The sequence below is a fragment of the Morganella sp. HSTU-ASny43 genome (assembly GCF_022819185.1).
Taxonomy (GTDB): domain Bacteria; phylum Pseudomonadota; class Gammaproteobacteria; order Enterobacterales; family Enterobacteriaceae; genus Morganella; species Morganella morganii.
This window is the reverse complement of sequence record NZ_WSPG01000023.1, coordinates 1-57,671: the sequence shown is the minus strand read 5'-3', so window position 1 is coordinate 57,671 and position 57,671 is coordinate 1. Positions and strand designations below refer to the sequence as shown.

Below are 57,671 nucleotides of genomic sequence, written 5' to 3'. Positions count from 1 at the left end.
GTTACGCGATTACCACGCTGACCAAATACAGTATTACCCTGGTCGGCGGGATTGTCGGCTTCTCGCTGATCGGCATTGAATGGTCGAAAATGCAGTGGTTTGTCACTGCAATGGGTGTCGGGCTGGGCTTTGGTTTACAGGAGATTTTCGCCAACATTGTTTCCGGCCTGATGATCCTGTTCGAAAAACCGATCCGTATCGGCGATACCGTCACCATCCGTGACCTGACCGGCAGCATCACGCGCATCAACACCCGCGCCACCACGCTGACAGACTGGGACCGCAAAGAGATTATCGTCCCGAACAAAGCCTTTATTACCGAGCAGTTTATCAACTGGTCACTCTCAGATACCGTCACCCGTATCGTCCTGACCATCCCGGTCCCGGCGGAAGCCAATCCGGAGCAGGTCACTATTCTGCTGCTGATGGCGGCACAGGACTCGGCAATGATTCTGGACACGCCAAATCCGGAAGCTTATCTGGTTGATTTACAACAGGGTATTCAGATTTTCGAACTGCGCGCCTACGCCGCTGAAATGGGACACCGCCTGCCGGCGCGTCATGAGATCCATCAGAATATCCTGCGCAGCTTCGCGGAAAACAATATCATCCTGCCGTTCCCGCCATTTGAGGCGCGTGTGGATATGGTGGGAAATATTCTGCGCAGCGGCACAAAAAATCTGTCGGGCCGTAACCCGATGCGGAAATCCGGCGGGTTGTGATATCACAGATAGTGATCCACTCCGCCGTGATGTGAACAGGTGCCGCGTCCTTTTGAGGTAGAATAAGAGCCGTCTCTGTACACAGCTTTTATATTCGGATCGTTCGGATCATAAGTAATATAACCGAATGCACTGACCGAAAAGGTAAAGCACACAAGCAATACTATTTTTTTCACCTGATATTTCCTGATAGTCAGTATTTATTATTGACCATACTTCTGATTCAAATCATCCGGAACATCTTCGTCATATTACATCCTTGTTTATCCGTAATCGTTTTTATATAACAGAACCGCCCCCCGGATACTACAGGAACAGCTCACGCTTTGTTCATTTCCGGGGTCAGTATCACGTATGCCACAGAGCTCTCATTTTTTATAAAATCACTTCTTCACGTAAATTTATACCTGATAAGCAATATTAATGATTGCGCCGTTTGCTTCATACCACGTTTAATCATGATTATTGCTGTCCGGGAGAAAATTTTTCTCCTGATATCACTTTACCTCTCTCTAAAAAGCATTATTTTTTCTGATTTACATCCTTTATGATAAAGATATTAAAAAATAAGCCTGCTGATAACAAAACGTTATTACATAATACGTTGTTTAAATCGCACCCGTTAAGAACAACATTGTTTAAGATTTAAACATTAAGGATGTTATTTATGGCGATAAATACGACACGTTCCGCAGCGGAAAATTCCGGAATGAGTGAAGAGCAGTGGCGTGCAGCGACCAAATTTGATGGTACCGACGCCGGCTGGGTTATTATGAGCATCGGGATGGCTATCGGCGCCGGTATTGTTTTCTTACCGGTTCAGGTCGGTCTGATGGGGTTATGGGTTTTCCTGCTATCCTCCGTTATCGGCTATCCGGCCATGTATCTGTTCCAGCGGTTATTTATTAACACGCTCGCGGAATCCCCGGAATGTAAAGACTATCCGAGTGTGATTACCGGTTATCTCGGTAAAAACTGGGGGATATTACTCGGAGCGCTGTATTTTATTATGCTGGTGATCTGGATGTTTGTTTATTCCACTGCCATCACAAATGACAGTGCGTCTTATTTCCAGACTTTCGGTGTGACAGAAGGATTATTATCCGACAGTCCGTGGTACGGATTAATTCTGATTTGCCTGCTGGTCGCTATCTCTTCACGCGGCGAAAAGCTGTTATTTAAATTATCCAGTTTTATGGTGCTGACCAAGCTGTTTATTGTCGCCGCACTCGGTATATCGATGGTGGGCATGTGGCACCTGTATAATATCGGCTCACTGCCGCCGGTTGGCCGTTTAATTAAAGAAGCGGTTATTACACTGCCGTTTACCCTGACATCCATTCTGTTTATTCAGACTCTCAGCCCGATGGTCATTTCATTCCGCAATCAGAATGTGAACCGGGAAGTGGCCCGCTTTAAAGCCCTGCGGGCAATGAATATCGCCTTTATTATCCTGTTCTGTACCGTCTTTTTCTATGCCGTTTCCTTTACCCTGGCAATGGGTCATGACGAGGCGGTTAAAGCTTATCAGCAGAATATTTCCGCACTGGCAATCGCCGCTAAATTCTTCCCCGGCGGCTGGGTAACTGTGGTCAGCGTAATGCTGAATATTTTTGCGGTTATGACGGCGTTCTTCGGGGTATATCTCGGGTTCCGCGAAGCCACGCAAGGGATTGTGATGAATATTCTGCAGCGCATGATGCCTGCGGAGCGGATTAATGAAACCCTGGTGAAATACGGCATTATGGTATTTGCGGTGCTGCTGGCCTGGGGCGCCATTATTCTCAACGCACCGGTACTGAGCTTTACCTCAATATGCAGTCCGATTTTCGGGATGGTCGGTTGTCTGATTCCGGCTTATCTGGTTTATAAAGTCCCGATGCTGCATAAATATAAAGGCATCTCCCTGTATCTGATTATTTTTACCGGGATGCTGCTCTGTGTGTCGCCGTTCCTGGCATTTTCCTGATAATACTCCCAGAAACAAAAAAGCCGCCGGATTTATTTTCCGGCGGCTTTTTTGTTGATCTGAATATAAAAATTACTGCTGATATAACCGGCGCAGATAATGAGCAACCGCATCATCCGCATTAGAGCCAATCACTTCCATTTCCGGCAGAATATCTTTCAGGCGCTGATGTGCTCCCGCCATAATGCAGCCTTTTCCGGCCATTTCCAGCATTTCGCGGTCATTCATACCGTCACCGAAAGCAATGCAGTCATTCAGGCGGTAGCCCAGTGATTCCGCGACCTGCTGCAGCGCCTCACCTTTAGAGACACCTCCGGCCATCACTTCCAGACAGCTGCGCAGAGAGAAACTGACATTCACTTTATTGCCGAAACGCACGCGGATTTTGGCTTCCAGCGCGACAAGTTTCTCGTGATCGTCACAGGTAAAGTAGACTTTGCAGACCTGATCAACCGGAAAATCATTACGGTCAAACAGCTCATACATAAAAACAGATTCCTGGAAAAACTCTTTCTGTTCCGGGCTTTCCCGGTTGATCATCCAGCCGTCACCCCGGTAATAGTTGGTGAGGATATCCGGGTTATCAAACTCCATCAGGCACAGCTCGCGGACCACATCCGGATCCACATCATGACTGAATACCAGCTCACCTTTGGTGTTGTGTACCCGCGCGCCGTTGGAGGTGATCATAAACGCGTCAATTCCCAGTGCATCACGGATCTGCGCCACATCCACATGATGGCGGCCGGTGGCAAAAACAAAATGCACGCCTTTATTGATGGTCAGCAGGCGGAGGGTTTCCTTGGTGTAGGGGGTCAAACTGTGGGCAGGTGATAATAACGTTCCGTCTAAATCTGAAGCAACCACATGATACATATGCAAATTCCTGAAAATTGATTAGTGGAGTCCGAAAAAATGACAAATCGCATTGAGCGCGACAGCGCGCAACGCGTCTTCTTCGAACAGGATCTCGTGATAAGCTCCCTCAAACGTCAGAGGCATATGTTCTTCTTCTTGTCCTGTCCGGGCTTTACGGCGCTTTTCGCAGAAAGCCAGCAACTCCCGATTGTCCACCACCTTATCCTCTGATGCCATCAGCACCATCAGCGGGGTGTTTATCTCTCCCGCCTGCGCAATTATCTTTTGTCCGATATCAATGCTTTCGCGTAACCAGTGATACGTGGGTCCGCCGAGACGTAAAGCAGGATAGTCAGCATAACAGCGCAGGTAACGCCGGTACCGCGGGTAACTGTGGGTCAGCATGTTGATTAAAAACGGCAACGGCTGCCACTTCCCGGTTGATACCGCATACTCATTGCGTTCCGACGGCCGTTTATCAGCCCGGTTCACAATCATATTCGCCAGCCACATCGGCATCGGTAAATTGATACCGAACATCGGGGCACATAATACCGCGGCACGGAAGGTGTCCGGCTCGCGCAACAGATAACCGCCCAGTATCGCACCGCCCATCGAGTGCGCCAGTGCATAGCGGTAAGCGTAATTTTTCTCCGCCAGCGCGATGTTGGTGAACTGAGAAAAATCATCAATATAGTCGTCAAAACGCTCGACATGGCCTTTTTGCGGATCATCCAGCATCCGCCCGGAAAGCCCCTGCCCCCGGTGATCCATAATAAAGACATCAAAACCGAGGTGGAAAAAATCGTACAGAACTTCCGGATATTTGACGTAGCTTTCGCTGCGTCCGGAGCTGATCACCAGCACTTTGTCATGCGCAGGATCGGTAAACTGCACATAGCGGATAGTGACATCATCCGTGCCCTGAAATGTCCGCTCATCCCGGTTGCTCCAGAAATCAAGTAACGGGCCGTTCACAAAGGCGGAATACTCCGCTTCGCGTTCCAGCCAGCTTGCTTTCAGGGTATCCGGTGGCAGCATAGGGTGCTCCTTTAGTCATCAAATCCGGTGAGATGCTCGCGGATAAGGGCCATAAATGCATCGCCGAATCGTTCCAGTTTCCGCTCTCCGACGCCATTTATCAAGAGTAAATCATTTGCCCTGACCGGGCATTGTTCCGCCATTTCAATGAGTGTGGCATCGTTAAACACCACAAACGGCGGGATATTTTCCTCATCCGCAATGGATTTGCGCAGCTTGCGCAATTTCGCGAACAGTTTTTTGTCGTAATTACCGCCGTAGCTGCGGGCAGTCTGACGCGGTTTGATATTCTGGATCCTCGGCACCGCGAGTTGCAGCGGTACTTCGCCGCGCAGAACCGGACGGGCGGATTCGGTTAATTGTAACGCAGAATAATTGGCGATGTTTTGCGTTATCAGCCCTAAGTGGATCAACTGGCGCAGCACACTGACCCAGTGTTCCTGGCTTTTATCTTTGCCTATACCGTAAACCGCGAGTTTGTCGTGTCCGTATTCACGGATCCGCTGATTATTCGAGCCGCGCAGCACATCCACAATATACCCCAGACCAAAACGCTGCCCGGCGCGGTAGATGCAGGACAGCGCCTGCTGTGCCTCAACCAGCCCGTCATACTGTTTCGGCGGATCCAGGCAGATATCGCAGTTACCGCACGGTGTCTGGCGGTTCTCACCGAAGTAATTGAGCAATACCAGACGGCGGCAGGTCTGTGCCTGGGCAAACGCGCCCATGGCATTCAGCTTGTGCTGTTCGATATCTTTCTGCGGCCCGGCCGGTTTTTCATCCAGACAACGGCGCAGCCACGCCATATCCGCCGGGTCATAAAACAGAACCGCTTCCGCACTGACCCCGTCACGTCCTGCACGGCCGGTTTCCTGATAATAGGACTCAATATTGCGCGGGATATCAAAGTGCGCGACAAAACGGACGTTGGATTTGTTAATCCCCATCCCGAATGCCACCGTGGCGACCACGACCTGTAAGTTGTCCTTGAGGAAAGCATCCTGGACCCATTCACGCTGTGAATTATCCAGGCCGGCATGATACGCCGCGACACTCAGTCCGCGCTTTTGCAGACGGGCGGCGACATCTTCCACTTTATTACGGCTGTTACAGTAAATAATACCGCACTGGCCTTTCTGACCACGGACAAACATCCACAGCTGATCAAACGCTTTATATTTTTCCACCAGCGTGTAGCGGATATTCGGGCGGTCAAAGCTGCTGATGTGGATCAGCGGGTCACTGAGGCGCAGCCGCGAGCAGATATCAGAACGGGTGGTATTATCGGCGGTGGCCGTCAGGGCAATCACCGGCACACCCGGCAGATGCTGGCGAAGCTCGCCTATCGCGCAGTATTCCGGCCGGAAATCGTGTCCCCACTGAGAGATACAGTGCGCTTCATCCACCGCCAGCAGCGACGGCTGCCACTGCTGTAACTGGCGGATAAAACTGCTCATCAGCAGGCGTTCCGGTGCCACATACAGCAGTTTGATGCGGTTATTGTGACACCCTTCCAGTACCTTCTGCTGTTCCTGCGCGGTCTGTGCCGAATTCAGATAACCGGCTTCCACCCCGAGCAGGCGCAGCTGATCGACCTGATCTTTCATCAGGGAAATCAGCGGTGACACCACCACTGTCAGCCCCGGCAGCATCAGTGCCGGAATCTGATAACACAGTGATTTCCCGCCGCCCGTCGGCATGACCACCAGACAATCGCGTCCGCCGGTCACGGTATCGATAATATCGGACTGTCCGGCACGGAATTGCTGATAACCAAAGACCTGGCGCAGGATAGCGTCAGCGTCGGGCAGGGTATTGATGACTTCAGCGGTAGACACGCAGCTCCTCAGGTGAAACAGAAATCCGGGCAGTGCATTCTGCCGGTGAAAAGATGCTTCTATGCTAGCTCAGTTTGCCATCAGATAACAGACTATCCGCACGGACGGTGATAATATTCGATCGGTGCTGAGTTTTTTTGCGCACACCTTCTGGTGTAATTTTGTGATGCGCGTTACACTTTCACATCTTTTTAACGTCTTTGCTGCCATCCGGCGTATCGCAGGCGATCACATTTTACGAATAATTAATTAATGACGTGATTATTCACGTTGTAACTATGTAGTATCAATGCGAGAGTGACCGCGCCGGCAGGCATCTTCTTTTCTTCTTTCTTTCAGACTTGGACTATCATGAGCCAGCAACAGACCGTAAAAGGCGTCCTTTGTGCTCTCGGCGCTTACTTTATCTGGGGTATTGCCCCTGTGTATTTCAAACTGATCCAACAGGTGCCTGCGGATGAGATCCTGACACACCGGATTATCTGGTCATTCTTTTTTATGATCCTGCTGATCACCGTGTCACGCCAGTGGCCGCGTATCCGCCAGATTATCCGCCAGCCGAAGAAGATCATGATCCTCGCGCTGACCGCCTGTATTATCGCCTCTAACTGGCTGATCTATATCTGGGCGGTGAACCACAACCATATGCTGGAAGCGAGTCTCGGGTACTTTATTAACCCGCTGGTCAACGTCCTGTTCGGAATGCTCTTTCTCGGTGAGCGTTTCCGCCGTATGCAATGGTTTGCCGTGTGTCTCGCCTTTACCGGCGTGCTGATCCAGCTCTGGCAGTTCGGTACTGTGCCGGTGATCGGGCTGAGTCTGGCCATGACATTCGGCCTGTATGGTCTGCTGCGCAAAAAACTGGGGGTGGATGCCCAGGGCGGAATGCTGGTGGAAACCCTGTGGCTGCTGCCGGTTGCGGGAATTTATCTGCTTTTCTTTGCCAACAGTGCCACCAGCAATATGACCATGAACAGCCTGACGCTGAATCTGCTGCTGATTGCCGCCGGGATTATCACCACCGTGCCGCTGCTGCTGTTTACCGAGGCCGCTAACCATCTGCGTCTCTCCACGCTCGGCTTCTTCCAGTACATCGGTCCGACCCTGATGTTTGTGCTGGCGACCACCGCATATGGCGAGGCTATTTCCGCCGAACGGCTGGTAACCTTCGCCTTTATCTGGGCGGGACTGATTGTCTTTACCCTGGATGCACTGTACACCCAGCGCCACCGCTACAAAAAAGCGTGATATCCTGTGAGACAGCGCCGGATCTGCCGGTGCTGTCACCGGGAGGATAAATATGGACTGGATCACGCATCATCTGGCGGTACTGCACGACCACCCGCTCTGGCTGCTGGCCATTCTGTTTGTTATCGCCCTGAGCAAATCCACGATTATTCTCTCATCTGTCCTGCCGCCCGCCTCTGTCATGCTGATGACGGTAGTGACGCTGGCATTTCCGGTCGTTCCGGTGGTGATTATCTGGCTGGTGATTACGCTGGGTGCTGCCTGTGGTTCGATGATTTCGTATTATCTCGGCCGTCTGATTATCACCCGCAACTATTTTCCGGGGCTGATGGCGAAATACAAAACCGCCCTCGGTAAAGCCCAGGCACGGCTTCAGACCAGCGGGCTGCTGATCCTGTTTACCTCACGGTTTATTGCGGTGCTGCGCTATCTGATCCCGATGGCGGCCGGATTGCTGCGTTTCACACAGACCCGCGTGCTGGTAACCTGTCTGCTCTCTGCCGGGGTCTGGACAGCCCTTTACATGCTGATTGCAAAGGGCATTGAATTCACATTTTTCTGAGGTTGGATGTTACAGCCAATTCTTGCGTTTGAAGTAGAGATACGGCGCGAGTGCAGCAGCAACCATCACCCCGATCGCAGCGGGATACCCCAGCGACCAGTCCAGCTCCGGCATAAATTTGAAGTTCATCCCGTAACTCGATGCCACCAGTGTCGGCGGCAGGAATACCACAGAAACAACGGAGAAGATTTTGATAATGCGGCTTTGTTCGATATTGATAAAGCCCATCGCCGCCTGCATCAGGAAGTTCACTTTCTGGAACAGGGATTCATTATGCGGCAGCAGGGATTCGATATCGCGCAGGATTTCGCGTGCCTGCTCCAGCTGATTCGCCGGCAGACGGGTACGGCGGACCAGGAAGTTCAGCGCGCGCTGGGTATCCATCAGACACAGACGGACTTTCCAGCCGATATCTTCCTGCTCGGCCAGGGCAGACAGGGCTTTATCGAACTCATCATCCTGCTTGCCTTTCATAATCGCCCGGCTGAGTGTTTCCAGATTGCTGTAGATGTTTTCGATTTCATCCGCCAGCTGCTCGATTTTGGTTTCAAACAGATCCAGCAGGATTTCGTAACCGTTGCCGTCCTGCATGGTCTGTTTGCGCGCGCGCATACGGTACAGGCGGAAAGCAGGCAGTTCCCGCTCACGCAGCGTGTATAAACGCCCGTCACGCAGGGTAAATGCCACAGTGGAGTTTCCGGCGTGGTCGTCCGCATCTTCGTAATAGAAAAAGGAGTGGACGTGAAGCCCGTCATCGTCCTCAAAGAAACGCGCGGAGGCTTCGATATCATCCAGTTCCGGGCTGGTTGCCAGTTCCTGGTTGAACTGAGTCTGAATCAGCTGCCGTTCATGCTCTTCCGGTTCCGAAATATCCACCCACAGCGCATCTGTCAGGGCGTCGCCCTCTTCTAAATCAAGACGTTGCAAACGCTTATTGTCAACTCTGAATGCGCTCAGCATGGTATGCGGCCTCCGGGAACGAAAGGAAAAGAAAAAGTGTGCGCATGTTATGCGCAGATGAAAAAGGGTGTCAACCGGTTATTATCCGATTAACACCTTACTCTGCGGGAGATCAGGGTTTTTCCAGTTTGGCGTAGGAGGCCACCAGCCATTTGATCCCTTCACCCTGGAAGGCTATCTGTAAGCGGGTATGCTCGCCGTTACCTTCCATATTGATGATAGTGCCCTCCCCGAATTTCGGATGACGGACACGCTGCCCGAGGGTATAACCGCTGTCATTGGCGGTGATCGGTGTGCCGAGCCGCTGATGATTAACCGGGCGGGATACGGTAGCACGCAGGCGCACTTCCTCCACACACTCCGGCGGCAGTTCACCGATAAAACGGGATGGCCGGTGATACACCTCTTTGCCGTACAGACGGCGGGTCTCGGCATAGGTCAGAGTCAGCTTCTGCATGGCACGGGTCACACCGACATAGGCCAGCCGCCGCTCCTCTTCAAGACGGCCGCTCTCCTCCATCGACATCATGCCCGGGAACATGCCCTCTTCCACCCCGACGATAAAGACCTGCGGGAACTCCAGCCCTTTGGCGGAGTGCAGTGTCATCAGTTGGACAGCATCCTGATAGCGGTCCGCCTGACCTTCGCCGGATTCCAGCGCGGCATGGGACAGAAATGCCTGTAACGGCGTCAGCCCTTCGTCAGCATCCTGATAGCTGAACTGGTTGGTTGCGGTCACCAGTTCCTCTAAGTTTTCGATCCGCGCCTGGGCTTTTTCACCTTTTTCCTGCTCATAGTGCGCCCGCAGACCGGAATCGCGGATCACGCGGTCAGTCTGCACATGCAGCGGCAGGCCGTCAGTTTCCTGCGCCAGCAGATTGATCAGCTCGAGGAAGCGCCCCAGCGCGGAGGCAGCGCGTCCCGCCAGTGCTTTTTCTTCCAGCAGCACACCGCAGCTTTCCCAGAGGGTCAGTTCCCGCTCACGGGCAGTCTGACGCACCACGTCCAGGGTGCGGTCGCCGATCCCGCGTGTCGGGGTGTTCACCACACGCTCAAATGCGGCATCATCATGACGGTTTGAAATCAGGCGCAGATACGCCAGCGCATCTTTGATTTCCTGGCGCTCGAAGAAGCGCTGACCGCCGTAAATACGGTACGGCAGCGCGGCCTGTAACAGCGCCTCTTCCTGTAAACGGGACTGGGCGTTACTGCGGTAGAGAATCGCGCAGTCCGCCAGCGCACCGCCGTTCTCATGCCACTGTTTGATGCGTCCGACCACATAACGCGCCTCATCCAGATCATTAAAGGCACAATACAGAGAGATAGGCTCGCCGTCCTCACCGTCCGTCCAGAGGTTTTTCCCCAGCCGGTCGCTGTTGTGCGAGATCAGGGCGTTCGCCGCTTTCAGGATATTGTTGGTGGAACGGTAATTTTGCTCGAGGCGGATAGTGGTCGCGCCCGGGAAATCTTTCAGGAAGCGCTGGATATTTTCCACCTGCGCCCCGCGCCAGCCGTAGATAGACTGATCATCATCACCGACAATCATCACTTTGCCGGTATCACCCGCCAGCATGCGCACCCAGGCGTACTGGATGCTGTTGGTGTCCTGGAATTCGTCCACGAGGATATTGGTAAAACGGTCACGGTAGTGCTGTAAAATCGCCGGTTTGTTGAGCCACAATTCATGTGCGCGCAGCAGCAGCTCGGCAAAATCCACCAGCCCCGCACGGTCGCAGGCTTCCTGATAGGCCTGGTAGATCCGCAGCCAGGTGGCTTCCACCGGGTTGCCGTAGCTCTCAACATGCTGAGGCCGCAATCCTTCATCTTTTTTACCATTGATATACCAGCAGCCCTGTTTGGCCGGCCACTGTTTTTCATCGAGATTCATGGCTTTGATCAGACGGCGGATCAGGCGGATCTGATCTTCACTGTCGAGGATCTGGAAATCCTGCGGTAATCCGGCATCAAGGTGATGCGCCCGCAGCAGACGATGTGCCAGGCCGTGGAACGTCCCGATCCACATCCCGCCCTCACTGGTACCGACCAGCTCTTCAATACGGTGGCGCATTTCCGCCGCCGCTTTGTTGGTAAAGGTCACTGACATCACCGAAAACGGAGAGGCATTCTCCACTGCCAGCAGCCAGGCGATACGGTGCACCAGCACCCGGGTTTTTCCGGAACCGGCACCCGCCAGCACCAGCATGTTTGAGCGGGGAGCCGCCACCGCTTCGCGCTGTTTATCATTAAGGCTTTCAAGCAGATAAGAGACGTCCATAATTTCCATCAGTGTTTTGTGCGGCAGTGCCGCGAAAGAAAAAGCGCCTTCCGGACAGCCGGATCCGGAAGAACTGGTTTTTTATACAGATAAAATTATAACAGTCCGGTTAAAGAATCCAACTGTGTAATTTCAATATGCGGCAGCAGGCGGGTTTCCGGGTCGTGATAAACATCGCGGCCGTCAAGGTTGATCCAGCAGGCCTGCATGCCGCTGCACAGCGCCCCTTCCACATCGGTATTCAGGTTATCACCGACATGCAGGATATTTTCTGCCGGGAGAGCCAGCCGCTGCGCCGCCGTGCGGTACATATCGTAGAACGGTTTTGCGCGCCCGTCAGGACCGGCTTTAAGAATAAAAGTAAAATAATCTGCCAGCCCGCATTTTTCCGGCTCCATATTGCCGTTGGTGATCGCCACCAGCGGAATTTTGGCCGCCAGCGCAGTCAGCGTGTCATGCGTGGACTGTGGTACATCAATACGGCTGCGCCACTGCGCAAAATGCGCCATTACCGCATCCGCCCCGGCCTGAGCACGGGTGGCGGTATAGCCGTAATGCAGGAAAAAAGTACGCCAGGAGAGCAGACGCCAGCGGCTGACATCATGGAAAATCTCCGGCTGCTGACGGCGGATCCGGTCACGGAACACATTAATATAGTCAGCCGGTAATTCACTGAAACGCGGATCATACTGACGGATAAACGCAATGACCTCCTCCTCGGTTTTATCCATCACCGGACGATTATCATACAGCGTGTCGTCAAGATCGAACGTCATGGCGCGGACAGGTGAAAGGGGGCGGTAAAAACGCATTACGGTTTTCCTCGTTTGGCCCGCGGATGTGCAACATCATACACATTGGCAAGATGCTGAAAATCCAGATGGGTATAGATTTGCGTGGTGGACAGATTAGCATGCCCCAGCAATTCCTGCACGGCGCGCAGGTCGCCGCTGGATTCCAGAATATGAGTCGCAAAGGAGTGGCGCAGCTTATGCGGGTTCAGATGGCTGTTCAGCCCCTGGTGCAGACCCCAGTATTCAAACCGTTTCTGCACATTACGCGCTGAGATCCGCTTACCGCTTTTGGTGGAGATAAACACCGCCCGGTCTTCCGGATCATACAGCTCACGCAGCGGCAGCCAGCGTTCCAGACAGGCAACCGCCGTTTTGCCGAGCGGCACTTTACGCTCTTTGCTGCCTTTCCCCAGCACCCGTACTTCACCGGTGGCCAGGTCAAAATCCCCGGTATTCAGCCCGACCAGCTCCGATAAACGCAGCCCCGCGCCGTACATCACTTCCAGCATGGTACGGTCGCGCACGGTCAGAGGATCATTACTGCTGATATCCATCAGCCGGGTAATATCATCCACATCCATGTTTTTCGGCAGATGCCGCCCCTGTTTCGGGGCACTGACAGCCTTGGCCGGATTGGCGGGCAGCAGGCCGTTACTGACCTGCCAGTCAAGAAATGAACGGAGAGCGGAAAGACGCAGCGCCAGACTGGCGGGCTGTAACCCGTTACGGCGGCTTTTTGCGGCCAGCATCCGCACTGTTGCCGGTTCCAGTTGTGCCCAGCAGCGGAGTTTACCGGCGGCCATCATTTCCGCCAGCGCGGTGAGCTGGCGGCGGTAATTGGTAATCGTGACCGGACTTAACCGGCGCTCTACCCGCAGATACTGCAGAAACTGTTCTGCCGTGACCAGCAGGTCATCTGCCGCGCTGTCCGTCATGCCAGCTCCACCCAGCGCTGCAGCAGCTGCGGCAGGAAATAGGCTACCTGTTCCAGCATCGCGGTACCCATATCTTTCTGATAGTGCTGCTTGTCACGGCTGACAAATATCACTACACCGAGGTCATGCTGTCCGCCCAGCAGCGATACAGACGCTGAACCGACAAATGCACTGTCCGGCAGCAGCAGCTGAATTTCAGGGGCTGTCAGTTGTCCCAGATAATGGTTGCGATCCCCGAAGCGGGAGAGACGGATGGCTTCAAAGTGTGCGCGGGATAAGGCCAGATCCTGATGACGGAACGGCGCACCCAGCCGCCAGCTGTCAGTAAACAGACGGATTCTGGCATGACTGAGTTTCAGCCCCTTCGCCCACTGATTCAGGCGTTCGGAAAAATCATCAAGAGAAGTCGCGGCGGACAGCGACGCCAGCAGTTTCAGCAGGCGCGAGAACAGGTGTTCGTTTTCACGGGCCTGTATCATCAGCTGCATCAGATCATCCGTCAGCGTGCCTATCCGCTCACGCTGGCGTCCGAGCTGCCACTCCACCAGAGAGACCGCACCTTTTACCGGGTGCGGGATGGTCATGTCAGTGATCTGCGCGGCATTGCGGATGAAAAAATCCGGATGCGCTTTCAGATACGCCAGCACCGCCTCCTCATCCGGCTCTCCGGAAGGGGCAAATACGGCCGTATCCTGTTGACTGTCCATTGCTATTTATCCTCTTTATGATGATTAAAGATGGATAACACCATCATATACATGCGTGGCCGGGCCGGTCATAAACAGGGGTTTTCCCTCACCTTCCCAGCTGATAAACAGGGTACCGCCGGGTAAATCCACCTGCACATTTTCTGCCAGCAGGCCCTGGCGGATCCCGACAGAAACCGCCGCACAGGCGCCGCTGCCGCAGGCCTGTGTTTCACCGACACCGCGCTCGTATACGCGCAGACGGATATGGTCACGCGACAGGATCTGCATAAAGCCGATATTTGCCCGCTCCGGGAAACGCTCGTGGCTTTCCAGAACAGGGCCGATAACCTCAACTTCCGCCGTTTCCGTGCTTTCCACCTGGATAACACAGTGCGGATTGCCCATCGACACCACACCACACAGAACCGTGCGTTCAGCGGCGCGGATAATATAGGTTTTCTCTTCTTTGACCGCGCGGAACGGTACCAGCGCCGGTTCAAACTCCGGCACACCCATATTCACGCGGACATTGTCATCATCGGCAATCGTGAGCACCATGCGTCCGGACTGCGTGCTGACACGGATATCCCGTTTGTTGGTCAGCCCTTTGAGGCGGACAAACCGGGCAAAACAGCGCGCGCCGTTGCCGCACTGCGCCACTTCACTGCCGTCGGCGTTAAAGATGCGGTAGTGAAAATCCAGTTCCGGGTCATAGGGCGCTTCCACCACCAGCAGCTGATCAAAGCCGACACCGGTGTGCCGGTCTGCCAGACGGCAGATAAGCTCCGGAGAAAAATAGATATTCTGGGTGACGGCGTCCACCACCATAAAATCATTACCCAGGCCGTGCATTTTGGTGAACTGCATGTTCAGATCCTGTTTACGCCTCAGTAACCGGGGTTATCCGGTGGTCATTTTTGCGTTTTGCCGGTCTCAGCGTTGTCAGTCTGCACAGCAGACTGCTCTGCCGCAGGCTTGGCTGCAGGCGCGCTTTTCGCGGCGGCAGGCTCTTCCGGCGGGAAGTAAAGCGGGCCTTTCAGTCCGCAGCCGGACAGGGTCAGCAGCATCACGGCGGATACCGCACAGATCATTTTTTTCTTCATTTACAGTCATGCCTGTTAATCATCGGTCAATACCCTCTATAATCGCAGTTAGATGTCGAAAAGCAAATAGGAAATGACGATGAACGATACAGAATTTCACCGGACAGCCGATGCGTTGTTGCAGGATATTGAAGCAAAATTAGATGATTACGACGGTGATGCGGATATTGACTGCGAAACCAACGGCGGTGTGATGACCCTGAGCTTTGAAAACGGCTCAAAAATTATCATCAACAAGCAGGAAGCATTTCATCAGATCTGGCTGGCGGCACGTAACGGCGGCTATCATTTTGATCTGAAATCAGATAAATGGATTTGTGACCGCAGCGGCGGCGAGCTGTTTGCCATGCTGGCACAGGCCATCAACGAGCAGAGCGGCGAACCGTTCAGCTTCTGAGAGTCAGACTGACGGCACAGGTTCTGTGCCGTCGCATATCAGCCGCGCTGCCCGGCGGCCTGATACTGTAACGGCCGGACATCAGCATGAAAATCCGGATACGCGGTATCACGCGGCTCTTCCGCAACAGGCTGAGAGAACATCGTGCTGTGGAACGGCGTAACCTGTGTTTTACCGTCCGTTTTCAGGATCTGATAAAACTGCGGCAGATTGAAATTAATAAAACTGGAACCGTAAGTGAAGCGGTCATGAGAAGAGGAATAGAACCGGCTGACATCCCGGATCAGGTCTTCTTTGCTGCCTTCACAGCCGGAATAGATTTCCACCCGGTTTGATTCATCCAGCACATAAATATTGAAGCCGTTATCATCACGGTTTTCAAAGAAGAACTGAATAATCCCCTCACTGGCATAGCCGTCCACCACATCCGGCAGATGACCGGTTTCCGTGCTGATTTTCACCGGAAACCCGCGCAGTTTGTTGTTGGAAATCGCACCGTAGAATTCCACAGCATTTTCCAGTTTCTGCACCGAGACGTTAAGGCGCTCAAAGAACAGCCCCCAGGTCTGACCGGCCAGACGCAGTGCCTTAAAGCGGCCCGGATCCTGACGGTTGGTGGTCAGGCGCAGTTCAATACATTCGGAAACCAGCTGGCGGATGCGGGTGCTGATCAGCCCGCGCAGATGGCGGCTGTAGCAGAATACTTCCACGCCGGACGGCGGTGCGGCATCCTGGTGCATCTTGCCGAGAATGGTTTTCAGGGCTTCCAGCACCGACTGTTCACCGCTGAAATGCAGTGTGCGCACTTCATTCCAGGAGTTGCGGTACAGCAGATCAATACTGCCGACCAGGCATTTCTGCTCCTGACCGAAGCTGAACACATCCAGCTTGCTCATATCAAAATGCACGACCTGCTCGGCGAAATCTGCGGTCGGATCCTGCTCCAGATTGACAATAATCGCCAGATGGCGGATTTCACACGGGCTGTACAGCGCACGCGGTGTCGGGGCAGGCAGGCGGATAGGGAAATTCTGCGATACATCATGCACCAGTTCGTGCAGTTTCTGCTCGTCGCAGTGTGACTCACCGTTATGAATATAGACGCGGGTTCTGTCAGTCAGCAGGCCGTTGAAGTAAGTCCAGGAGACCAGCTTATTCAGATAGCGGTTATATTCCAGCGGCTGATGGCCGATGATGGTATGGATTGTCGGTGCCTGATTATACAGATACCAGCCGCTGCGGTTAGCGCGGCCCGGCGGAACATAAATAAAGGTCAGATTCTCTTCTGACAAGTCCGGCGAAATCTGCGGATTGACCAGGGTGACTTTCCCCGGCAGCGCCTCGAAAGCGGCATACAGTTTCCGTGTCAGCACCCCGATATCCTGCGGGCTGGCACTGACACTCAGATTATTGCGGCGCGCAAAGCGGATAAGGTTGCGGTAGCTCTGCATCATGGTGTCGAGCAGCTCATTGTGCGCATCCCGCACCTGCTCAATTTTCCAGGCATTACGGCGATCCAGCACCGCCAGCCGTTCCGGGGACCAGCCCCAGCCTTTCACCATCTCAGACAGTACCTGGCAGCGCCAGCCGCAGCAACCGCATGATGCACGTTCACTGACATCCGCAGGTGGCTTCTCACACACTTTCAGGTAGAAACAGCGGCGGATCAGATCAAGGCGGGTTTCATCATTGATAGCTTTCAGATAACGGGTGACGCGGTCGAGCATCATCGCGTAAGCATCCAGGCCGTGGTGAACAATCTCACCGGCATGCAGATGCTTTTTAAACTCAGTTGCCAGAAGCTGCCCGTTCGGGTAATCCCACGAGTAAGCTTCCAGCAGTAAACTTTTGATCACGGCTTTATACGGGGAATCCACACTCTTATAGAGCTGCCACAGACTGGCACCGAAGTACTCTTCCGCGGACAATTCGCCCAGACCGCCCAGATCCAGCCACTCGTTCGGGGTTAATACACCCTGCGCATAAAGGGAGAGAACATATTCATCATAGTGATGTTCTTCTTCTGCCGGAACCATGGTCCACAGCAGACGCTTACCGGCCATCCGCACGGCGGTCCGGTAAAATTCATCGAGCAGTAAAATATGCTGGGTCGAGCCGCAGTCCTCACCGTTGAGGCTGCCGCTGGCATTGTGGCGGAAACGGTTTTCATCGATCAGGAAGAAAGTGACATCGATACCTTTTGCGGCTGCCCACTCTTCAATCAGTGTGCATTTGCGGCGCAGGTTCTGTTTTTCATCGTGATCAAGCCAGGACTGATGACAGACCCAGATATCGAGATCAGAAGAGTGGCTCTGGCCGACAGACGAGGTGCTGCCCATGGAATAGATACCGGTAATCGGCAGTTCGCCGCCGGCATTGCACGGCAGACACTCTCCGTGCTGACGGGAAAACTCCGCCAGCCAGTGTGACTGGTAATCATCGGACGCCCAGAAACAGACACCGTGCGGCACATTACCCGGCACATAGCCCGGCATATCCGGATGGTGATGATGCAGCAGTACCGGCAGCAGACTGTACACGTCTTTAAACGCACGACTCATCCCGATGGTCGCGCGCTCAGATCTGAGCTGATTTATTGCATCCAAACGCTGCTTGAGTGTTTCAATATAAAGATACAAAGGATTCGCCTGATGTTATTTCATGTAACTGGAAACGACCTGATGCCCGGCTTTATACGTGTATGAATACAGACTGATAAGGTAATACTGAAAAATGATAAGAATCGAACCAAAGTTAAATTGCCGGAAACGTGATCAATCTAACACCTTCGGGCCAAAGGGTAAAGCTTCGCACTAAAAAAGGCACGATTACTCAAAGTTGTTATTAGCCGGATAACTAATTGTAAAATATATATTTTCGTTGAAAATCACCGGGATACACACAAAAAATCTAAGGAAATATTCGGGAAAACCGGTGTGTTTCTGTTTTTGTACACTTTTTAACCGAAAAAGTAATACTGCTTACTCACTCAGGGCGTTTTTATTTATTTTAATAATGCTATGAAATAGTTATTTAAATTGAATCGATTTAATTAATACAATTTTATAATTGCAAAATATTTTTATTATTTAAAATATGTTTTAATTATTTACTGACAGACTCCTGCCACCCGCCTGAGACTATTTATTCACTGCTCGTCTTTTTTCGTTGTTATCTGCCGGGCAGGTCTCGTCACGTAACTGGAAAAATTATCAGCAAAATGATAAAACAAAGGCAGTTTTTCTTATTTTTCCGGCTATGTTTCACATAAAAAAACACCGGATAAAAAGACAAGGATCCCTGATAATTATCATGACCACTCAATCTCTGCGTATTGCCACCCGTCAAAGCCCGCTTGCACTGTGGCAGGCCGAATTTGTCAGACAGGAACTGGAACTGCGCCACCCCGGGCTGCACGTCGAGCTCGTCCCGATGGTCACCAAAGGTGACATTATTCTCGACACACCGCTGGCGAAAGTCGGCGGCAAAGGGCTGTTCGTCAAAGAACTGGAACTGGCATTACTGGAAAACCGGGCGGATATCGCCGTGCACTCCATGAAGGATGTCCCGGTCGATTTCCCGGACGGACTGGGATTAGTCACTATCTGTGAGCGGGAAGACCCGCGCGATGCCTTTGTTTCCAACCATTATGACAGTGTGGATGCCCTGCCGCCCGGCAGTATCGTCGGCACCTCCAGTCTGCGCCGTCAGTGCCAGCTGCGCGAACGCCGCCCTGATCTGGTGATCCGTGACCTGCGCGGTAATGTCGGCACCCGGCTGGGCAAACTGGATAACGGCGACTATGACGCGATTATCCTGGCGGTTGCCGGGCTGAAGCGCCTGAAACTGGATGAACGCATCCGCTGTGCGCTGCCGCCGGAAGAGTCCCTTCCCGCTGTCGGTCAGGGTGCGGTCGGGATTGAGTGCCGACTGGATGATGAACGCACCCGCTCTTTACTCAGCGCCCTGAATCACGCGCAGACCGATATCTGTGTCCGCGCTGAACGCGCCATGAATACCCGGCTGGAAGGGGGATGTCAGGTGCCTATCGGCAGTTATGCTATCTGGCAGGGGGATAAAATCTGGCTGCGCGCGCTGGTCGGCGCACCGGACGGCAGTGAAATTGTCCGCGGTGAACGCCTGTGCGACCCGCAGGATGCCGCTGCTGCCGGGGTTTCTCTCGCAGAGGAACTGCTGGATAACGGCGCACGGGCTATCCTGACGGAAGTCTATCAGGGGCACACGCCTGCATGACCATCCTGGTCACCCGTCCCTCACCGGCCGGTGAAGCCCTGGTCAGCGCCCTGCGCTCACGCGGGCAGGATGCCCTTTCTGCCCCGCTCATCCGTATTTCCCCGGGACATGAGCTGCCGCTGCTGATTGCCAAAACAGAGGCACTTTCTCCCGGAGATGCCCTTTTTCTGCTGTCAAAGAATGCGGTTTATCACGCAAATGAACAGCTTATTCAACAGAATTACCTGTGGTCTGATAAGCTTTGCTATTATGGGATTGGTCAGTCAACCGCTAACTGCTTTGAACAACTGACCGGATTACCCGCCGCCTTTATGCCCGGCGGGGAAACCAGCGAACATCTGCTGACCCTGCCGGACTTACAGGATATGACCGGCCGCCGCGCACTTCTGCTGCGCGGTAACGGCGGCAGAGAGCATCTAGCACAGACATTGCGCGAACGGGGCGCAGTGGTGGATTACTGTGAATGTTACCGCCGCGAACCTGAGAATTACGACGGCGGGGAATGCGCCCTGTTGTGGCAGCAGCAACAGGTTCAGACGCTGGTCGTGACCAGCGGCGAAATGCTGCACCTGCTGCGGCAGCTGATACCGGCCGCGCACCTCGGCTGGCTGCTGCAATGCCGGATTATTGTTGTCAGTGACAGACTGGCAGCTATCGCACAATCACTGGGCTGGCAGAATATTGATGTCGCCGCCGGTGCAGATAATGAAGCCTTACTTCAGGCTCTTCAATGAACAGACATGGGACGCCACGAATGACGGAACACGAAAAAAAACCCGGATCGGCTGATGTACCTGAGACACAGGATGCCATAATCAGTACTGATCCGCAGGCAGAGAAAAAAGACACAACTGCCGGGAAAAAAGCGACCGCAAAAAACGTCACTGACAAAGCGGCGTCTGATAAAAAACCGGCGGAAACACCGGCGGCTGACAGCAAACCGGCTGATACCGCGCCGAAACCGGCACCGGAAGCGCCGCAGTCACGGAAAACCCCGCCTGCCGCTGAGGAAGAACAGCCCTCCGGCTTTCTGCGCGGTGCTATCGCTCTGGCTGTGATCCTGCTGATCGGCGGCGGTGTCTGGTATGCCTCACAGGCCGGTACTCAGACCCTGTCGAAAAACCTGGAAGCGGAAAATGCACAACTGAAATCTCAGATGGCGCAGCTGCAGCAGGAACAACAGCAGACACAAAAACAGATGCAGGAATTTATCGCGCAGCAGTCTGCACTCAGTGCACAGCATCAGCAGCAGGAAGAGGCTCTGAAACACGAGCTGGATTTACTGCGCAGTCGTGTCACTGCGCTGTCCAGTACTGATGTGAAAAGCTGGCTGCTGGCCCAGGCGGATTTCCTGGTCAAAATGGCAGAGCGCAAACTGTGGAATGACCAGGATGTGGTCACCGCGATGGTACTGCTGAAAAATGCCGATGCCAGTCTCGCCGAAATGAACGATCCGGGTCTGCTGGATGTGCGCACCGCACTGCGTAATGACATTACGGCACTCTCCGCCGTCAGTCAGATCGATTTTGACGGCACGATCCTGCGCCTGAACCAGCTTGCCGGTCAGGTGGATAATCTGCGTCTGGATGACGGCAGCCGTGACGGCGCGCCGATGGACAGCAGTGACAGTGAAGGGCTGACCTCCTCCGTTGCGGACTGGCGCACTAACCTGACCAAAAGCTGGAAAGGGTTTATGAGTGATTTCATCACCATCCGCCGCCGTGACAACACCTCTGCTCCGCTGCTGGCACCGAATCAGGACATTTATGTCCGTGAGAATATCCGCGCCCAGTTGCTGATCGCTGCTCAGGCGGTGCCGCGTCACCAGGAAGAGAGCTACAAACAGTCACTGGATGCGGTCTCCACCTGGGTCCGTGCCTATTTCTCTGACAGCGATCCGACCAACGCCGCCTTCCTGGCCGAAGTGGATGCGCTGGCCGCCCAGCCGATCTCAATGAGTGCGCCGGACAGCCTGACCAGCCAGCCGCTGCTGGATAAACTGGTACAGACCCGCATCCGCCGCCTGCTCAACGATGAAACCCCGCCGCCGGCACCGGCTGAGGCACCGCAGGAAACACCTGCTGCTGCACCGGCACAGCCGGAAGCCGCACCGCAACAGGAGGGATAACAGATGTTTAAAGTCTTTATTCTGTTTCTTATCCTGATTGCCGGGATTATTGTCGGCCCGCTGATGGCCGGACATCAGGGTTATGTCCTGATCCAGACCAATAATTTTGATATTGAAACCAGTGTCACCGGCCTGATCATCATCTTCCTGGTACTTCAGGCGGTTCTGATGCTGCTGGGCTGGTGCTGGCGTCGTCTGAAAAGCGGCAGCTCCCGCACCCTCGGCTGGTTTGGCGGTCATAAACGCAACCGCGCCCGTGCGCTGACCAACGATGCGCTGCTCAAACTGGCGGAAGGGGATTTCCGTCAGGTGGAAAAATTACTGAGCCGCAGTGCAGATAATGCCGAGCAACCGCTGGTCAACTATCTGCTGGCAGCGGAAGCAGCACAGCAGCGCAGCGATAATCTCCGCGCCAATCAGTATCTGGAGCGGGCTTCCGAGCTGGCCGGGCGCCATCAGCTACCGGTGGATATCACCCGCGCCCGTATTCTGCTGAGCCGCGATGAAATTCCGGCGGCAAGAACCGCTATCGACAATCTGCTGGAAGTCGCACCGCGCCATCCGGAAGTACTTCGCCTGGCGGAACAGGTGTATGCGCGCTCCGGTGCCTGGAAATCCCTGATCGCCATTCTGCCGCAGATGAAAAAATCCGGCGAATTTACGGATGAGCAGGTCGAACAGACTGAAATCCGTGCCTGGCTCGGTATGATGCAGCAGGTTGCGGATCAGGACGGCAGCGATGCCCTGCGTCACTGGTGGAAAAATCTCAGCCGCCATCTGCGCCACAATCCGGAGATGGCCGTGGCGGCCGCGCAGCACTTTATCGCCGGTGATGATATGGCGGATGCAGAAGCGGTGGTGCTCGACGGACTGAAGCGTCAGAAAGATCAGCGCCTGCTGATGCTGCTGCCGCAGATCCGGACAGACAATCCGAAAGCCATCCGCAAGGTGCTGAACCAGATGCAGAAGGAAGATGCGGATCAGCCGCTGCTCAACAGTACCCTCGGGCAGTTAGCCATGCAGGAAACACGCTGGGAAGATGCGGAGAAATACTTTAAATCTGCCCTGAGCGCCCGTCAGGACACGCATGATGCCGCCTGGCTGGCCGATGTGCTGGATAAGCAGAAAAAGTATGAGGAATCTGCCATGATCCGCCGTAATGCCCTGCTCAATACCCTGACGTTACCGGATGAAAAAACGCCCCGCGAATAAGCACAGGCGGATTCTTTTTTATCACACAGAGCCAATCCTGCCGGATTGGCTTTTTTTATGCCGGAACATCATTAAAAGGGATTGACGGAATACATTATTGATGGCAAGAATGAGACATAAAAAAACACCTATCGCGAAACGATAGGTGTATAAAATACAATCAGGTCTACAGACGGATGGTGCCTCACTCAACGTTACGTCCTGTTGGTGATGTAAAGATTTCGGGATCTTTTACATCGATAACCCGGACAATAGGCACCGAATTTAGCTCTGCGTCATCTCCGGGTTTATGAAGCTTACGCAAACATAAGAAATGAGATGAGCATCTACACCCTGATGTAATGCACAAGACGTGCCAACTTTTACGCCTTCTCGATCTCCCACGGTTCCCGTGGGTTTATTTTTTTTATCCTGCCTTCTGCTTATCAATCACTGATGCAAATCTGTCCGCAGTGTCTCTGTTTTGCGACGTTTTCTGACAGCATTATTTAAATCGTTATATATCAATATATTAAATGTCTCATTTTGGCGACATGCATTATGCCCGTTGTCGCCGGATCTATATAATAATCATAACATAATGATTTATATCGAAATTGTCAGATACCACCAATAGCGGCGGTTTTACGGAAAACGCGTGTGCTTTTGTCTGCCTGAACACCACATTAGCATCAGCACAAAAGAAACAAAAATCAGCTGCGGAACGACAGCCGGAAGAAAAGCAGGACAGGAAAAAACAGAAACCGCAGAAACGAAAAAACCCCGCTGTAAGCGGGGCTTTCTCTGAATATGGTCGGCGAGATAGGATTCGAACCTACGACCCACTGGTCCCAAACCAGTTGCGCTACCAAGCTGCGCTACTCGCCGAAAGGCTGACTTTTCATGATGATGGTGCGAAGGGGGGGACTTGAACCCCCACGTCCGTAAGAACACTAACACCTGAAGCTAGCGCGTCTACCAATTCCGCCACCCTCGCAGGTTCATCACTACAGTCATGTTACATGTTATTAAATGGGGTGGCTAATGGGACTCGAACCCACGACGACTGGAATCACAATCCAGGGCTCTACCAACTGAGCTATAGCCACCATAACATCGCAACATTTTACTACTTACAACAACGAAATACTATACCGTAACTCTTACACGCATAATGGCGCGCCCGACAGGATTCGAACCTGAGACCTCTGCCTCCGGAGGGCAGCGCTCTATCCAGCTGAGCTACGGGCGCTTTGCGCCGTTGCGGGAGAGGATAGTACGGATTTCTCATCCGTCTGTCCAGTGCTTTTTTTCACAAATGTATTGTTTGCTCAGTCTTTACCCGCTTTGCTGATAAAGAGAGCATTTTCCCGCAAAAAGCCGCCCGGACAGGGGCAATTATAATTTATTACCGTAGTAATAACCCAGAAATTTCAGCAGTTTTAACTGACGGCGGAAGCGGGTCGGTTGTGATAACAGGCGGTAGAGCCACTCCAGTCCCATGTTCTGCCACACCTTCGGCGCACGCTTCACATGACCGGTAAAGACGTCGTAAGTACCGCCCACGCCCATATACAGGGCATCCGGGTGGATCTTACGGCAGTCGCGCATAAAGATTTCCTGTTTCGGCGAGCCCATTGCCACTGTCACGATTTTTGCGCCGCTGTCGCGGATACGCTCAAACAGGACATCACGCTGTTCTGCGGTGAAATAACCATCCTGCGTGCCTGCCAGATTGACATTCCACTGTGCTTTCAGTTTGGCTTCGGTTTCCGCCAGCACTTCCGGCTTGCCGCCGACCAGAAACACCGGCGTGTTTTCCTGTCCGGCGCGTTCCATCAGCCCTTCCCACAAATCCGCCCCGGCAATCCGCGAGACATCCGCCTGCGGGTATTTGCGGCGGATAGCACGGACAATGCTGATCCCGTCCGCATACAGATATTCCGCGTTGCTCAGCAGTGTGTGCAGCGCCTCATCCTGTTCGGCGGTCATAACTTTTTCGGCATTAATGGCTACCAGCGTACCGGTTCTGATCTGTCCGTCCTTAAACAGATAATCCAGAAAATGCGCCTGATTCCGGAAACCCTGAATCGGGTGGTTACGGATAGAATACTGCGGGATAGTTTCCGCGCTGCCGGCATCAGAAGATAACGGTTCCATGCTAATTCCTTACGATGAAAGACGGGTGCGTTTGCCCTTTGAAATCACATAATGGCGGATAAGTCCGGCCGTTTCGAACAGCCAGTACAGTAATTTCGCCACCACCAGACAAAAGCCGAAAATAAGACAGAAAAACACCACGCGGGAAACGAATGAATCCATTCCTTCGCGGGCCAGCACAATCATGTTAAATATCGCGCCGAAACAAAATGCATGCAGAATGGCCGCTTTGTAACGGTTTGTCTCCCGTTTACCCAGCTCATACAGCCAGTCGAACCATTTGATTATCAGCCCGACCACCACCGCACCGAGCGGAATAAACCAGAAGCCGCCCATCACCACCAGCGAGCCGATCAGGGTCGGGGATATCGCCAGCCCGGAATGGTTGTTCAGCACTTCCCAGGTAAAATAGTTTGCCGCATTCAGTACGGTATCCGGCCGGTCCGGCCACAGCCAGGACGGGATAAATACATAGAAGTCACGGATAATCGGCGCCAGCCCCTGGAACTCAATTTTGTCGTAATTATTCAGCAGCAGGCCGAGGTTTTCCCACGGCGAGAAGGTATCGCGGGTCAGATAGAGGAACGTGTAAAACGCCTCTGCCCCGCTGACATCCAGGCTGTAACGTTTGAGTGCCAGCCAGAACATCCCCACCACGCCGAAGACCCCGGCGCTGACCAGCATCCACAGCGAAATCCAGCCGCGCACAATGCCGATAAACAGGAACAGCGCAAACGCGATAATGATGTTGGCGCGGGTACCGCCGACAATCACATAGGTCATAATCCCGAACGCCACCGTGGTGATCAGGAAGAAAATCCAGCGCTGGAATGTGGGTTTCAGGAAGAACACCACCAGCATCGCCGGGATAAAGAAGTAGAAAAAGCGCTTTAACGCCACGCCGGTGACCTGGCTCGAGAAAATCTGACTGTAGGTTTTCAGTTTAAACAGCAGCAGCCCGTTTTCCATAAAGAAAATACCGGCAGTCGCGACGGCAATCGCCGCCAGCAGCAGCCAGGTGAGCCGGGTTTCTGTTTTGTTCATGGAAAACAGCGGCGTACCGCTGTAAACCGCGTCAGGTCTGCGCAGCCGGGTTTTATACGCCACATAATAAATGGCATAGAAACTGACTGACGCCAGCAGCGCCTGTAACAGCGCGGACGGCGGCACCACCTGTACATCAAACTGGAACACCAGCGCAAAGGTAAACGGGAAGCCGAAAAAGAAGGTCAGCAGATAGAGCATGGAGAAAAAGATATTAAAACTGAAGCGGACCCGGCGGAATTCACGGTAGGTCAGCAGCAGAATAAAGGCCAGCGAGATAAACCAGACGGCAAACAGCCCGATGAAATCAAACTGACTCATGCCTGTGTCTCCTGCGCAGCGGCCAGTGCCTGCTCCCAGCCCTGCACAAAGTTCGGGCTGAAGAAGGCAATTTTTTCACGGTCGAGGGCGAACAGCTGTTCCCTCGCCTGTGCCACCACGTCCGGCGTCACGTCATCACCGTAAAACAGAACCGGCACCTGCTGCTCGGTCATATCCTGCCAGAACGGGTTCTGACGGCTTATCACAAACGGAATACCGAACTGGATCAGCAGACACAGTGTGCCGATCCCCTGCTGGCGGTTAAAAATAAAGTAGCCGAGGTCACATTGTTTCAGCAGATTCAGATAGATATCAAAATCCATCTTGTCTTTCAGGATCTCCGCCTGCTGCTGAGGGAACAGCTGCTGCGCGAAAGCATCCACTTCCGCAATATAGTCCCCGTTGTTTTCCGGATAGCCCATCGGGATAATGATTTTCACCTTCTCCCCGAATTGCTCATGAATGCGCGTCAGCGCCTCTTTATGGCGGTTTGAACGGTCACCCGAGTTACCCAGCAGGATCATCATATTATCGTCACCACGCGGCTCAGGCGGCGTTAAAACCGTCAGAGAGGGATCCATCCGCGTCGGGAAATAGAGCAGGTCAGCCGGGATCTTCGGGCAAAACTGAGCAAAATAGTTTAAATCGCCGCGCGTGCCGAATACATGACCGACCCGCTTCTGCGCCAGCCGGCGCAGATGATAAAACAGTCTGAATTTCAGCTGACGGGAATCCTCATACAAATCCGCGCCCCAGATATGCCAGTAAAACTGATGACGTTTAATTTTTCCTGATAATAATGCCAGCCAGATCAGGGCATTAAACTGACCATGGAAGAAAAAGCGGCACTGCCGGTCACGTTTTGCTTTCGCTGTGACGGCATTCGCCAGGCTTTTTTTATCCGGCCAGACATCCAGTTCCAGGTTGGGATATTGCGCCAGAAGCTGCCCGGCAGTGGAAACAACCATAAATTCAGGCATTTCCTCACGCGGCAGCTGCGGTGCCAGCACATCATTGAAGAAGCGCAGCACGGTCTGGTTATGATGCGGGATATCAGATCCTAAAACGTGAATTAAAGTTGTCATGCTCGCCTGCAATAGATCAGAAATACGCTACAACACAAAAGGAAGTAGATAATATATGTCAGCATATAGGCCTGTGCCGCGCCGACGGCACCATGTGCCGGAATCAGCCAGTACGCGGACAGCGTCAGTAAAGCAAACTGGGTCACTTCCGTGAGGATATAAAACCGCAGTGCGGCCTTGGCAATCACCAGATAACCGAAAACGTAAGCGCCCACTTTCAGGACATCACCAACCAGTTGCCAGGCAAACAGGTCACGCATGCCGGTAAATTTATCCGTGAACAGCAGCCAGATAGCAAAATCACGCAGCAGCCAGACCATAAAACTGGCCGCAGCCACCGCCGGTAACACAAATTTCAGTGATTTGATGATCTCACGGCGGATATCACTTTTTGCCTGTAACCGCGATAACGTCGGCAGCAGATAGACAGAAAACGACGCGGTAATAAACTGGAGATAAGCGTCCGAAATACTGGTCACGCCACCCCATATCCCCACCTCATCCCAGCTGTAGCGGGAGGCCAGCAGGTTCCGCATCATGATATACGCCACCGGCAGTGTGACCGCCGTCATCAGCGCCATCAGGGTGAATTTCCCCAGATGGGATGCAATCGCCCGATCCCAGGCCGGTTTCAGCTCAGAAAGCGGGAAATGGCGGCGGCGCAGCAGCATGGCAAAAGCCGGAATAATAATCAGCGCCGGCACCAGTGCCAGCCCGGCCAGTGCACCGTCATAGCCCCACCAGCGCTGGCAGAGATAATACGCCGTGACACCGATCAGACTGCCCGCGATCAGCGCCAGCGCATTGCCGGCCGCATCCCGGTATCCTTTGATAATCGCGAGAAAATAGTTGGCGTAAGCAATACCCATCTGGATAAAGGCCACCGCCGCAACAACATCCTGATAGGCATCATTGCCGTCAAACAGCGCCATGCTGATTGGTCTGCTGAACAGCAGAAACACAATCGCCAGCAGTGTCGAAAACACCAGAATCAGAGTTGAGGACGTACCTAATACCGCCCGGCGTTTTTCCGCATCATCACGGTGCTCGGCGATATATTTGGTCACGCCGTTAAAAATACCGGCACCTGACAATACCCCCAGCACCGTAATCAGCTGGCGGAAGTTCAGTGCCTGGCCGATACCGGCCGGGCCGAATGTCAGAGCCATTAATTTAATGACCAGCAGCCCCGCCCCGATTTTGATCAGGGTGGAGCCGGCGGTCCAGACAGAGGCTTTAGCGAGGGACATACTACGCGAAGAAGCCCTTAATCAGGTGGATCACGCGCTGCTGCTCTTCTTCTGTCATGTTGTAGAACATCGGCAGACGCACCAGACGCTCGCTTTCACGGGTGGTAAAGATATCCTCACCGTGGAAGCGGCCGAACTCCATACCCGCCGGGCAGCTGTGCAGCGGCACATAGTGGAATACGGTCAGCACGTCATTGGCTTTCATGTACTCGCTGAATGCGGTGCGCTCTGCCACATCTTTCAGTTTGATGTAGAACATGTGCGCGTTCTGTTCCAGATTTTCCGGAACAACCGGCAGCGTCAGCAGGCCATCCTGCGCCAGCGGAGTCAGGGCATCATAGTAAATCTGCCAGAATGCCAGACGGCGCTCGTTGATTTTTTCCGCTTCTTCCAGCTGTGCCCACAGGTATGCAGCCTGTAAGTCAGACATCAGATAGCTGGAGCCGATATCACGCCAGGTGTATTTATCCACCTGTCCGCGGAAGAATTCGCTGCGGTTGGTGCCTTTCTCACGGATGATTTCCGCACGGCCAATCATCGCCGGATCGTTAATCAGAGTGGCACCACCCTCTCCGCCGGAGGAGTAGTTTTTGGTTTCGTGGAAGCTGTAGCAACCGATATGGCCGATAGAGCCCAGCGCGCGGCCTTTGTAGGTTGACATCACGCCCTGCGCGGCATCTTCCACCACAAAGAGGTTATATTTCTTCGCCAGCGCCATGATGATGTCCATTTCACAGGCCACGCCTGCATAATGCACCGGTACAATCGCTTTGGTTTTATCCGTGATAGCCGCTTCGATCTTGGTTTCATCGATGTTCATGGTGTCCGGACGGATATCAACAAATACCACTTTTGCACCACGCAACACAAAGGCGTTGGAGGTGGAGACGAAGGTATAGCTCGGCATGATAACTTCATCACCCGGCTGGATATCCAGCAGAATTGCCGCCATTTCCAGTGAGGCTGTACAGGACGGGGTCAGCAGGACTTTGGCGCTGCCGAACCGTTTTTCCATCCACTCTTCGCATTTTTTGGTGAACGAACCGTCACCGCACAGCTTGCCGCTTTTCATGGCCTGCTGCATATATTCAACTTCAGTGCCGACTACAGGTGGTTTATTAAATGGAATCATTGCATCCTCGGTATAACCAGTAGGCAGTGCTGTCAACCGCACCACCGCTTTTTGTATAAAGGCGCATTGCCGCAAGGTTACTGAGTTGTGTTGCAACCCGTAATACACGGCAGTGATGTTCTGCACACCACTGTTGCGCCGCCGACATTAATTTCAGGCCGATACCCTGACCCTGATTGCCCGGCAGTACCGCCAGCAGCCCGATACGGGCGCTGCGTTTATCTGTCTGACGGAGAGTGACAAACCCGGCAATCTCATTGTTTTTATTGCGGATGAGCAGACAATCTTTATCGAATGTCCCGCGTACCGCTTTTTCCGCCCACACCGCATAAAAGCGGGCACTGTCATCCGGCCGGTACCACGGCGCACGGAAACGGCTCTGGCTGAAAACCTGTGCCGCCGCCTGTTTTATCACCGGGATATCCGTTTCATCCGCATAACAGAGTGTACTGTCAGACATTGCATTTTCTGTGCCACTCCTGAGTGACAATGCAAAATCCACCTCACTTTCTGCGAGGGAAAAGCCGAGTGCCGATAAACCGTCCAGTGCCGCGTTATCCCCGGCACTGATTTTGGCCTGCACCAGCTCATACGGCGCGAAATCTGCCGCAGACAGTGGTGCTGCGTCCGGGGAAAATGCCAGTTTTGCCGTTTTCAGGGCAAAAAAGTCACTTTCCCAGGCGAGATGCTCAATACTGGCGCGGACGGACATGGAGTAAATTCTTCAGATACTGACCATAACCGGTCTTCGCCAGCTGACGGGCGGATTCTGCCACCTGTTCGTCATTCAGCCAGCCGTTGCGCCAGGCAATCTCTTCCAGACAGGCAATTTTAAAGCCCTGACGTTTTTCAACCGTCTGTACAAAGGTGCTGGCTTCAATCAGACTGTCGTGAGTACCGGTGTCCAGCCAGGCAAAACCACGGCCGAGCAGCTCAACATTCAGTTCGCCGCGCTCCAGATACATCTGGTTGATACTGGTGATTTCCAGTTCGCCGCGCTCAGACGGTTTCACCTGCTTCGCGATATCAACCACCTGATTATCATAGAAATACAATCCGGTAACCGCCCAGTTGGATTTCGGATGAACCGGTTTTTCCTCAATCGACAGCGCGCGGAATTCATCATCAAATTCCACCACCCCGAAACGTTCCGGGTCCATCACCTGGTAGCCGAAAACAGTCGCGCCCTGCGTCCGGGCTGCGACACTTTTCAGTTTCGGGCTGAATGCATGGCCGAAGAAAATATTATCGCCCAGCACCAGGCTGCAGCTGTCATCACCGATAAATTCCTCACCGATGATAAAGGCCTGTGCCAGGCCGTCCGGCGACGGCTGTTCCGCATAGCTCAGAGAGATGCCGAACTGATCACCATTCCCCAGCAGACGGCGGAATGACGGCAGATCTTCCGGTGTTGAGATGATCAGGACTTCGCGGATCCCGGCCAGCATCAGCACGGACAGCGGATAGTAGATCATCGGCTTGTCGTAAATCGGCAGCAGCTGTTTTGACACCCCGCGGGTGATCGGGTGCAACCGGGTTCCGGAGCCGCCCGCCAGAATAATTCCTTTCATACCAGCCTCTTACTTATCCTGACCCAGTCCCAGACGCTGTCCGGCATACGAGCCGTCCTGCACCCGGCGCCACCAGGTTTCATTATTCAGATACCATTCCACAGTTTTGCGGATACCGGACTCAAACGTTTCCTGCGGGCGCCAGCCCAGGTCGCGCTCAATTTTGTCCGCATCAATCGCATAACGCAGATCATGGCCCGGGCGGTCTGTCACATAGGTGATAAGGTCACTGTATTTCGCGACACCGGCCGGCTTCTGCGGATGCAGCTCTTCGAGCAGCTCACAGATAGTTTCCACCACCTGAATATTTTTGCGCTCGTTATGGCCGCCGATATTGTAGGTTTCACCGATATTTGCCTGTGTCACCACGGTATACAGGGCGCGGGCATGGTCATCGACAAACAGCCAGTCGCGGATCTGCTCACCTTTACCGTAAACCGGCAGTGGTTTGCCGGAAATCGCATTGAGAATCACCAGCGGGATCAGTTTTTCCGGGAAGTGGTACGGCCCGTAGTTATTTGAGCAATTGGTGATCACAGACGGGAAGCCGTAAGTCCGCTGCCAGGCGCGTACCAGATGGTCACTGGAGGCTTTGGAGGCAGAGTACGGGCTGCTCGGTGCATACGGTGTGGTTTCTGTGAAAAAGCCGTCAGGCCCTTCGAGGTCACCGTAAACTTCGTCGGTGGAAATATGGTGGAAACGGAATGCGGATTTTTTCTCCGCATCCAGTCCCGTCCAGTAATGGCGCGCAGCTTCCAGCAGTGTGTAAGTGCCCACAATGTTGGTTTCGATAAACGCCGCCGGGCCGTCGATGGAGCGATCAACATGACTTTCCGCCGCCAGATGCATCACTACATCCGGCTGATACTGTGCGAACACGCGGTCAAGCGCCGCGCGGTCACAGATATCCACCTGTTCAAAGGCATAGCGCGGGTCAGCCGCCACCGGTGCCAGTGATTCGAGGTTACCGGCGTAGGTCAGTTTATCCACCACCACCACACTGTCAGCAGTATCACGGATAATATGACGAACAACCGCAGAGCCGATAAAACCGGCTCCGCCTGTCACTAAAATACGTTTCAACGCCATACTCCTTTGGTATCGATGATCCATTTCTGCGGGATCTGGCTGCCCGGAATGCCTCTGAACGGCGTGTGATCGACCAGCAGCAGAATAATATCCGCGTCAGTAATCGCTTTTTCGATGGAGACCAGCTCTGTCAGACCTTTCAGTTTGCCCGGCAGTTCATGAACATTCGGCTCAACCGCCAGAGTTTTCCCTGCATGCCACTCTGCCACCATTTTGGTGACCTGAACCGCCGGGCTTTCACGCAGATCGTCGATATTTGGTTTGAATGCCAGGCCAAAGCAGGCAATCGTCACTTCATTGGCACGTTTGCCGGTTTCAGTCAGGCAATCAGCAACTGCTTGTTTTACCTGATCAATAACCCACAATGGTTTGCCGTCGTTAACCAGACGCGCAGTGTGGATCAGACGGGCCTGTTTCGGGTTCTGCGCCACGATGAACCACGGGTCAACTGCGATACAGTGGCCGCCGACACCCGGACCCGGCTGCAGGATATTCACACGCGGATGGCGGTTTGCCAGGCTGATCAGTTCCCAGACATTAATGCCCTGGTCAGCACAAATCAGTGATAATTCATTCGCAAACGCAATGTTCACATCGCGGAAGCTGTTTTCGGTCAGTTTGCACATCTCAGCCGTACGTGCATTAGTGATGACACACTCACCTTCCAGGAAGATATAATAGAGTTTACTGGCGCGTTTTGAGGATTTTGGTGTCATCCCGCCAACCACACGGTCGTTTTTAATCAGTTCGACCATCACCTGGCCCGGCAGCACACGCTCAGGGCAGTAGGCGATATCGATATCCGATTCTTCACCCGCCTGCTGCGGGAAAGTCAGATCAGGACGTGCCGCTGCCAGCCACTCAGCCATCTGCTCAGTCGCACCGACCGGCGAGGTGGATTCGAGAATAATCAGGTCACCTTTTTTCAGTACCGGGGCAATAGATTCCGCCGCAGACTGCACAAAGGCCAGGTCCGGCTCATGATCACCTTTAAACGGTGTCGGTACGGCAATCAGGAACGCATCAGCAGGCTGAGGTTTGGTGAAGGCTTTCAGGAAACCGCCTTCCACAGCTGTTTTCACAACCGCACCCAGGTCCGGCTCCACAATATGAATTTCACCACGGTTAATGGTATCAACCGCATGCTGGTTCACATCCACACCAACCACTTTCTTCTGACGGGAGGCAAAAGCTGCCGCTGTTGGTAAACCGATATAACCCAGACCGACAACAGAAATAGTTTCAAAACTCATAATGTCACCTGATTGTTTTTCAATGCTTCAAGAATACGCTGGCACGCTTTTCCGTCCCCGTAAGGGTTATGTGAACGGCTCATCTCATGATAAGCCGCCGGATTGGTCAGCAATCGCGTTACTTCACGAACGATAGTGCCGGTTTCAGTGCCGACCAGACGAACAGTCCCGGCGTCAATCGCCTCCGGACGTTCGGTGGTATCACGCATCACCAGAACCGGTTTACCTAATGACGGTGCTTCTTCCTGAATGCCGCCTGAGTCGGTCAGGATCATATAAGCATGGTTCATAAGGTAGACAAAAGGAAGGTAATCCTGCGGACTGATCAGCACAATATTGCTGATATCATGCAGGATCCGTTTTACCGGCTCACTGACATTCGGATTGAGGTGAACCGGGTAGACAATCTGGACTTCCGGATGGGTCGTGGCAATCTCCGCCAGCGCGTGACAAATCCGCTCAAACCCGCCGCCGAAACTCTCACGACGGTGCCCGGTGACCAGAATCATTTTTTTGCTGCTGTCGATAAACGGATACTGTGCATCCAGCTGCGCCAGCAGGGCTTTGTCCTGCATGATGCGGTCACGGACTGCGAGCAGCGCATCAATCACCGTATTGCCGGTGACGAAAATATGATTGTCGCGGATACCTTCACGCAGCAGGTTTTCGCGTGAATTTTGTGTCGGCGCAAAATGGTACATCGCCAGGTGTCCGGCAATTTTGCGGTTGGCTTCTTCCGGCCACGGTGAGTACAGGTTTCCGGTGCGCAGACCGGCTTCCACATGACCGACAGGGATACGCTGGTAGAACGCCGCCAGGCTCGTTGCCATGGTGGTTGCGGTATCGCCGTGAACCAGAACGACATCCGGTTTAAAGTCGGCCAGAACCGGCTTCAAACCCTCAAGAATACGACAGGTAATATCAGTTAAATCCTGTCCCGGGCGCATAATATTGAGATCATAATCCGGTGTGATCTCAAAAAGGTGTAATACCTGATCCAGCATTTCACGATGCTGCGCGGTCACACAGACTTTTGCCTCAAAAGCCTGATCCGCTGCCAGCGCATGTACCAGCGGAGCCATTTTGATAGCTTCCGGGCGGGTACCAAATACAGTCAATACTTTCACTGAGAGTCTCTTTTATTTTATATGATATCCGGCTTTCCGGCCGGTGGCGGTTACCCGCCTTAAAACAGGCCGGGAACAACGCCCCGGCCGGTTATTCTGCCGCAACCGTTACGGACGGCGGCGGACCAGCGCCACACCGGCACCGGTCAGAGCACCGATAAAGCCCCACATAATCATCATGAAGGCACGGCGCGGGCTGTCGCGTTTTACCGGCTCATCCGGTGTCCGCAGATAGCGGTAGGCACGGAAGTTATCTTCCAGCGCGGGACCGACATTCAGCGTCGACAGCATGGCAATGTTCTGCTCGTAATCTTTGTCAAACTCCGGTCCGGCGGCTTCCAGTGTCTCCAGACGCGCCTGTAACATCGGCGTACCTAACAGGAACAGCTGGGAGGACGGCAGTTCTTCCGCAGGCACATCTGTCCGGCTGCGGCTGATCCCCTGTTTCTGTGCAGCCGCGATAGCATTTTTCAGCTGTCCGGTTTCACGCTGATACAGTGATTCCGCCACCATCTTCTGGCGTTTGACCAGTGCTTTCAGTGACTGTGACCGCGTTGCCCACGCCCCTTTCAGCTCATCGTTAAGATTCTGAGCCGCACGCGCGTTGGCAAAATCCACATACTGACTCAGCAGTTTCGCGGAGTCCGCTGCAGATTCCGCTGTCAGCGTCAGCGTGTCATTCACCAGTTTCTTCGTATCATCACGCGGGGTCAGCGTGATGTTATTGATCATTTCGTCCAGCAGTGCCGCATCTGCTTTGGCATCATTTTCCATGCGGGACTTGTAGTAATCCGTTTGTAACCAGAAATCACGGCGGGTATCATAAGATGCCGCCTGGGTAATAAATTCCTGATAGGCCTCATTCGGGATCGGCAGCAGTGCTGAAGATTCCTGAGCGGCATTCAGATGCGTGTCCAGATTACGCATAAATTGCTGCTGGGAATAATATCCGCCTAAATTATTAACGGTCGGATAATCAGTGATCGCCGTGGAATTCCACTTCTGCTGCATAAAATAACTGGCACCCAATGCAACCAGCGCAAACACAACCGCCATCCCGGCTATCCATAATTTTCCGCGCCATAACGACATAAATAACGCGCGGATATCTAATTCCTGGTCATACTGCGTTTGTTGCGGGTCCGGAGTATTTTCTGAACGCATATCAACATGTGCCTCTGTGGTTAAAAATTTAGTGTGTGACCGATTTGCGACGCACGCGGCGTCTGTGGCGTTTGATAAAACGGGCAACTTTCCAGGCGCGTTTTATGCAGTAGCCGTACATAATGAAAGCAAGCAAGAACAGTGCCAGCATCACCCACTCAGGGACAAAGCTGAGGACCTGTCCGGCAATACCAATGGCCGCTAATACTGCCGCAGCAAGGGTTATCACCACAAAGGATTCACGGGACGTAAACCCGGAACGCATAATCAGATGATGAATATGCTGGCGATCCGGTGAAAACGGGCTCATCCCTTTGCGCAGACGGCGGTACATAATCGCCACCATATCCATCAGCGGAATGGCGATAATCCACAGTGCGGTCACTGCATTAATTGCATGCGGCTCCCCGCCCTGTGAGGCCGATGTCAGCAGCCAGATAATGGTGAACCCGATCAGCGTACTGCCCGCATCCCCCATAAACACTTTAAAGCGGCGGCCGAACAGTCCGAGGTTAAAGCAGATATACGGCAGAATGGCAGCGATAAAGGTAAAGCACCAGAATGCCAGGCCACTGTTACCGCTCAGGGCAAACAGGATCCCCAATGCGCCGAAAGAGACACAGGAAAGCCCGCCGAGCAGCCCGTCGATACCATCCACCATATTGAACGCATTCACCGCGCCCCATACCGCAAACAGTGTCAGCACATAGCTGAACGGCCCGAGTGTCAGTTCCCACGGCCCGAATGCATGCCCCAGGCTGTCGATTTTCAGGTTGGCAAACACCATCATAATGATAGCAACCACTGCCTGAACACCGGCCCGCAGTTTCACACTGAGGTCAAACCGGTCATCGAGCGCCCCGACCAGCACCAGTGCACCGGCGCACCCGAGATAAATAAATTTATGCGCAATAAACTCATCACTGATGAGGAAAGCAAAGCAGACACTGATAAAAATCGATATTCCGCCGACCAGCGGGACCAGTCCCTGATGCTTTTTGCGGTAATTGGGTTTATCCACCAAACCGACAGCGACGCCAGCCTTACGGGCAACAAAGACCGTCGCTGTGGCGAACACAAATATGATTAGGAGTTCAGTTAACATAGTGAGATTCACAACAACCCTTTCTGATATTTTTATTATCCCTGCCGGCCGATATCACCGTGCAGAACCTGCCATTACCGGGCAAAATAATATATGCAAGAAACATACCATGCCTTGCCGCACAGGGGTTTATGACATAATCGGTAAAAAAAAACGCCACAATGCATGCGGCGTTAGTTATAAAGTGTCGTCAAAAAGCTACGAGCGTTTCATGAAGTCGAAGAACTCTTCGTTGGTCTTCGTCATCGCGAGTTTGTTAATCAGGAACTCCATCGCATCAATCTCACCCATCGGATGGATAATTTTGCGCAGGATCCACATTTTCTGCAGTTCGTCCTGAGTGGTCAGCAGCTCTTCTTTACGTGTACCGGAACGGTTGTAATCAATCGCCGGGAAGACACGTTTTTCTGCAATCTTACGGGACAGGTGTAATTCCATGTTACCTGTACCTTTAAACTCTTCGTAGATAACTTCATCCATCTTCGACCCGGTATCAACCAGCGCCGTTGCGATGATAGTCAGGCTTCCGCCCTCTTCCACGTTACGCGCAGCACCGAAGAAACGCTTAGGACGATGCAGGGCGTTAGCATCCACACCACCGGTCAGTACTTTACCGGAGGACGGAACCACGGTGTTATAGGCACGGGCCAGACGGGTAATGGAGTCGAGCAGGATGATGACATCTTTTTTATGCTCAACCAGGCGTTTGGCTTTCTCGATAACCATTTCCGCGACCTGAACGTGACGCGCAGCTGGTTCATCAAAGGTGGATGCGATAACTTCACCTTTGACCAGACGCTGCATCTCGGTCACTTCTTCCGGACGTTCGTCAATCAGCAGAACCATCAGCACACAGTCAGGGTAGTTATGTGCGATATTGGCCGCGATATTCTGCAGCAGCATGGTTTTACCGGCTTTCGGCGGTGCCACAATCAGACCACGCTGACCACGGCCGATAGGAGCAGCCAGATCAAGAACACGGGCGGTTAAATCTTCTGTTGAACCATTACCGCGCTCCATACGCAGACGACGGTTTGCGTGCAGTGGAGTTAAGTTTTCAAACAGGATTTTACTGCGGGCGTTTTCAGGTTTGTCAAAGTTAACTTCGTTAACTTTCAGCAGGGCAAAATAGCGCTCACCTTCTTTCGGCGGACGGATTTTACCTGAAATGGTATCACCGGTACGGAGGTTAAAACGGCGGATTTGGCTGGGAGAAACGTAGATATCATCAGGACCTGCGAGGTATGAACTGTCAGCAGAGCGGAGGAAACCAAAGCCGTCCTGCAATATTTCCAGCACACCGTCACCGAAAATATCCTCGCCGCTCTTCGCGTGCTGCTTGAGGATAGAGAAGATGATGTCCTGTTTTCTCATGCGGGCCAGGTTTTCCAGCCCCATATTTTCGCCAAGAGTAATCAGCTCTGATACCGGCGTATTCTTTAATTCGGTAAGATTCATAATGGTGGGTTCTTTGACTCGGGGTGTATCTCGAATTATGAACGTGAATAATACGGTAACGTTATCGTTACCAGGTTAATTTTTTACAAAACCGATTTTCACTGTTAATACGAATATTTTTGCATTTCCAGGTAATCGTCTGCAAGGCTGACTGTGAACACCCGGCACAGGGCAAGATGTGATGCACATCCTATTTGGGAGAACAAATTGGGTGACATTCCCGCAAATTAGATTTATCTCCGAGGGATAACCGGACACCGGGACCGGGATATCGGATACCTTGATGTATCCGGAGATAACAGACTTTCAGACACTACAGAGTTGTCAGTATGCTATGCTGTCTGAGGAGCTTCAGCGATACCTGATCAGCTGGCGCTAACTTATCATGCTTCAGAGAAGACGTCCAGCGGGTGAACAAGGATTAATTCACGTTCCCGCAGGACATCTTAACGACATATGCTGAAACCGGCTATCAGATATTGTTATCGATAAAGGTTTTCAGCTGGGTTTTGGATACCGCACCAACCTGCGTTGCCTTCACCACGCCGTCTTTGAACAGCAGTAATGTCGGGATACCGCGGATGCCGTATTGCGGCGCTGTCTGCGGGTTATCATCGATGTTCAGTTTTGCGATAGTGATTTTTCCTGCATATTCGTCGGCGATTTCGTCTAGAATAGGGGCAATCATTTTACACGGGCCACACCAGGCTGCCCAAAAATCAACGAGCACAGGGCCGTTTGCTTTTAATACGCTTTGTTCGAAAACGGAATCAGTCAGGTAAATAATTTTATCGCTCATTGTTCCACTCCAAAATTTGTACGATACCCGGTTAGTCTACCATTATTTAATGATAGGATTTACCTATTTCAGCGAATAGACTTCCGTAACGCAACATTAAACTGATATTCTACCTAAATATGAGCAAAACACATTTAACAGACAAGAAGTTTTCTGACTTCGCCTTGCATACTAAAGTGGTAGAAGCGCTTGATTCTAAGGGCTTTTATAACTGCACGCCTATTCAGGCGCTGACACTTCCCCTGACGATCAACGGCCGGGATGTTGCAGGACAGGCACAAACAGGAACAGGGAAGACGCTGGCATTTCTGACGTCAACGTTTCATCATTTACTTACCCATCCGGCACCGGAAGGCCGCAAAATCAATCAGCCGCGTGCGCTGATTATGGCCCCGACCCGCGAACTCGCGGTTCAGATCCATTCCGACGCCGAACCACTGTCTCAGCTTACCGGGCTGAAAACCGGCCTGGCTTACGGCGGTGACGGCTACGACAAACAAATCAAAGTGCTGGATGAAGGCGTCGATGTGATTATCGGCACCACCGGGCGCTTAATCGACTTCGCCAAACAGGGCCGTCTCGACCTGAGCGCCATTCAGGTTGTCGTTCTCGATGAAGCTGACCGTATGTACGATCTCGGCTTTATCAAAGATATCCGCTGGCTGTTCCGCCATATGCCGCCATGTGCCGAGCGTATGAACCTGCTGTTCTCCGCGACACTTTCCTACCGCGTCCGTGAGCTCGCATTTGAGCAGATGAACAACCCGGAATACATTGAAATTGAACCGGAACAGCGTACCGGTCACCGGATCAAAGAAGAGTTATTCTATCCGTCCAACGAAGAAAAAATGCGCCTTCTCCAGACACTTCTGGAAGAAGAGTGGCCGGATCGCTGCATTATTTTCGCTAATACCAAACACCGCTGTGAAGATATCTGGGCACACCTGGCGGCTGACGGCCACCGTGTCGGCCTGCTGACCGGCGATGTGGCGCAGAAAAAACGTCTGCGTATTCTCGAGGATTTCACTCACGGTAATCTGGATATTCTGGTGGCAACGGATGTTGCGGCCCGTGGTCTGCATATCCCGTCAGTGACTCACGTCTTTAATTATGATCTGCCGGATGACTGTGAAGATTATGTTCACCGTATCGGCCGTACCGGGCGTGCCGGGGAAAGTGGTCACTCTATCAGCCTGGCCTGTGAAGAGTACGCTCTGAACCTGCCTGCGATTGAAGAATATACCGGCCATCCGATTCCGGTCAGTAAATACAACAGCGATGCACTGCTGACTGATCTGCCGGTGCCGAAGCGCCGCCGTCGTCCGCCGCGCACCGGGGGTGGTCAGAACCGCCGTAATATGCCGCGCCGCAGCAGCAACGGGCCGCGTCATAACAATAACCGCACCAAACGCTGAAGGCTGCCATGCTGAGATCGTCCTCGCTTTATGCTGCCATCGATCTGGGTTCCAACAGCTTTCATATGCTGGTGGTACGGGAGATTGCGGGCAGTATTCAGGTACTGTCACGGATAAAACGCAAGGTTCGTCTGGCGGCCGGTCTGGATAAAGAGAATATCCTGTCTCCGGCAGCGATGGCCCGCGGCTGGCAGTGTCTGCGTCTGTTTTCCGAACATCTGCAGGATATCCCGGATTCCCAGATCCGCGTGGTGGCGACAGCCACCCTGCGCCTGGCCAGAAATGCCGGTGAATTTCTGGAAACAGCAGCGGAGATCCTCGGTCATCCGGTCACAGTTATCCGGGGTGAGGAAGAAGCACGTCTGATTTATCAGGGCGTTGCCCACACCACCGGCGGGTCAGACAAACGCCTGGTGGTCGATATCGGCGGCGGCAGTACCGAACTGGTGACCGGCAGCGGCACCCGGACCACCGCCCTGTTCAGCCTGGAGATGGGCTGCGTCACCTGGCTGGAGCGCTATTTTACCGATCGCTCCCTGACCACCGAGAATTTCGCCGGTGCCGAACAGGCTGCCCGCGATATTATCGCCCCGGTTGCTCCCGCACTTCTGGAGCAGGGCTGGCAGGTGTGTGTCGGCGCATCAGGTACTGTCCAGGCACTTCAGGAAATCATGATTGCCCAGGGCATGGATGAACAAATCACCCTGCCGAAACTGCAGCAGCTCAAACGCAAAGCGATTGAGTGCGGCAAACTGGAAGAGCTGGAGATTGAAGGGCTGACGCTGGAACGGGCACTGGTATTCCCGAGCGGGCTGGCCATTCTTATCGCGATTTTTGAAACGCTCGGCATTGACGGCATGACACTCGCCGGGGGTGCACTGCGTGAAGGGCTGGTCTACGGCATGCTGGAATTGCCGGTAGAGCAGGACATCCGCACCCGGACACTGAAAAATATTCAGAAGCGTTTTCAGATAGATGCCGACCAGGGTAAACGTGTCCGTCAGTTAGCGGATCACTTTTTTCAGCAGGTGGCGACCGCCTGGCAGCTGGATATCCGCTGCCGTGAACTGCTCAGCAGCGCCTCTCTGATCCATGAAATCGGGCTGAGTGTTGATTTCCGCAAAGGCCCGGAACATGCCGGTTATCTGGTCAGTAATCTGGATTTACCCGGTTTCACACCGGCACAACGCCGCCTGTTAGCGGTGCTGTTGCGCAATCAGAGCGGCCCGCTGGATATCCATTCTCTCAATCAGCAAAATGCGCTGACACCGCGTGAAGCCGGTTGCCTGTGTCGTCTGCTGCGTCTGGCGATTATTTTTGCCAGCCGCCGCCGTGATGACACGCTGCCGTCACTGCGCATCCGGGCGTCTGCGGAAGGGCTGATTATCACACTGCCGGTCGGCTGGCAGCAATTGCATCCGCTGCGCGCGGAAGCATTACAGCAGGAAATTCAGTGGCAGAGTTATGTGCAGTGGTCACTGATGCTGGAAGAACAGAAGCCGTCCACTCTCGGCTGATAAATAATAAGCCCTGATTATCCGTTTCCGGACACTATCAGGGCTTTAATTTTATGAGCCTTTTCAACGTGATCCGGCTTCCGTCAGTCATTCCGGATCATCGTTTCTGCTCTGAGTGATTCCCTCATCCGTTTTCTTCCTTTTTCTTAGCCAGCATCGCCTTCAGCCCGGCCACACCGCGCAGCCCGGCCTGTTGTTTCTCTTCGGCGGTTTTCACCACTTTTTTGCCGTCATCCCAGTGCAGATCATCCTGCGGCAGTTCATAGAGAAACCGGCTCGGTTCGGGGCGGATCAGCTCACCATACTGGCGGCGCTCACGGCACAGGGTAAAAAAGAGGGATTTCTGAGCGCGGGTTATCCCCACATAGGCCAGACGCCGCTCTTCATCCACGTTATCCTCATCGATACTGGACTGATGCGGCAAAATCCCCTCTTCCATGCCCACCAGGAAAACATACGGAAATTCCAGCCCCTTGGAGGCATGCAGCGTCATCAGCTGCACCTGATCCAACTCCTCTGCTTCCTCGCCGCGCTCCATCATGTCGCGCAGCGTAAAGCGGGTAACCACCTGAGCCAGCGTCATCGGCTCGTTGAGATCATCCCCTTCCAGCATTTCAGCCATCCAGCTGAACAGCTGATCGACGTTTTTCATCCGCATCTCAGCGGCTTTCGGGCTGGCCGACGTTTCGAAGAGCCAGCTCTGATAATCCAGGCCGTGCAGTAAATCCCGCACCGCGATCAGCGGCTCGCGCTCAACCAATTTTTCCACCTCCGCCAGCCAGCCGGTGAAATTCGTCAGCACCGCCAGCCCCTGACCGGAAAGTGTCTGCCCCAGTCCGAGGTCAAAACTGGCCTGATACAAGCTTTTATCCCGCGTATTGGCCCACTCACCCAGTTTCTGGATAGTGGCCGGTCCGATACCCCTGCGCGGCGTGTTCACGATGCGCAGGAAAGCACTGTCATCTTCCGGATTGGTCAGCACACGCAGATACGCCAGCAAATCCTTAATTTCCGGACGGGAAAAGAAAGAGGTTCCGCCGGAGATCCGGTACGGGATCCGGTTTTGCATCAGCATTTTTTCAAAGATCCGCGACTGATGGTTGCCGCGGTATAAGATCGCGTAATCTTTATAGTCGGTCTTATTGATAAAATGATGGGCGATCAACTCCCCGACCACCCGCTCCGCTTCATGATCTTCATTATTCGCGGTGATCACTTTCATCGGATCACCATAACCGAGGTTTGAAAAAAGCTGTTTTTCAAATACATGCGGGTTATTGGCGATCAGGATGTTCGCTGCATTCAGAATACAGCCGGACGAGCGGTAATTTTGCTCCAGCTTGATCACCCGCAACTCCGGAAAATCTTTACTCAGCTGCACCAGGTTTTTCGGCTGTGCGCCGCGCCATGAATAAATTGACTGATCATCATCACCCACGACCGTAAAATACGCGCGTTTACCGACCAGCAATTTCACCAGCTGATACTGACTGGTGTTGGTATCCTGATACTCATCCACCAGCAGATAACGGATACGCTGCTGCCAGCGCTCCCGTGCCTGTTCGTCACGGGCAAACAGCAGTGTCGGTTTGGTGATAAGGTCATCAAAATCAAGCACATTACAGCTGTTCAGATGCAGTTCATAACGGCGGTAACACTCCGCAAACGTATGTTCGCGCTCTGATCGCGCCAGCCCTTTTGCCTGTTCCGGTGTCAGCAGGGCGTTCTTCCAGTTCGAGATCTGACTGACCAGTTGTTGCAGCAACTCTTTATCTTCTTCCAGATGATCAAACGTCAGCTCTTTAAGCAGCGCGATCTGATCCTGATCGTCGAACAGGGAGAAATTACTTTTCATCCCCAGCGCTTTATATTCCCGCTTGATAATCTCCAGCCCCAGTGTGTGAAACGTTGAGATCATCAGCCCTTTGGCCTCTTTGCGCCCCAGGGTTTGTGCAACACGCTCTTTCATTTCCCGCGCGGCTTTGTTGGTGAAGGTTACCGCCGCAATCTGACGGGGCTGATAGCCGGTATTGCGGATCAGATGCGCAATTTTATTGGTGATCACACGGGTTTTGCCGGAACCGGCACCCGCAAGCACAAGGCACGGCCCTTGTATATACTCAACGGCCTGCTGCTGACCGGGATTTAATTTCATACGCGCTGTTAACTCGACTCAATACTGGAACAGGAGGGAATTGTAGCAGAAAGGTACAGCAGAAGTGTAACCGGACGCCGCTCATTAAAACGGAAAACGGCACCCGAAGGTGCCGTCTCATTTCATCATTAAACAATTTTGTTATCAGCCGCCGACCGCGATACGTTTCATATCCGTCATATAGCCGCGCAGGGTTTTACCCACAGTTTCAATCGGATGCTGACGAATTGCTTCATTGATATCACGCAGCTGCGCGTTATCCGTACCGTGGTCCGCGCCGGATTTACCCAGATCACCCAGCTGCAGTGATGCCATAAAGTCTTTCAGTAACGGCACTGCTGCAAAGGAGAACAGGTAATTGCCGTATTCTGCGGTATCGGAGATAACCACGTTCATTTCATACAGACGCTTACGGGCAATGGTGTTGGCAATCAGCGGCAGTTCATGCAGTGATTCATAATAGGCAGATTCCGCAATGATCCCCGCGTCAATCATGGTTTCAAATGCCAGCTCAACACCGGCTTTCACCATTGCGACCATGACAACACCGTGGTCAAAATATTCCTGCTCACTGATTTTCTGCTCAGAATCCGGATAGTTTTCAAATGCCGTCTTGCCAGTCTCTTCACGCCAGGTCAGCAGATTTTTATCATCATTCGCCCAGTCCGCCATCATCGTTGAGGAGAAATGGCCGGAAATGATGTCATCCATATGTTTTTCAAACAGAGTCTTCATCTGTGCTTTCAGGGTTTCAGACAGCTGATAAGCACGGACTTTTGCCGGGTTGGACAATCTGTCCATCATCAGTGTGATTCCGCCCTGTTTCAGCGCTTCTGTAATGGTTTCCCAGCCGTACTGGATCAGCTTACCTGCATACGCAGGATCCGCGCCGTCAGCAACCATTTTGTCATAACAGAGCAGAGAACCGGCCTGCAGCATACCGCAGAGGATAGTCTGCTCGCCCATCAGGTCAGATTTAACTTCTGCAACAAAGGATGATTCCAGAACACCCGCACGGTGACCGCCGGTTGCCGCAGCCCAGGCTTTGGCAATCGCCAGACCTTCACCTTTGGCATCATTTTCCGGATGGACTGCAATCAGTGTCGGAACACCAAAGCCACGCTTGTACTCTTCACGCACTTCTGTACCCGGGCATTTCGGTGCCACCATCACAACCGTGATATCAGGGCGGATGGTTTCGCCGACTTCAACAATATTGAAGCCGTGTGAGTAACCCAGCGCTGCGCCGGATTTCATCAGCGGCTGAACCGCCTTAACCACCGCAGAATGCTGTTTGTCAGGTGTCAGGTTAACCACCAGGTCAGCCTGCGGGATCAGTTCTTCATACGTGCCGACGGTAAAACCGTTTTCGGTGGCGCGGCGCCATGAGGTGCGCTTCTCATCGATCGCTTCCTGACGTAGTGCATAGGCGATATCCAGCCCGGAATCGCGCATGTTCAGTCCTTGGTTCAGCCCCTGTGCACCACAGCCGACAATCACCACTTTTTTGCCTTTGAGATACCCAGCCTCGTCCGCAAATTCTTCGCGTGCCATAAACCGGCATTTGCCTAACTGCGCCAGCTGCTGGCGCAAATTCAGTGTATTAAAATAATTCGCCATGGTGACTCCGTGTATTGTGTTTGCTCAGATTGCTGTCTTCGCAGCACTGATTTCGTTATTTACCGGGGTGATATACCCTTTATTTATAATGACTATATGTCATGATTTTCATTGCTTAAATTGATATATTCACAAGATAGTGATGCAATTTATGCAACATACTGACTAAAACATAATCCCCTGAGAGGTTGTGATGGATATCCGGGAACTCAGACTGTTTTTACATCTTGCGGAGAGCTGCCATTTCGGCAAAACCGCGGCTGCCATGTATATCAGCCCGTCGACACTCTCACGGCAGATCCAGCGGCTGGAAGAATCTCTCGGGCATCAGCTGTTTCTGCGGGATAACCGCACTGTTCAGCTGACAGCCGCCGGTGAACAGCTGAAAAAATTTGCGCAGGAAACCGTGCTGCAATACCAGCAGCTGCAACATGCGCTTAATCATCAGAGCCCGTCACTGACCGGTGAATTACGTCTGTTTTGTTCCGTCACTGCCGCATACAGCCATCTGCCGCAGATCCTCGATCAGTTCCGGGCAGAACATCCGCAGGTGGAAATCAAGCTGACCACCGGGGATGCGGCGGATGCAGTGGAAAAAGTGCAGTCACAGGAAGCGGATCTCGGTATCGCCGGAAAACCGGAAAAACTGCCGGAAAATGTCCGCTTTCACCAGATAGGCGAAATCCCGCTGTCACTGATAGCGCCCGCGCTGCCGTGCCAAGTCAGACAGCAGGCGGTACAGCCGGTGCCCGACTGGGAAAATATCCCGTTTATCATTCCGGAGCATGGCCCGTCACGTAAACGGATTGATTTATGGTTTAAAACACACCGGATTCAGGATCCGCAGATTTATGCCACGGTGTCCGGCCATGAAGCAATTGTATCGATGGTGGCACTGGGCTGTGGTATCGCGCTGATCCCGAATGTGGTGGTGGAGAACAGCCCGGACGCAATCCGCAGCCGGATCCTGCAACTCGATAATATTTCGATGGTCGCGCCGTTCGAGCTGGGTGTCTGCACGCTGAACAAGCGGCTGCATGAGCCGCTTATTCGTGCTTTCTGGCAATTACTGCCGCGCCACCCCGGATAACTGCGGGGCCAGGAAACGGGCAAATGCGGTATTGCCGGTTTCATCACGGAAATCGTAGCCAAGTGCATTCAGGTGCTGCTCAAACTGCACATCCCCTTCCTGAATTTCAAAGGCCGCCAGCACGCGCCCATAATCCGTGCCGTGACTGCGGTAATGGAACAGGGTGATATTCCAGTGTGTACCGAGTGTTTCCAGGAATTTCAGCAGCGCCCCGGGCGCTTCCGGGAATTCAAAACTGAACAGCCGCTCCTGCAACGGTGCTGACGGACGGCCACCCACCATGTAGCGGACATGCAGCTTCGCCATTTCGTCATCCGACAAATCTGTCGCACTGAACCCGGCGGCGGAAAGGCCATCCAGAATCGTCTGCCGCGCGCCCGGACCTTCATCTGCACGGACGCTGACAAACACTGATGCTTCATCTGAACCGCTGTAGCGGTAATTAAATTCCGTCACCACACGCGGGCCGAGCGCCTGACAGAAACGCAAAAAGCTGCCTTTCTCTTCCGGGATCGTCACCGCGAACACGCCTTCACGCTGTTCTCCCAGCTCACACCGCTCTGACACATAACGAAGCACATGGAAATTCACATTGGCACCGGAAAGCACATGCGCCAGATTTTCCCCCCGGATATTGTGCTGCTGAATGTATTTTTTCATTCCTGCCAGCGCCAGCGCCCCTGAAGGTTCCGCCACTGCCCGCACATCATCAAACAGATCTTTCATAGCTGCGCAGATGGCGTCACTGTCCACCGTGATCACATCATCCAGATACTGCTGACACAAACGGAAGGTCTCATCACCAATCCGTTTCACCGCCACACCCTCGGCAAACAGCCCGACTTTCGGTAATTCGACCGGATGCCCGGCATCCAGCGCCGCTTTCAGACAGGCCGCCTCTTCTGCCTCGACACCAATCACTTTAATGTCCGGCATCAGGTGTTTAATAAACACCGCCACCCCGGCGGCCAGTCCGCCACCGCCGACCGGTACAAAGACTCTGTCGAGCCTGGCATTCTGCTGTAACAGTTCAAGAGCGATAGTGGCCTGACCGGCGATCACCGACGGGTGATCGAACGGCGGAATAAACGTCATCCCGAGGGATGCGGCCAGCTCCAGTGCATGTGCTTTTGCTTCATCAAAATTAGCGCCGTGGAGAACCACTTCGCCGCCGAACCCGCGAACCGCATCCACTTTGATATCCGCCGTCGCCACCGGCATCACAATCAGGGCTTTCACCCCGGTTTTCCCGGCAGATAACGCCACGCCCTGAGCATGGTTTCCGGCTGATGCCGTCGCTACGCCCCGCCGTTTCTGTTCTTCTGTCAGCTCCGCAATCATGGCATACGCGCCGCGCAGCTTAAAACTGTGCACGGGCTGCCTGTCTTCCCGCTTCACTGAAATGGTATTGCCGAGCCGTGCCGACAGCTTCGGCATCAGTTGCAGCGGCGTGACCTGAGCGACATCATAAACGGAGGCACTGAAGGCCGCTCTCACATACTCAGCCGCTGACGGCTGAGCAGACAATGGTTGTTTTGCGGTCATCCCTAACCCCCGAGTTTACTTTTATCCCGTACCGCGCCTTTATCAGCACTGGTCGCCAGCAGTGCATATGCACGCAACGCAAAAGAGACCTGACGTTCACGGTTCTGCGGTGACCAGGCTTTTTCACCTCGTGCCTCTTCCGCTGTGCGGCGGGCTGCCAGAGTTTGCTCATCCACTTTCAGTGAAATCTGCCGTGACGGAATATCGATGGCAATAATGTCCCCGGTCTGAACCAGCCCGATCAGCCCGCCGTTGGCCGCTTCCGGCGAAACGTGGCCGATGGATAACCCGGAAGTGCCGCCGGAGAAACGACCGTCAGTGATAAGCGCACAGCTTTTTCCCAGGCCCATTGATTTCAGGTAGGTGGTCGGATACAGCATCTCCTGCATACCCGGCCCGCCTTTCGGCCCTTCGTAGCGGATCACCACCACATCCCCGGCAACAACTTCTCCGCCGAGAATCGCTTTTACCGCATCATCCTGACTTTCATACACTTTTGCCGGTCCGGTAAAGGTTAAGCTGCCCTCATCCACCCCGGCAGTTTTCACAATGCAGCCATCTTCGGCAATATTGCCTGACAGTACCGCCAGCCCGCCATCCTGGCTGTAGGCATGGGTTTTGCTGCGGATACAGCCGTTTTTGCGGTCATCATCCAGGGACGGCCAGCGGCAGTCCTGTGAGAATGCTTTTGTTGTGCGGATTCCGGCAGGACCGGCGGAATACATCCGTTTCACCGCATCATCTTTCGTCAGTGTAATATCATACGCCGCCAGTAACTCCGGCAGGGTCATTCCCAGCACGTTACTGACTTCCCGGTGCAGTAACCCGGCGCGATCCAGCTCGCCCAGGATACCAATTACCCCGCCGGCGCGATGTACATCTTCCATATGGTATTTCTGCGTGCTCGGCGCGACTTTGCATAAATGCGGCACCGCACGGGAGAGACGATCAATATCCGTCATTGTGAAATCAACTTCCCCTTCCTGTGCCGCCGCCAGCAGATGCAGAACTGTGTTGGTTGAACCGCCCATGGCGATATCCAGGGTCATCGCATTCTCAAACGCTGCTTTGGTGGCGATATTGCGCGGCAGAAAACGGATATCATCCTGCTCGTAATATTTTTTGGTGATTTCCACAATCCGGCGTCCGGCATTAAGGAACAGATTTTTGCGGTCAGCATGAGTTGCCAGCAGCGAGCCGTTCCCCGGCTGAGATAAGCCCAGCGCTTCGGTCAGGCAGTTCATCGAGTTCGCGGTAAACATACCGGAGCAGGAGCCGCAGGTCGGGCAGGCCGATCGTTCGATTTGTTCACTGTCCGCATCGGAAACATCAGGATTTGCACCCTGGATCATGGCATCCACCAGATCCAGCTTGATTATCTGATCAGACAGTTTGGTTTTACCGGCTTCCATCGGGCCACCGGATACAAAAATAACCGGGATATTCAGGCGCAGTGAGGCCATCAGCATTCCCGGAGTAATTTTGTCGCAGTTGGAGATACAAACCATGGCATCCGCACAGTGTGCATTCACCATGTATTCCACAGAATCGGCAATGAGTTCGCGTGACGGCAGAGAATAAAGCATCCCGCCGTGCCCCATGGCGATCCCGTCATCCACAGCAATGGTATTGAATTCTTTGGCCACGCCACCGGCGGCCTCAATTTCCTCTGCCACCAGTTTACCCAGATCCCGCAGGTGAACATGACCCGGAACAAATTGTGTGAATGAGTTAACAACCGCGATAATCGGTTTGCCGAAATCGGCATCTGTCATTCCTGTCGCACGCCATAATGCGCGCGCACCCGCCATATTGCGGCCATGCGTTGTTGTCGCCGAACGGTACTGAGGCATTGTAATCTCCCGTGTTTGCAAAAATCAGGCGGGGGAACGACCCGCCTGCAAATCTGTTTCGTTATTATGGATTTACCGGATCTAACCAGCCCCATTTGTCTTCTGTTTTCCCGGTGAACAGGCCAAAGAATGCCTGCTGGATCTCTTTGGTAACCGGTCCGCAGCGGCCGATACCCACCTGAATACCGTCAACACTGCGTACCGGCGTAACTTCCGCCGCAGTACCGGTCATAAAGACTTCATCCGCCAGATAGAGTGATTCGCGGGATAGCGTCTGCTCACGGATTTCATAACCCAGCTCTTTTGCCAGGGTCAGAATCGCATCACGGGTAATACCCGGCAGTGCGGAAGAGGTAAATGGCGGAGTGAAGATAATGTTATTTTTCACTTCAAACAGGTTTTCACCCGCCCCTTCAGAGATATAACCGTTCACATCCAGCGCAATCCCTTCCTGATAACCGTGACGGCGGGCTTCACTGCCGACCAGTAACGAGGACAGGTAGTTACCGCCTGCTTTGGCCGCTGTCGGAATGGTGTTAGGGGCTGCGCGGTTCCAGGATGACACCATCGCGTCAATCCCTGCATCCAGCGCTTCCTCACCCAGGTAAGCACCCCACGGGAATGCCGCGATGATGACATCGGTTTTATAGCCCTGCGGCGGGTTAACACCCATACCGACATCACCGATAAAGACCAGCGGACGGATATAACCACTGGATAAATTATTTTTGCGCAGCGTGGCGCGGCAGGCTTCCATTAATTCATCAACTGAATATTCTACCGGCATACGATATATTTTGGCGGAGTCATGCAGGCGCTGCATATGTTCGCGATGACGGAAAACGACAGGGCCCTTATGAGACTCATAACAGCGGATCCCTTCAAAAACAGATGTCCCGTAGTGCATGGCATGACACATAACATGCACTTTTGCTTCTGCCCACGGAACCATCTCATCATTGAACCAAATAAAATCAGCTTTTTTTGTCATTGTAATTTTCCTTTATACTGCACAGCTAATATGTTGATAATTTTGTGTATTTTTTGTGAGAACTTCGACATCCGCCACATCCGCCAGCTTAACTAACTGTGTACAGAGCAGGGCCGGCGGCCGCAGGCTTGAAACTGTTAACTCAATGTTTACATTATCACCTTCGGAACCTTTCGCCAGATCCATTTTCATGGCACAGACGTTAAATCCGCGGTGGCGCACAACACGCAGAACCCGTTCCAGGATTTCCGGGCATGAACGTGCCTGAATTGCTAACTGATGCTGCATCATAATGAGCTCTCCAACATATGTTCGTTACCCGCTCCCGGCGGTACTAATGGCCAGACGTTATCTTCTTCACGGATGGCGACATGTAATAAATACGGGCCCTGATGGTGTAACAGGGTATTAATCGCAGACGGCAGCGCTGATTTTTCAGTCACCAGCTGTCCCGGGATATCAAACGAGCGCGCCAGGGCAACAAAATCAGGATTGTCATCCAGTACCGTCTCGCTGTAACGCTTATCAAAAAACAGTTCCTGCCACTGACGCACCATGCCGAGACGCTGATTATCCAGCAGCAGGATTTTGACCGGCAGACGTTTGCGTTTGATAGTGGTCAGTTCCTGCACATTCATCATGAAAGAGCCGTCACCGGAAACACACAGCACGGTTGCTTCCGGGCGGGCAATCTGTGCCCCGATCGCTGCCGGTAAACCAAACCCCATCGTCCCCAGACCACCGGATGTCAGAAAATTCTCCGGGCCGTCAAAGGTCATATGCTGTGCCGTCCACATCTGGTGCTGCCCGACATCCGTTGTCACCACACAATCTGCCGGTTTGGCCGCAGATACCTGAGATAACAGCAGCGGTGCATAAATACTGTCACCGGCATGTGAATAATCAGGCGCGTGCTCTGCTTTCAGTTTCTTCACGTGATGCAGCCAGGCGGGGAATGACAGCGGCTGTGACAGCAGCGGCAGAGCCTGTTTCGCATCACAGGCAAGAGAAACATGTGTCTGCCGTAATTTATCCAGCTCGGCCGGGTCGATATCCACATGGATCACCTTTGCATGCGGGGCAAATGCGTTCAGCTTGCCGGTTACCCGGTCATCAAAACGGGCTCCGACCGCAATCAGCAGATCCGCCTCCTGAACTGCAAAGTTCGCTGCTTTTGCCCCGTGCATCCCGAGCATACCGAGGTAATACGGATAATCCGGAGAGACCGCCCCCAGCCCTTTCAGGGTACTCACCGCCGGCATCCCGGTTTCATCCAGAAACGCCCGCAGCTGTGCAACGGCACCTGACATTCCGACACCACCACCGGCATACAGCACCGGCTTCCGGCTTTCCCGCATCAGTTGCCGGGCACGGGAGAGAGCCGTCTGCGACAGAGGTTCTGCATTATTTACCGGCAGAAAATACGGGGTAAATTCACTAATCTGTAATTGAATGTCTTTCGGGATATCAATGAGTACCGGCCCCGGACGCCCGCCTGCAGCAATCGCGAAAGCCTCGGTAATAATTCGCGGCAAATCAGTAATTGATTCAACCAGGAAGCTGTGTTTTGTGCATGACAAAGACAGCCCCAGCACATCGATCTCCTGAAAGGCATCCGTACCAATCAGTGATGAACCTACTTGTCCGGTGATGGCAACAACAGGTACTGAATCAAGCAGTGCATCCGCCAGCCCGGTGATAAGGTTTGTTGCTCCCGGCCCTGATGTTGCGATACATACACCCGTTCTCTGCCCTGCCCGTGCATAGCCGATTGCCGCCATAACCGCCCCCTGTTCATGACGGCAGAGCACATGCTCCACACCACCGTCATACAGCGCGTCATAGACCGGCATGATCGCCCCGCCCGGGTAGCCGAACACAGTGTCAACGCCCTGTGTTCGTAGTGCCTGCACTAACCACTGTGCCCCGTTCATGTGTGACTCCTTAGTCCGCCGTTTTCTTTTCAGTGAAAAATCATAAATTTAAGGTTAAAAAAAACCCCGCGCCTTTCGGTGCGGGGTTCTCGTGAGATCCTGGCTCGTATCAGCCATTTTCGTATCCGAGTGCAGCCCCGCACGGTGGGATAATAATCACCACCACGCTCACGATAATTAGGCTAATCACTCGGACAATCTTATTCATGGATAAATTCTTCTGTCTGCCGTATTCAGTTGGTCTCTTTATTTTAGAGTTATCATGTTATCGAATTCCTGACAACGGCTATTTGTCTTTTTTTTAACAACAAGAATAAAAATCCATAAAATTCAGTGAACTACCATTATTAACGATATGTTTCACTGCTATTTTTTTATCCGGCGGTATCCTCCTCTGCCAAAATCGTTACTTCCGGAACAACACCGAAAAAACGGGGCATTCTCCGGTACAACTTACTTTTCCTCTGAACACTATTCCCGGGAGCACAATGGAAAGCGTGGCAGATTTTTTATTCTGAAACCCGGAAATTAATTCCCCGCCGCCCGGTTTTTCCATGCAACACGCAGAACAGAAATCACTTTTATGCAACATACATAAAATCTGTCGATATACATCGTAAAAAACGGAATTTTGCTGCGAAATGATGGAAAAAATCACCATCATGATAATTCGTTTATGTAACTGCAGGATGACCTGATGTCATTTGCTATTGTTTATACCCGTGCCATGATCGGGACAGAAGCACCGCTGGTCACCGTCGAGGCACATATCAGCGCCGGGTTGCCCGGATTAACACTGGTGGGATTACCGGAAACCGCTGTTAAAGAGTCGAGAGACAGGGTCCGCAGTGCCCTGATCAACGGCGGATTTGAATTTCCGGCAAAGCGGGTCACTATCAATCTTGCCCCGGCGGATTTGCCCAAAGAAGGCGGGAGATATGACTTACCTATCGCTGTTGCCATACTCTCAGCTTCAGAGCAAATAGACGCAAAATTAGCAGAGAATTATGAATTTTCGGGGGAATTAGGCCTTTCAGGAGAACTCCGGTTCTGCCGCGGCATATTACCGGCAGTACTGGCCGCCCGTCAGTCAGGAAGGCAGGCTGTGGTATCAAAACAGCATAATGATGAATTATGTATTCTGCCTGCCGGTTCGGCGCTGATGGCGGATAATTTACTGCAGGTTGCTGCTTTTTTTCATCAGCAGCAGGAACTGAATGAAAACAGCCACCTGGCGGGAAAAACAGAAAATGATAACGGTACAAGTATTGATGATATTACCGGCCAGAAACACGCCAAACGGGTTCTGGAAATAAGTGCAGCCGGCGGGCACAATTTGCTCCTGCTCGGCCCGCCCGGTACCGGAAAAACCATGCTGGCCAGCCGGCTGGGAACACTGCTCCCGCCGTTAACCGCGCAGGAAGCTCTTGACGTGGCGATAATCCGGAGCCTGACCCAAACCTCATCAGAACAAAATAAATGGCCCCAGCGTCCGTTCAGGGCACCACATCATACCGCATCCTCTGCGGCACTCACCGGTGGCGGCAGTATTCCGCTGCCGGGAGAAATATCGCTGGCACATCACGGCATCCTTTTTCTTGATGAACTCCCTGAATTCTCCCGTAAATCACTGGATTCTCTGCGTGAACCGCTTGAATCCGGAGAAATCATTATTTCCAGAGCTAAAGCAAAAGTGTGTTTTCCTGCCCGTATACAGCTTATTGCTGCGATGAATCCCAGCCCGACAGGCCACTATCAGGGCATACATAACCGCAGCGGCCCTCAGCAGCTTCTGCGTTATCTTTCCCGCATCTCCGGACCGTTTCTGGACCGGTTTGATTTATCAATTGAAGTACCGATGCTGCCACCAGGAACATTGAGCCGGACAGAAAAAGATCTGCCGGTTCATGAGCAGATAAAAGCACGGGTACAGTCCGCACGACAACAACAATACCGCCGTAACGGGCAGGAAAAACTGAATGCGGGACTGTCAGGCAAAGAAACAGAGGAGGTGTGTGCACTATCAGCACAGGATGCCCGTTTTCTTGAGGATGCACTGACGCAACTTAATCTGTCTGTGCGGGCATGGCACCGTATACTGCGCGTCAGCAGAACTATTGCCGATCTGCGGGATGAAGGAGGACAGGTATCACGAAAAGATATACTGGAAGCACTCAGTTACCGGGTAATGGACAGATTAATCCATAAACTGCAGCAGGCGGTCTCTTAAAAAAAGAAAGGGGCACGAATGCCCCTTTTAACTTATTATTTCTGATGATATTAATCATCTGTGTCGGTATAGTCTTCCGACGGATCGATCTGAGGTTTACCACCGGACAGCGTGTGGAAGCGTTTTGGTTTGCGAATACGCTCCAGATACTTAATCCACACTTTTTCTTCTGCTGTTTCCGGCATACGCTCACCACGGCATACAGAAACAAACTGTTTTTCTTCGTCCGTCTGGGGGGCGCGTTTACCCATATCCAGTTCGTTGAAAGCAAAACCATGGCGCTCAAGTAACTGAGCTTCTTTTATGGTGAAATGACCATGGCGTGAAAAACCACGAGGATAATGTTTATTATCAAAAAAACGATTAGTCGTGATAAAGCTTTCTGCCATCTGACACACTCCTAATTCTCTACTGACATACTCTTTATGGCGCGGAGTATTAGATAGCATTAGGATTCTGTAAAACAAAATATTTAAATCATAACGACAAAAATTTTTGGAGATACCAGTGGATACAGAATTACTGAAAACCTTTCTGGAGGTCAGTAAAACCCGTCACTTCGGGCGTGCGGCTGAATCCTTATACCTTACACAATCTGCAGTCAGCTTTAGGATCAGGCAGTTAGAGACAAATCTCGGGGCAAATCTTTTTACCCGCCACCGGAATAATATCCGCCTGACAGCCGCCGGCGAGCGGTTAGTACCTTATGCCGAAGCGCTGATCAATACCTGGCAACTGGCAAAACAGGAAATTAATCATGCCTCTGTACACAACCCGCTTTCCATCGGAGCGACTGCATCATTGTGGGAAGCTTATCTGACCCCCTGGCTCGGACAGATCTACCAATCACATGCAGATCTGCGCCTGGAGACCAGAATCGCATCCCGCCAGTCTCTGGTAAAACAATTACATGCACGGGAGCTGGATTTACTGATCTCTACTGAACAACCAAAAATGGATGAACTGAAAAGTGAGATTGTCGGAGAAATCACACTTCAGCTGTTCAGCATACAACCGCTGTCGGCAGAAAATCCTCCGGGCCTTATCCGCCTGGAATGGAGTGCAGATTTTCAGCAGCATGATGAGGCTGTTTTCACCCGCTGTCAGTCTCCGGTTCTGACAACATCGTCTGCTTTTCAGGCAAAACAATTACTGTCAGTGACATCATCTGTCACTTATTTACCGGCACACTGGAAAAAAATATATCCCGAACTGAACCCCGTGGATAATGACCTGATTACAAAGCCTCTGTACGCTGTCTGGCTACAGAACAGTGATCAGCAGGGACTTATCGGCCAATTAATCGCAATACCGGTATAACGCCGGTTACTGATGATTTTAAAGATAGATAGTGCGGTAAGTAACTGTTGCATTGAAAGGAGTGGTTGCAAAAAAGAAAGGAAATTCGGCAGGATACGATACATAAGAAGGCGAAATTCAGATAATAAAAAACCCAGTTCATAACGAACCGGGCTATTAATAAATAAAGATCTTTAGTTATTACTTATCAAGTAAATGGCAGGGGCGGAGAGGCTCGAACTCCCAACACCCGGTTTTGGAGACCGGTGCTCTACCAATTGAACTACGCCCCTAAATGTTGGCGGAACGGACGGGACTCGAACCCGCGACCCCCTGCGTGACAGGCAGGTATTCTAACCAACTGAACTACCGCTCCGCGTATCTCTGTGTGACTGATGCAGTTCTGCACCCTCACTTAATAATAACCTGGCGGTTCCCTACTCTCACATGGGGAGACCCCACACTACCATCGGCGCTACGGCGTTTCACTTCTGAGTTCG

Annotated in this window: 48 protein-coding genes and 6 tRNA genes (1 of these 54 running past the window's edge); 14 read left to right on the top strand and 40 right to left on the bottom strand. The window is 52.9% G+C overall.

Annotation, left to right across the window (positions count from 1 at the left end; translation table 11 throughout):
• Together mscM and GN208_RS12985 are read left to right on the top strand one after the other, a co-directional pair.
• On the top strand, window positions 1-722 hold the end of the coding sequence (gene mscM / locus GN208_RS12990; RefSeq protein WP_015422319.1) for a miniconductance mechanosensitive channel MscM. The gene continues 2,641 nt to the left of window position 1, outside the view; only the last 722 of its 3,363 coding nucleotides appear in the window; the start codon falls outside the window, past its left edge; it ends in the stop codon at window positions 720-722.
• 667 nt (window positions 723-1,389) lie between these two features.
• Window positions 1,390-2,691, top strand: coding sequence for an amino acid permease (locus GN208_RS12985; RefSeq protein ID WP_015422320.1), 1,302 nt, complete (start codon window positions 1,390-1,392; stop codon window positions 2,689-2,691).
• A 72-nt stretch (window positions 2,692-2,763) separates the two neighbouring features.
• Here GN208_RS12985 and yigL read toward each other — a convergent pair whose 3' ends face one another.
• From yigL to recQ, 3 genes are read right to left on the bottom strand one after another with little or no spacing between them, the layout of a single operon-like run.
• Window positions 2,764-3,567 (bottom strand): sugar/pyridoxal phosphate phosphatase YigL, encoded by an 804-nt coding sequence (yigL, locus tag GN208_RS12980; RefSeq protein ID WP_004241342.1) that lies wholly within the window; start codon window positions 3,565-3,567, stop codon window positions 2,764-2,766.
• Window positions 3,568-3,588: 21 nt separating this feature from the next.
• The gene (gene pldB, locus GN208_RS12975; RefSeq protein WP_004234454.1) at window positions 3,589-4,590 is read right to left on the bottom strand and encodes a lysophospholipase L2; all 1,002 of its coding nucleotides are present in this window, start codon (window positions 4,588-4,590) and stop codon (window positions 3,589-3,591) included.
• Between the two features lie 11 nt (window positions 4,591-4,601).
• Window positions 4,602-6,428: an ATP-dependent DNA helicase RecQ gene (recQ, locus tag GN208_RS12970; protein WP_015422321.1), complete on the bottom strand. Its 1,827-nt coding sequence runs from the start codon at window positions 6,426-6,428 to the stop codon at window positions 4,602-4,604.
• Window positions 6,429-6,779: 351 nt separating this feature from the next.
• Here recQ and rarD point away from each other — a divergent pair, with 351 nt between their 5' ends.
• Window positions 6,780-7,676 carry an EamA family transporter RarD gene (gene rarD, locus GN208_RS12965; protein ID WP_004234449.1) on the top strand — a complete coding sequence of 299 codons (897 nt, stop codon included), beginning with the start codon at window positions 6,780-6,782 and terminating at the stop codon, window positions 7,674-7,676.
• A 52-nt stretch (window positions 7,677-7,728) separates the two neighbouring features.
• Window positions 7,729-8,238: a VTT domain-containing protein gene (locus GN208_RS12960; RefSeq protein ID WP_004234447.1), complete on the top strand. Its 510-nt coding sequence runs from the start codon at window positions 7,729-7,731 to the stop codon at window positions 8,236-8,238.
• A 9-nt stretch (window positions 8,239-8,247) separates the two neighbouring features.
• Here the strand turns inward: GN208_RS12960 and corA are convergent, their stop codons facing one another.
• The 7 genes from corA to GN208_RS12925 all read right to left on the bottom strand — a co-directional run bounded on the left by corA (window position 8,248) and on the right by GN208_RS12925 (window position 14,994).
• Window positions 8,248-9,198, bottom strand: a complete 951-nt coding sequence (corA, locus tag GN208_RS12955) for a magnesium/cobalt transporter CorA (protein WP_004241337.1) — start codon at window positions 9,196-9,198, stop codon at window positions 8,248-8,250.
• A 112-nt stretch (window positions 9,199-9,310) separates the two neighbouring features.
• Window positions 9,311-11,482, bottom strand: a complete 2,172-nt coding sequence (uvrD, locus tag GN208_RS12950; RefSeq protein WP_004234440.1) for a DNA helicase II — start codon at window positions 11,480-11,482, stop codon at window positions 9,311-9,313.
• An 86-nt stretch (window positions 11,483-11,568) separates the two neighbouring features.
• Entirely contained in the window at window positions 11,569-12,285 is a 717-nt protein-coding gene (gene yigB, locus GN208_RS12945) for a 5-amino-6-(5-phospho-D-ribitylamino)uracil phosphatase YigB (RefSeq protein ID WP_004234438.1), read from the bottom strand.
• Window positions 12,285-13,202, bottom strand: a complete 918-nt coding sequence (gene xerC / locus GN208_RS12940) for a tyrosine recombinase XerC (RefSeq protein WP_004234436.1) — start codon at window positions 13,200-13,202, stop codon at window positions 12,285-12,287. Before xerC ends, yigB begins: the two co-directional genes overlap by 1 nt.
• Window positions 13,199-13,909, bottom strand: coding sequence for a DUF484 family protein (locus GN208_RS12935; protein WP_004234434.1), 711 nt, complete (start codon window positions 13,907-13,909; stop codon window positions 13,199-13,201). Before GN208_RS12935 ends, xerC begins: the two co-directional genes overlap by 4 nt.
• A 24-nt stretch (window positions 13,910-13,933) precedes the next feature.
• Window positions 13,934-14,758 (bottom strand): diaminopimelate epimerase, encoded by an 825-nt coding sequence (gene dapF, locus GN208_RS12930; protein ID WP_004234433.1) that lies wholly within the window; start codon window positions 14,756-14,758, stop codon window positions 13,934-13,936.
• 44 nt (window positions 14,759-14,802) lie between these two features.
• Window positions 14,803-14,994 (bottom strand): lipoprotein, encoded by a 192-nt coding sequence (locus GN208_RS12925; protein ID WP_004234431.1) that lies wholly within the window; start codon window positions 14,992-14,994, stop codon window positions 14,803-14,805.
• 79 nt (window positions 14,995-15,073) lie between these two features.
• Here GN208_RS12925 and cyaY point away from each other — a divergent pair, with 79 nt between their 5' ends.
• Window positions 15,074-15,391, top strand: coding sequence for an iron donor protein CyaY (gene cyaY, locus GN208_RS12920; protein WP_004234430.1), 318 nt, complete (start codon window positions 15,074-15,076; stop codon window positions 15,389-15,391).
• Window positions 15,392-15,429: 38 nt separating this feature from the next.
• Here cyaY and GN208_RS12915 read toward each other — a convergent pair whose 3' ends face one another.
• Entirely contained in the window at window positions 15,430-18,030 is a 2,601-nt protein-coding gene (locus GN208_RS12915; protein WP_004234427.1) for a class I adenylate cyclase, read from the bottom strand.
• Between the two features lie 673 nt (window positions 18,031-18,703).
• On the opposite strand from GN208_RS12915, the gene hemC reads away from it, so the two are divergent.
• Genes hemC through GN208_RS12895 form a run of 4 tightly spaced genes read left to right on the top strand, consistent with a single transcriptional unit; the run spans window position 18,704 to window position 22,985 of the window.
• The gene (gene hemC, locus GN208_RS12910) at window positions 18,704-19,645 is read left to right on the top strand and encodes a hydroxymethylbilane synthase (protein WP_015422323.1); all 942 of its coding nucleotides are present in this window, start codon (window positions 18,704-18,706) and stop codon (window positions 19,643-19,645) included.
• Window positions 19,642-20,379 (top strand): uroporphyrinogen-III synthase, encoded by a 738-nt coding sequence (gene hemD, locus GN208_RS12905; RefSeq protein WP_004234424.1) that lies wholly within the window; start codon window positions 19,642-19,644, stop codon window positions 20,377-20,379. The genes hemC and hemD overlap by 4 nt, the downstream gene beginning before the upstream one ends.
• Window positions 20,380-20,399: 20 nt before the next feature.
• Complete coding sequence (gene hemX, locus GN208_RS12900; protein ID WP_243828424.1) at window positions 20,400-21,773, top strand: uroporphyrinogen-III C-methyltransferase; 1,374 nt, start codon at window positions 20,400-20,402, stop codon at window positions 21,771-21,773.
• Window positions 21,774-21,776: 3 nt separating this feature from the next.
• Window positions 21,777-22,985 (top strand): heme biosynthesis HemY N-terminal domain-containing protein, encoded by a 1,209-nt coding sequence (locus tag GN208_RS12895; RefSeq protein ID WP_004234418.1) that lies wholly within the window; start codon window positions 21,777-21,779, stop codon window positions 22,983-22,985.
• A gap of 790 nt (window positions 22,986-23,775) precedes the next feature.
• Here GN208_RS12895 and GN208_RS12890 read toward each other — a convergent pair.
• The 18 genes from GN208_RS12890 to trxA form a co-directional block, all read right to left on the bottom strand.
• Window positions 23,776-23,852: transfer RNA gene (locus GN208_RS12890), tRNA-Pro, on the bottom strand.
• Window positions 23,853-23,874: 22 nt separating this feature from the next.
• Window positions 23,875-23,961: transfer RNA gene (locus GN208_RS12885), tRNA-Leu, on the bottom strand.
• Window positions 23,962-23,997: 36 nt separating this feature from the next.
• A tRNA-His gene (locus GN208_RS12880) sits at window positions 23,998-24,073 on the bottom strand.
• 66 nt (window positions 24,074-24,139) lie between these two features.
• Window positions 24,140-24,216, bottom strand: a tRNA-Arg gene (locus tag GN208_RS12875).
• A gap of 146 nt (window positions 24,217-24,362) precedes the next feature.
• Complete coding sequence (gene wecG, locus GN208_RS12870; protein WP_004234416.1) at window positions 24,363-25,124, bottom strand: lipopolysaccharide N-acetylmannosaminouronosyltransferase; 762 nt, start codon at window positions 25,122-25,124, stop codon at window positions 24,363-24,365.
• Window positions 25,125-25,133: 9 nt separating this feature from the next.
• Window positions 25,134-26,489 (bottom strand): ECA oligosaccharide polymerase, encoded by a 1,356-nt coding sequence (gene wzyE / locus GN208_RS12865; protein WP_004234414.1) that lies wholly within the window; start codon window positions 26,487-26,489, stop codon window positions 25,134-25,136.
• Window positions 26,486-27,574, bottom strand: a complete 1,089-nt coding sequence (locus GN208_RS12860) for a TDP-N-acetylfucosamine:lipid II N-acetylfucosaminyltransferase (protein ID WP_004234412.1) — start codon at window positions 27,572-27,574, stop codon at window positions 26,486-26,488. The genes wzyE and GN208_RS12860 overlap by 4 nt, the downstream gene beginning before the upstream one ends.
• Window positions 27,571-28,824: a lipid III flippase WzxE gene (gene wzxE, locus GN208_RS12855; RefSeq protein WP_004234409.1), complete on the bottom strand. Its 1,254-nt coding sequence runs from the start codon at window positions 28,822-28,824 to the stop codon at window positions 27,571-27,573. Before wzxE ends, GN208_RS12860 begins: the two co-directional genes overlap by 4 nt.
• Window position 28,825: 1 nt before the next feature.
• Window positions 28,826-29,956: a dTDP-4-amino-4,6-dideoxygalactose transaminase gene (gene rffA / locus GN208_RS12850; RefSeq protein WP_015422324.1), complete on the bottom strand. Its 1,131-nt coding sequence runs from the start codon at window positions 29,954-29,956 to the stop codon at window positions 28,826-28,828.
• Window positions 29,943-30,668, bottom strand: a complete 726-nt coding sequence (gene rffC / locus GN208_RS12845) for a dTDP-4-amino-4,6-dideoxy-D-galactose acyltransferase (RefSeq protein WP_243828423.1) — start codon at window positions 30,666-30,668, stop codon at window positions 29,943-29,945. Before rffC ends, rffA begins: the two co-directional genes overlap by 14 nt.
• Window positions 30,646-31,527 (bottom strand): glucose-1-phosphate thymidylyltransferase RfbA, encoded by an 882-nt coding sequence (rfbA, locus tag GN208_RS12840; RefSeq protein WP_004234406.1) that lies wholly within the window; start codon window positions 31,525-31,527, stop codon window positions 30,646-30,648. The genes rffC and rfbA overlap by 23 nt, the downstream gene beginning before the upstream one ends.
• A gap of 9 nt (window positions 31,528-31,536) precedes the next feature.
• Entirely contained in the window at window positions 31,537-32,616 is a 1,080-nt protein-coding gene (rffG, locus tag GN208_RS12835; protein ID WP_170950684.1) for a dTDP-glucose 4,6-dehydratase, read from the bottom strand.
• Entirely contained in the window at window positions 32,607-33,869 is a 1,263-nt protein-coding gene (gene wecC, locus GN208_RS12830; RefSeq protein WP_004234404.1) for a UDP-N-acetyl-D-mannosamine dehydrogenase, read from the bottom strand. The genes rffG and wecC overlap by 10 nt, the downstream gene beginning before the upstream one ends.
• On the bottom strand, window positions 33,866-34,996 hold the full coding sequence (gene wecB / locus GN208_RS12825; RefSeq protein ID WP_015422325.1) for a UDP-N-acetylglucosamine 2-epimerase (non-hydrolyzing): 1,131 nt from the start codon (window positions 34,994-34,996) through the stop codon (window positions 33,866-33,868). The genes wecC and wecB overlap by 4 nt, the downstream gene beginning before the upstream one ends.
• A 108-nt stretch (window positions 34,997-35,104) precedes the next feature.
• Window positions 35,105-36,160 carry an ECA polysaccharide chain length modulation protein gene (gene wzzE, locus GN208_RS12820; protein WP_004234401.1) on the bottom strand — a complete coding sequence of 352 codons (1,056 nt, stop codon included), beginning with the start codon at window positions 36,158-36,160 and terminating at the stop codon, window positions 35,105-35,107.
• Window positions 36,161-36,188: 28 nt separating this feature from the next.
• Entirely contained in the window at window positions 36,189-37,277 is a 1,089-nt protein-coding gene (wecA, locus tag GN208_RS12815; RefSeq protein ID WP_024474218.1) for a UDP-N-acetylglucosamine--undecaprenyl-phosphate N-acetylglucosaminephosphotransferase, read from the bottom strand.
• A 186-nt stretch (window positions 37,278-37,463) separates the two neighbouring features.
• Complete coding sequence (gene rho, locus GN208_RS12810) at window positions 37,464-38,723, bottom strand: transcription termination factor Rho (protein WP_004234397.1); 1,260 nt, start codon at window positions 38,721-38,723, stop codon at window positions 37,464-37,466.
• A gap of 472 nt (window positions 38,724-39,195) precedes the next feature.
• Window positions 39,196-39,522 carry a thioredoxin TrxA gene (trxA, locus tag GN208_RS12805; RefSeq protein WP_243828422.1) on the bottom strand — a complete coding sequence of 109 codons (327 nt, stop codon included), beginning with the start codon at window positions 39,520-39,522 and terminating at the stop codon, window positions 39,196-39,198.
• A 119-nt stretch (window positions 39,523-39,641) separates the two neighbouring features.
• Here trxA and rhlB point away from each other — a divergent pair, with 119 nt between their 5' ends.
• Both rhlB and gppA read left to right on the top strand, forming a co-directional pair.
• A complete protein-coding gene (gene rhlB, locus GN208_RS12800) occupies window positions 39,642-40,937 on the top strand; it encodes an ATP-dependent RNA helicase RhlB (RefSeq protein ID WP_004234392.1) in 1,296 nt (431 codons plus the stop codon).
• A gap of 8 nt (window positions 40,938-40,945) precedes the next feature.
• Window positions 40,946-42,454 carry a guanosine-5'-triphosphate,3'-diphosphate diphosphatase gene (gene gppA / locus GN208_RS12795; protein ID WP_004234389.1) on the top strand — a complete coding sequence of 503 codons (1,509 nt, stop codon included), beginning with the start codon at window positions 40,946-40,948 and terminating at the stop codon, window positions 42,452-42,454.
• A 124-nt stretch (window positions 42,455-42,578) separates the two neighbouring features.
• Here the strand turns inward: gppA and rep are convergent, their stop codons facing one another.
• Both rep and ilvC read right to left on the bottom strand, forming a co-directional pair.
• Complete coding sequence (gene rep, locus GN208_RS12790; RefSeq protein ID WP_004234388.1) at window positions 42,579-44,609, bottom strand: DNA helicase Rep; 2,031 nt, start codon at window positions 44,607-44,609, stop codon at window positions 42,579-42,581.
• A gap of 144 nt (window positions 44,610-44,753) precedes the next feature.
• On the bottom strand, window positions 44,754-46,229 hold the full coding sequence (ilvC, locus tag GN208_RS12785) for a ketol-acid reductoisomerase (protein WP_004234386.1): 1,476 nt from the start codon (window positions 46,227-46,229) through the stop codon (window positions 44,754-44,756).
• A gap of 193 nt (window positions 46,230-46,422) precedes the next feature.
• Between ilvC and ilvY the strand changes: the two genes are divergently transcribed.
• Window positions 46,423-47,319 carry an HTH-type transcriptional activator IlvY gene (gene ilvY / locus GN208_RS12780; RefSeq protein WP_004234385.1) on the top strand — a complete coding sequence of 299 codons (897 nt, stop codon included), beginning with the start codon at window positions 46,423-46,425 and terminating at the stop codon, window positions 47,317-47,319.
• Here ilvY and ilvA read toward each other — a convergent pair.
• From ilvA to ilvL, 6 genes are all read right to left on the bottom strand, one after another.
• Window positions 47,296-48,864 (bottom strand): threonine ammonia-lyase, biosynthetic, encoded by a 1,569-nt coding sequence (ilvA, locus tag GN208_RS12775; protein ID WP_004234384.1) that lies wholly within the window; start codon window positions 48,862-48,864, stop codon window positions 47,296-47,298. The genes ilvY and ilvA overlap by 24 nt on opposite strands.
• Window positions 48,865-48,866: 2 nt before the next feature.
• Complete coding sequence (ilvD, locus tag GN208_RS12770) at window positions 48,867-50,717, bottom strand: dihydroxy-acid dehydratase (protein WP_004234383.1); 1,851 nt, start codon at window positions 50,715-50,717, stop codon at window positions 48,867-48,869.
• Window positions 50,718-50,781: 64 nt separating this feature from the next.
• On the bottom strand, window positions 50,782-51,708 hold the full coding sequence (locus GN208_RS12765; RefSeq protein WP_004234382.1) for a branched-chain amino acid transaminase: 927 nt from the start codon (window positions 51,706-51,708) through the stop codon (window positions 50,782-50,784).
• Window positions 51,709-51,720: 12 nt separating this feature from the next.
• Window positions 51,721-51,999 (bottom strand): acetolactate synthase 2 small subunit, encoded by a 279-nt coding sequence (gene ilvM / locus GN208_RS12760; protein WP_004234381.1) that lies wholly within the window; start codon window positions 51,997-51,999, stop codon window positions 51,721-51,723.
• The gene (gene ilvG / locus GN208_RS12755) at window positions 51,996-53,642 is read right to left on the bottom strand and encodes an acetolactate synthase 2 catalytic subunit (RefSeq protein WP_015422326.1); all 1,647 of its coding nucleotides are present in this window, start codon (window positions 53,640-53,642) and stop codon (window positions 51,996-51,998) included. Before ilvG ends, ilvM begins: the two co-directional genes overlap by 4 nt.
• Window positions 53,643-53,751: 109 nt before the next feature.
• Window positions 53,752-53,850 (bottom strand): ilv operon leader peptide, encoded by a 99-nt coding sequence (ilvL, locus tag GN208_RS12750; protein ID WP_079549161.1) that lies wholly within the window; start codon window positions 53,848-53,850, stop codon window positions 53,752-53,754.
• Between the two features lie 489 nt (window positions 53,851-54,339).
• Between ilvL and GN208_RS12745 the strand changes: the two genes are divergently transcribed.
• Window positions 54,340-55,872 (top strand): YifB family Mg chelatase-like AAA ATPase, encoded by a 1,533-nt coding sequence (locus GN208_RS12745; protein ID WP_243828421.1) that lies wholly within the window; start codon window positions 54,340-54,342, stop codon window positions 55,870-55,872.
• A gap of 50 nt (window positions 55,873-55,922) precedes the next feature.
• Here the strand turns inward: GN208_RS12745 and GN208_RS12740 are convergent, their stop codons facing one another.
• Window positions 55,923-56,261: a DUF413 domain-containing protein gene (locus tag GN208_RS12740; protein WP_004234373.1), complete on the bottom strand. Its 339-nt coding sequence runs from the start codon at window positions 56,259-56,261 to the stop codon at window positions 55,923-55,925.
• Window positions 56,262-56,379: 118 nt separating this feature from the next.
• Here GN208_RS12740 and hdfR point away from each other — a divergent pair, with 118 nt between their 5' ends.
• The gene (gene hdfR, locus GN208_RS12735) at window positions 56,380-57,192 is read left to right on the top strand and encodes an HTH-type transcriptional regulator HdfR (protein WP_015422327.1); all 813 of its coding nucleotides are present in this window, start codon (window positions 56,380-56,382) and stop codon (window positions 57,190-57,192) included.
• Between the two features lie 196 nt (window positions 57,193-57,388).
• Here hdfR and GN208_RS12730 read toward each other — a convergent pair.
• Window positions 57,389-57,464, bottom strand: a tRNA-Trp gene (locus tag GN208_RS12730).
• 6 nt (window positions 57,465-57,470) lie between these two features.
• A tRNA-Asp gene (locus GN208_RS12725) sits at window positions 57,471-57,547 on the bottom strand.
• Window positions 57,548-57,671 lie beyond the last annotated feature (124 nt).

Excerpts from the sequence above, each read along its gene's own strand:
- GN208_RS12985 (WP_015422320.1), top strand. The coding sequence starts at position 1,390 with ATGGCGATAAATACGACACGTTCCGCAGCGGAAAATTCCGGAATGAGT.
- yigL (WP_004241342.1), bottom strand. The coding sequence starts at position 3,567 with ATGTATCATGTGGTTGCTTCAGATTTAGACGGAACGTTATTATCACCT.
- pldB (WP_004234454.1), bottom strand. The coding sequence starts at position 4,590 with ATGCTGCCACCGGATACCCTGAAAGCAAGCTGGCTGGAACGCGAAGCG.
- rarD (WP_004234449.1), top strand. The coding sequence starts at position 6,780 with ATGAGCCAGCAACAGACCGTAAAAGGCGTCCTTTGTGCTCTCGGCGCT.
- GN208_RS12960 (WP_004234447.1), top strand. The coding sequence starts at position 7,729 with ATGGACTGGATCACGCATCATCTGGCGGTACTGCACGACCACCCGCTC.
- corA (WP_004241337.1), bottom strand. The coding sequence starts at position 9,198 with ATGCTGAGCGCATTCAGAGTTGACAATAAGCGTTTGCAACGTCTTGAT.
- uvrD (WP_004234440.1), bottom strand. The coding sequence starts at position 11,482 with ATGGAAATTATGGACGTCTCTTATCTGCTTGAAAGCCTTAATGATAAA.
- yigB (WP_004234438.1), bottom strand. The coding sequence starts at position 12,285 with ATGCGTTTTTACCGCCCCCTTTCACCTGTCCGCGCCATGACGTTCGAT.
- xerC (WP_004234436.1), bottom strand. The coding sequence starts at position 13,202 with ATGACGGACAGCGCGGCAGATGACCTGCTGGTCACGGCAGAACAGTTT.
- GN208_RS12935 (WP_004234434.1), bottom strand. The coding sequence starts at position 13,909 with ATGGACAGTCAACAGGATACGGCCGTATTTGCCCCTTCCGGAGAGCCG.
- dapF (WP_004234433.1), bottom strand. The coding sequence starts at position 14,758 with ATGCAGTTCACCAAAATGCACGGCCTGGGTAATGATTTTATGGTGGTG.
- GN208_RS12925 (WP_004234431.1), bottom strand. The coding sequence starts at position 14,994 with ATGAAGAAAAAAATGATCTGTGCGGTATCCGCCGTGATGCTGCTGACC.
- cyaY (WP_004234430.1), top strand. The coding sequence starts at position 15,074 with ATGAACGATACAGAATTTCACCGGACAGCCGATGCGTTGTTGCAGGAT.
- hemC (WP_015422323.1), top strand. The coding sequence starts at position 18,704 with ATGACCACTCAATCTCTGCGTATTGCCACCCGTCAAAGCCCGCTTGCA.
- hemD (WP_004234424.1), top strand. The coding sequence starts at position 19,642 with ATGACCATCCTGGTCACCCGTCCCTCACCGGCCGGTGAAGCCCTGGTC.
- hemX (WP_243828424.1), top strand. The coding sequence starts at position 20,400 with ATGACGGAACACGAAAAAAAACCCGGATCGGCTGATGTACCTGAGACA.
- GN208_RS12895 (WP_004234418.1), top strand. The coding sequence starts at position 21,777 with ATGTTTAAAGTCTTTATTCTGTTTCTTATCCTGATTGCCGGGATTATT.
- wecG (WP_004234416.1), bottom strand. The coding sequence starts at position 25,124 with ATGGAACCGTTATCTTCTGATGCCGGCAGCGCGGAAACTATCCCGCAG.
- wzyE (WP_004234414.1), bottom strand. The coding sequence starts at position 26,489 with ATGAGTCAGTTTGATTTCATCGGGCTGTTTGCCGTCTGGTTTATCTCG.
- GN208_RS12860 (WP_004234412.1), bottom strand. The coding sequence starts at position 27,574 with ATGACAACTTTAATTCACGTTTTAGGATCTGATATCCCGCATCATAAC.
- wzxE (WP_004234409.1), bottom strand. The coding sequence starts at position 28,824 with ATGTCCCTCGCTAAAGCCTCTGTCTGGACCGCCGGCTCCACCCTGATC.
- rffA (WP_015422324.1), bottom strand. The coding sequence starts at position 29,956 with ATGATTCCATTTAATAAACCACCTGTAGTCGGCACTGAAGTTGAATAT.
- rffC (WP_243828423.1), bottom strand. The coding sequence starts at position 30,668 with ATGTCCGTCCGCGCCAGTATTGAGCATCTCGCCTGGGAAAGTGACTTT.
- rfbA (WP_004234406.1), bottom strand. The coding sequence starts at position 31,527 with ATGAAAGGAATTATTCTGGCGGGCGGCTCCGGAACCCGGTTGCACCCG.
- rffG (WP_170950684.1), bottom strand. The coding sequence starts at position 32,616 with ATGGCGTTGAAACGTATTTTAGTGACAGGCGGAGCCGGTTTTATCGGC.
- wecC (WP_004234404.1), bottom strand. The coding sequence starts at position 33,869 with ATGAGTTTTGAAACTATTTCTGTTGTCGGTCTGGGTTATATCGGTTTA.
- wzzE (WP_004234401.1), bottom strand. The coding sequence starts at position 36,160 with ATGCGTTCAGAAAATACTCCGGACCCGCAACAAACGCAGTATGACCAG.
- rho (WP_004234397.1), bottom strand. The coding sequence starts at position 38,723 with ATGAATCTTACCGAATTAAAGAATACGCCGGTATCAGAGCTGATTACT.
- trxA (WP_243828422.1), bottom strand. The coding sequence starts at position 39,522 with ATGAGCGATAAAATTATTTACCTGACTGATTCCGTTTTCGAACAAAGC.
- rhlB (WP_004234392.1), top strand. The coding sequence starts at position 39,642 with ATGAGCAAAACACATTTAACAGACAAGAAGTTTTCTGACTTCGCCTTG.
- gppA (WP_004234389.1), top strand. The coding sequence starts at position 40,946 with ATGCTGAGATCGTCCTCGCTTTATGCTGCCATCGATCTGGGTTCCAAC.
- rep (WP_004234388.1), bottom strand. The coding sequence starts at position 44,609 with ATGAAATTAAATCCCGGTCAGCAGCAGGCCGTTGAGTATATACAAGGG.
- ilvC (WP_004234386.1), bottom strand. The coding sequence starts at position 46,229 with ATGGCGAATTATTTTAATACACTGAATTTGCGCCAGCAGCTGGCGCAG.
- ilvY (WP_004234385.1), top strand. The coding sequence starts at position 46,423 with ATGGATATCCGGGAACTCAGACTGTTTTTACATCTTGCGGAGAGCTGC.
- ilvA (WP_004234384.1), bottom strand. The coding sequence starts at position 48,864 with ATGACCGCAAAACAACCATTGTCTGCTCAGCCGTCAGCGGCTGAGTAT.
- ilvD (WP_004234383.1), bottom strand. The coding sequence starts at position 50,717 with ATGCCTCAGTACCGTTCGGCGACAACAACGCATGGCCGCAATATGGCG.
- GN208_RS12765 (WP_004234382.1), bottom strand. The coding sequence starts at position 51,708 with ATGACAAAAAAAGCTGATTTTATTTGGTTCAATGATGAGATGGTTCCG.
- ilvM (WP_004234381.1), bottom strand. The coding sequence starts at position 51,999 with ATGATGCAGCATCAGTTAGCAATTCAGGCACGTTCATGCCCGGAAATC.
- ilvG (WP_015422326.1), bottom strand. The coding sequence starts at position 53,642 with ATGAACGGGGCACAGTGGTTAGTGCAGGCACTACGAACACAGGGCGTT.
- ilvL (WP_079549161.1), bottom strand. The coding sequence starts at position 53,850 with ATGAATAAGATTGTCCGAGTGATTAGCCTAATTATCGTGAGCGTGGTG.
- GN208_RS12745 (WP_243828421.1), top strand. The coding sequence starts at position 54,340 with ATGTCATTTGCTATTGTTTATACCCGTGCCATGATCGGGACAGAAGCA.
- GN208_RS12740 (WP_004234373.1), bottom strand. The coding sequence starts at position 56,261 with ATGGCAGAAAGCTTTATCACGACTAATCGTTTTTTTGATAATAAACAT.